Annotated in this window: 51 protein-coding genes (2 of these 51 cut by a window edge); 26 read left to right on the plus strand and 25 right to left on the minus strand. The window is 67.9% G+C overall.

Features of this window, described 5'->3' with window-relative positions:
* From glgB to glgX, 4 genes are all read right to left on the minus strand, one after another.
* A protein-coding gene (gene glgB, locus ACZK39_RS04140; RefSeq protein ID WP_182799862.1) for a 1,4-alpha-glucan branching protein GlgB crosses the window boundary here: on the minus strand, positions 1 to 1,545 show its 5' portion. The gene continues 351 nt to the left of window position 1, outside the view; 1,545 of the gene's 1,896 nt are visible here — the first part of the coding sequence; the start codon lies at positions 1,543 to 1,545; the stop codon falls past the left edge of the window.
* Positions 1,546 to 1,649: 104 nt separating this feature from the next.
* Positions 1,650 to 2,801 carry a phosphotransferase gene (locus ACZK39_RS04145; protein ID WP_463612592.1) on the minus strand — a complete coding sequence of 384 codons (1,152 nt, stop codon included), beginning with the start codon at positions 2,799 to 2,801 and terminating at the stop codon, positions 1,650 to 1,652.
* Positions 2,798 to 4,783 carry an alpha-1,4-glucan--maltose-1-phosphate maltosyltransferase gene (locus ACZK39_RS04150; protein ID WP_463612704.1) on the minus strand — a complete coding sequence of 662 codons (1,986 nt, stop codon included), beginning with the start codon at positions 4,781 to 4,783 and terminating at the stop codon, positions 2,798 to 2,800. The genes ACZK39_RS04145 and ACZK39_RS04150 overlap by 4 nt, the downstream gene beginning before the upstream one ends.
* A 61-nt stretch (positions 4,784 to 4,844) precedes the next feature.
* Entirely contained in the window at positions 4,845 to 6,995 is a 2,151-nt protein-coding gene (gene glgX / locus ACZK39_RS04155; RefSeq protein ID WP_463612593.1) for a glycogen debranching protein GlgX, read from the minus strand.
* Between the two features lie 153 nt (positions 6,996 to 7,148).
* On the opposite strand from glgX, the gene ACZK39_RS04160 reads away from it, so the two are divergent.
* The 5 genes from ACZK39_RS04160 (at position 7,149) to ACZK39_RS04180 (ending at position 12,291) form a co-directional block, all read left to right on the plus strand.
* Positions 7,149 to 8,306 carry a cysteine desulfurase family protein gene (locus ACZK39_RS04160; protein WP_463612594.1) on the plus strand — a complete coding sequence of 386 codons (1,158 nt, stop codon included), beginning with the start codon at positions 7,149 to 7,151 and terminating at the stop codon, positions 8,304 to 8,306.
* Positions 8,307 to 8,828: 522 nt separating this feature from the next.
* Entirely contained in the window at positions 8,829 to 9,026 is a 198-nt protein-coding gene (locus tag ACZK39_RS04165) for a Flp family type IVb pilin (protein ID WP_463612595.1), read from the plus strand.
* Positions 9,027 to 9,066: 40 nt separating this feature from the next.
* A complete protein-coding gene (locus tag ACZK39_RS04170) occupies positions 9,067 to 9,570 on the plus strand; it encodes an NUDIX domain-containing protein (protein WP_463612596.1) in 504 nt (167 codons plus the stop codon).
* Between the two features lie 20 nt (positions 9,571 to 9,590).
* A complete protein-coding gene (locus ACZK39_RS04175; protein ID WP_463612597.1) occupies positions 9,591 to 11,810 on the plus strand; it encodes a fused MFS/spermidine synthase in 2,220 nt (739 codons plus the stop codon).
* 133 nt (positions 11,811 to 11,943) lie between these two features.
* A complete protein-coding gene (locus tag ACZK39_RS04180) occupies positions 11,944 to 12,291 on the plus strand; it encodes a hypothetical protein (protein ID WP_463612705.1) in 348 nt (115 codons plus the stop codon).
* A gap of 128 nt (positions 12,292 to 12,419) precedes the next feature.
* Here ACZK39_RS04180 and ACZK39_RS04185 read toward each other — a convergent pair whose 3' ends face one another.
* Complete coding sequence (locus ACZK39_RS04185) at positions 12,420 to 13,076, minus strand: methyltransferase family protein (RefSeq protein WP_463612598.1); 657 nt, start codon at positions 13,074 to 13,076, stop codon at positions 12,420 to 12,422.
* Positions 13,077 to 13,241: 165 nt separating this feature from the next.
* Between ACZK39_RS04185 and mnmA the strand changes: the two genes are divergently transcribed.
* Genes mnmA through ACZK39_RS04200 form a run of 3 tightly spaced genes read left to right on the plus strand, consistent with a single transcriptional unit; the run spans position 13,242 to position 15,497 of the window.
* Positions 13,242 to 14,315, plus strand: a complete 1,074-nt coding sequence (gene mnmA, locus ACZK39_RS04190) for a tRNA 2-thiouridine(34) synthase MnmA (RefSeq protein WP_463612599.1) — start codon at positions 13,242 to 13,244, stop codon at positions 14,313 to 14,315.
* The gene (locus ACZK39_RS04195) at positions 14,315 to 15,265 is read left to right on the plus strand and encodes a uroporphyrinogen decarboxylase/cobalamine-independent methonine synthase family protein (RefSeq protein ID WP_463612600.1); all 951 of its coding nucleotides are present in this window, start codon (positions 14,315 to 14,317) and stop codon (positions 15,263 to 15,265) included. The genes mnmA and ACZK39_RS04195 overlap by 1 nt, the downstream gene beginning before the upstream one ends.
* Before the next feature lie 28 nt (positions 15,266 to 15,293).
* Complete coding sequence (locus ACZK39_RS04200) at positions 15,294 to 15,497, plus strand: hypothetical protein (protein WP_463612601.1); 204 nt, start codon at positions 15,294 to 15,296, stop codon at positions 15,495 to 15,497.
* A gap of 87 nt (positions 15,498 to 15,584) precedes the next feature.
* Here the strand turns inward: ACZK39_RS04200 and ACZK39_RS04205 are convergent, their stop codons facing one another.
* Both ACZK39_RS04205 and ACZK39_RS04210 read right to left on the minus strand, forming a co-directional pair.
* A complete protein-coding gene (locus ACZK39_RS04205) occupies positions 15,585 to 17,096 on the minus strand; it encodes an MptA/MptB family glycosyltransferase (protein WP_527252179.1) in 1,512 nt (503 codons plus the stop codon).
* Entirely contained in the window at positions 17,068 to 18,192 is a 1,125-nt protein-coding gene (locus ACZK39_RS04210) for a glycosyltransferase (RefSeq protein ID WP_463612603.1), read from the minus strand. Before ACZK39_RS04210 ends, ACZK39_RS04205 begins: the two co-directional genes overlap by 29 nt.
* Positions 18,193 to 18,254: 62 nt before the next feature.
* On the opposite strand from ACZK39_RS04210, the gene ACZK39_RS04215 reads away from it, so the two are divergent.
* From ACZK39_RS04215 to ACZK39_RS04225, 3 genes are all read left to right on the plus strand, one after another.
* Positions 18,255 to 19,121, plus strand: coding sequence for a class I SAM-dependent methyltransferase (locus tag ACZK39_RS04215; RefSeq protein WP_463612604.1), 867 nt, complete (start codon positions 18,255 to 18,257; stop codon positions 19,119 to 19,121).
* A gap of 64 nt (positions 19,122 to 19,185) precedes the next feature.
* Positions 19,186 to 20,316: a dTDP-4-amino-4,6-dideoxygalactose transaminase gene (rffA, locus tag ACZK39_RS04220; RefSeq protein ID WP_463612605.1), complete on the plus strand. Its 1,131-nt coding sequence runs from the start codon at positions 19,186 to 19,188 to the stop codon at positions 20,314 to 20,316.
* Positions 20,317 to 20,342: 26 nt separating this feature from the next.
* Positions 20,343 to 21,146, plus strand: a complete 804-nt coding sequence (locus tag ACZK39_RS04225; protein WP_463612606.1) for a GNAT family N-acetyltransferase — start codon at positions 20,343 to 20,345, stop codon at positions 21,144 to 21,146.
* 10 nt (positions 21,147 to 21,156) lie between these two features.
* On the opposite strand, the gene ACZK39_RS04230 is transcribed toward ACZK39_RS04225, so the two are convergent.
* The 10 genes from ACZK39_RS04230 to ACZK39_RS04275 form a co-directional block, all read right to left on the minus strand.
* Positions 21,157 to 22,605, minus strand: coding sequence for a hypothetical protein (locus ACZK39_RS04230; RefSeq protein WP_463612607.1), 1,449 nt, complete (start codon positions 22,603 to 22,605; stop codon positions 21,157 to 21,159).
* Positions 22,606 to 22,615: 10 nt separating this feature from the next.
* Positions 22,616 to 23,230: a prepilin peptidase gene (locus ACZK39_RS04235; protein ID WP_463612608.1), complete on the minus strand. Its 615-nt coding sequence runs from the start codon at positions 23,228 to 23,230 to the stop codon at positions 22,616 to 22,618.
* A gap of 49 nt (positions 23,231 to 23,279) precedes the next feature.
* Positions 23,280 to 24,164, minus strand: coding sequence for a type II secretion system F family protein (locus ACZK39_RS04240; RefSeq protein WP_463612609.1), 885 nt, complete (start codon positions 24,162 to 24,164; stop codon positions 23,280 to 23,282).
* Between the two features lie 8 nt (positions 24,165 to 24,172).
* Positions 24,173 to 24,958, minus strand: coding sequence for a type II secretion system F family protein (locus ACZK39_RS04245; RefSeq protein ID WP_463612610.1), 786 nt, complete (start codon positions 24,956 to 24,958; stop codon positions 24,173 to 24,175).
* 152 nt (positions 24,959 to 25,110) lie between these two features.
* Positions 25,111 to 26,424, minus strand: coding sequence for a TadA family conjugal transfer-associated ATPase (locus ACZK39_RS04250; protein WP_463612611.1), 1,314 nt, complete (start codon positions 26,422 to 26,424; stop codon positions 25,111 to 25,113).
* A 208-nt stretch (positions 26,425 to 26,632) separates the two neighbouring features.
* Entirely contained in the window at positions 26,633 to 27,814 is a 1,182-nt protein-coding gene (locus tag ACZK39_RS04255) for a CpaE/TadZ family protein (RefSeq protein WP_463612612.1), read from the minus strand.
* Positions 27,811 to 28,509 (minus strand): Flp pilus assembly protein CpaB, encoded by a 699-nt coding sequence (locus tag ACZK39_RS04260; protein WP_463612613.1) that lies wholly within the window; start codon positions 28,507 to 28,509, stop codon positions 27,811 to 27,813. Before ACZK39_RS04260 ends, ACZK39_RS04255 begins: the two co-directional genes overlap by 4 nt.
* A 28-nt stretch (positions 28,510 to 28,537) precedes the next feature.
* Complete coding sequence (locus ACZK39_RS04265; protein WP_463612614.1) at positions 28,538 to 29,545, minus strand: pilus assembly protein TadG-related protein; 1,008 nt, start codon at positions 29,543 to 29,545, stop codon at positions 28,538 to 28,540.
* On the minus strand, positions 29,533 to 29,916 hold the full coding sequence (locus tag ACZK39_RS04270; RefSeq protein WP_463612615.1) for a TadE/TadG family type IV pilus assembly protein: 384 nt from the start codon (positions 29,914 to 29,916) through the stop codon (positions 29,533 to 29,535). The genes ACZK39_RS04265 and ACZK39_RS04270 overlap by 13 nt, the downstream gene beginning before the upstream one ends.
* 65 nt (positions 29,917 to 29,981) lie before the next feature.
* Complete coding sequence (locus ACZK39_RS04275) at positions 29,982 to 30,182, minus strand: Flp family type IVb pilin (RefSeq protein WP_463612616.1); 201 nt, start codon at positions 30,180 to 30,182, stop codon at positions 29,982 to 29,984.
* A gap of 208 nt (positions 30,183 to 30,390) precedes the next feature.
* On the opposite strand from ACZK39_RS04275, the gene ACZK39_RS04280 reads away from it, so the two are divergent.
* From ACZK39_RS04280 to ACZK39_RS04300, 5 genes are all read left to right on the plus strand, one after another.
* On the plus strand, positions 30,391 to 31,875 hold the full coding sequence (locus ACZK39_RS04280; RefSeq protein WP_463612617.1) for a vWA domain-containing protein: 1,485 nt from the start codon (positions 30,391 to 30,393) through the stop codon (positions 31,873 to 31,875).
* 412 nt (positions 31,876 to 32,287) lie between these two features.
* Entirely contained in the window at positions 32,288 to 32,581 is a 294-nt protein-coding gene (gatC, locus tag ACZK39_RS04285) for an Asp-tRNA(Asn)/Glu-tRNA(Gln) amidotransferase subunit GatC (protein ID WP_182799872.1), read from the plus strand.
* A 2-nt stretch (positions 32,582 to 32,583) separates the two neighbouring features.
* Positions 32,584 to 34,092 carry an Asp-tRNA(Asn)/Glu-tRNA(Gln) amidotransferase subunit GatA gene (gene gatA, locus ACZK39_RS04290; RefSeq protein WP_463612618.1) on the plus strand — a complete coding sequence of 503 codons (1,509 nt, stop codon included), beginning with the start codon at positions 32,584 to 32,586 and terminating at the stop codon, positions 34,090 to 34,092.
* Positions 34,089 to 35,579: an Asp-tRNA(Asn)/Glu-tRNA(Gln) amidotransferase subunit GatB gene (gene gatB / locus ACZK39_RS04295; RefSeq protein ID WP_463612619.1), complete on the plus strand. Its 1,491-nt coding sequence runs from the start codon at positions 34,089 to 34,091 to the stop codon at positions 35,577 to 35,579. Before gatA ends, gatB begins: the two co-directional genes overlap by 4 nt.
* Positions 35,580 to 35,588: 9 nt before the next feature.
* Positions 35,589 to 35,882, plus strand: coding sequence for an antibiotic biosynthesis monooxygenase (locus ACZK39_RS04300; RefSeq protein ID WP_463612620.1), 294 nt, complete (start codon positions 35,589 to 35,591; stop codon positions 35,880 to 35,882).
* A 158-nt stretch (positions 35,883 to 36,040) separates the two neighbouring features.
* Here ACZK39_RS04300 and ACZK39_RS04305 read toward each other — a convergent pair whose 3' ends face one another.
* The 8 genes from ACZK39_RS04305 to ACZK39_RS04340 all read right to left on the minus strand — a co-directional run bounded on the left by ACZK39_RS04305 (position 36,041) and on the right by ACZK39_RS04340 (position 46,902).
* The gene (locus tag ACZK39_RS04305) at positions 36,041 to 37,633 is read right to left on the minus strand and encodes a peptidoglycan-binding protein (protein ID WP_463612621.1); all 1,593 of its coding nucleotides are present in this window, start codon (positions 37,631 to 37,633) and stop codon (positions 36,041 to 36,043) included.
* Between the two features lie 28 nt (positions 37,634 to 37,661).
* A complete protein-coding gene (locus ACZK39_RS04310; RefSeq protein ID WP_463612622.1) occupies positions 37,662 to 40,214 on the minus strand; it encodes a hypothetical protein in 2,553 nt (850 codons plus the stop codon).
* 9 nt (positions 40,215 to 40,223) lie between these two features.
* Positions 40,224 to 42,443 carry a hypothetical protein gene (locus tag ACZK39_RS04315; RefSeq protein WP_463612623.1) on the minus strand — a complete coding sequence of 740 codons (2,220 nt, stop codon included), beginning with the start codon at positions 42,441 to 42,443 and terminating at the stop codon, positions 40,224 to 40,226.
* Positions 42,444 to 42,523: 80 nt separating this feature from the next.
* On the minus strand, positions 42,524 to 44,944 hold the full coding sequence (locus ACZK39_RS04320; RefSeq protein ID WP_463612624.1) for a CHAT domain-containing protein: 2,421 nt from the start codon (positions 44,942 to 44,944) through the stop codon (positions 42,524 to 42,526).
* Complete coding sequence (locus ACZK39_RS04325; protein WP_182799880.1) at positions 44,945 to 45,421, minus strand: carboxypeptidase regulatory-like domain-containing protein; 477 nt, start codon at positions 45,419 to 45,421, stop codon at positions 44,945 to 44,947. It abuts the gene before it with no gap.
* On the minus strand, positions 45,418 to 45,981 hold the full coding sequence (locus ACZK39_RS04330) for an RNA polymerase sigma factor (protein ID WP_463612625.1): 564 nt from the start codon (positions 45,979 to 45,981) through the stop codon (positions 45,418 to 45,420). The genes ACZK39_RS04325 and ACZK39_RS04330 overlap by 4 nt, the downstream gene beginning before the upstream one ends.
* The gene (locus ACZK39_RS04335) at positions 45,978 to 46,181 is read right to left on the minus strand and encodes a hypothetical protein (RefSeq protein ID WP_463612626.1); all 204 of its coding nucleotides are present in this window, start codon (positions 46,179 to 46,181) and stop codon (positions 45,978 to 45,980) included. Before ACZK39_RS04335 ends, ACZK39_RS04330 begins: the two co-directional genes overlap by 4 nt.
* Positions 46,182 to 46,293: 112 nt before the next feature.
* Positions 46,294 to 46,902: a TIGR03085 family metal-binding protein gene (locus ACZK39_RS04340; RefSeq protein ID WP_182782653.1), complete on the minus strand. Its 609-nt coding sequence runs from the start codon at positions 46,900 to 46,902 to the stop codon at positions 46,294 to 46,296.
* Between the two features lie 32 nt (positions 46,903 to 46,934).
* Between ACZK39_RS04340 and hisI the strand changes: the two genes are divergently transcribed.
* From hisI to gltB, 10 genes are all read left to right on the plus strand, one after another.
* Positions 46,935 to 47,261, plus strand: coding sequence for a phosphoribosyl-AMP cyclohydrolase (gene hisI / locus ACZK39_RS04345; protein WP_255422194.1), 327 nt, complete (start codon positions 46,935 to 46,937; stop codon positions 47,259 to 47,261).
* Positions 47,261 to 48,748 carry an anthranilate synthase component I gene (locus ACZK39_RS04350; protein ID WP_463612627.1) on the plus strand — a complete coding sequence of 496 codons (1,488 nt, stop codon included), beginning with the start codon at positions 47,261 to 47,263 and terminating at the stop codon, positions 48,746 to 48,748. Before hisI ends, ACZK39_RS04350 begins: the two co-directional genes overlap by 1 nt.
* A complete protein-coding gene (locus tag ACZK39_RS04355; protein ID WP_459054478.1) occupies positions 48,745 to 49,152 on the plus strand; it encodes a hypothetical protein in 408 nt (135 codons plus the stop codon). Before ACZK39_RS04350 ends, ACZK39_RS04355 begins: the two co-directional genes overlap by 4 nt.
* A gap of 38 nt (positions 49,153 to 49,190) precedes the next feature.
* A complete protein-coding gene (locus ACZK39_RS04360; protein WP_182782657.1) occupies positions 49,191 to 49,397 on the plus strand; it encodes an HGxxPAAW family protein in 207 nt (68 codons plus the stop codon).
* Positions 49,394 to 50,188 carry an indole-3-glycerol phosphate synthase TrpC gene (gene trpC, locus ACZK39_RS04365; RefSeq protein WP_463612628.1) on the plus strand — a complete coding sequence of 265 codons (795 nt, stop codon included), beginning with the start codon at positions 49,394 to 49,396 and terminating at the stop codon, positions 50,186 to 50,188. The genes ACZK39_RS04360 and trpC overlap by 4 nt, the downstream gene beginning before the upstream one ends.
* Positions 50,185 to 51,420: a tryptophan synthase subunit beta gene (trpB, locus tag ACZK39_RS04370; RefSeq protein ID WP_182782659.1), complete on the plus strand. Its 1,236-nt coding sequence runs from the start codon at positions 50,185 to 50,187 to the stop codon at positions 51,418 to 51,420. The genes trpC and trpB overlap by 4 nt, the downstream gene beginning before the upstream one ends.
* On the plus strand, positions 51,417 to 52,265 hold the full coding sequence (gene trpA / locus ACZK39_RS04375) for a tryptophan synthase subunit alpha (protein WP_182782660.1): 849 nt from the start codon (positions 51,417 to 51,419) through the stop codon (positions 52,263 to 52,265). The genes trpB and trpA overlap by 4 nt, the downstream gene beginning before the upstream one ends.
* Positions 52,262 to 52,882 carry an SCO family protein gene (locus ACZK39_RS04380; RefSeq protein WP_182782661.1) on the plus strand — a complete coding sequence of 207 codons (621 nt, stop codon included), beginning with the start codon at positions 52,262 to 52,264 and terminating at the stop codon, positions 52,880 to 52,882. The genes trpA and ACZK39_RS04380 overlap by 4 nt, the downstream gene beginning before the upstream one ends.
* Positions 52,883 to 52,929: 47 nt before the next feature.
* The gene (locus ACZK39_RS04385) at positions 52,930 to 54,114 is read left to right on the plus strand and encodes an alpha-amylase family protein (RefSeq protein ID WP_463612629.1); all 1,185 of its coding nucleotides are present in this window, start codon (positions 52,930 to 52,932) and stop codon (positions 54,112 to 54,114) included.
* A 139-nt stretch (positions 54,115 to 54,253) separates the two neighbouring features.
* Positions 54,254 to 57,671, plus strand: the 5' portion of a protein-coding gene (gene gltB, locus ACZK39_RS04390; RefSeq protein ID WP_463612630.1) for a glutamate synthase large subunit. The gene runs 1,112 nt beyond the window's last position; only the first 3,418 of its 4,530 coding nucleotides appear in the window; its start codon is at positions 54,254 to 54,256; its stop codon lies beyond the right edge, outside the window.

Below are 57,671 nucleotides of genomic sequence, written 5' to 3' on the forward strand. Positions count from 1 at the left end.
GTTCGACTTGTAGATGTGGTTGAGGTCCCGGAAGAGACGCTGCAGGCCGCCGTGGCCCCACAGCTCGCTGACCCACCATTCGAGGGAGACGGACTCGCTGAACTCGGGCCGCTGTCCGAACTCGCAGCCCATGAAGATCAGCTGCTTGCCGGGGAAGCTCCACATGAAGGAGTAGTAGGCGCGCAGGGTGGCGAACTTGCGCCAGTCGTCCTGCGGGACCTTGTTGATCATGGATCCCTTGCCGTGGACCACCTCGTCGTGGCTGATCGGCAGCACGAAGTTCTCCGAGTAGGCGTAGACCATGGCGAAGGTGAGCAGGTTGTGCTCGTACTGGCGGTAGACCGGGTCCAGCTGCAGGTAGCGCAGCGTGTCGTTCATCCAGCCCATGTTCCACTTGAAGCCGAAGCCGAGGCCGCCCTCGTGGACGGGCTTGGTGACGCCGGCGAAGCTGGTGGACTCCTCCGCGATCATCAGCACGCCGGGCTCGCGCTCGTAGAGGTGACGGTTGCAGTAGCGCAGGAAGTCGATGGCCTCGAGGTTTTCGCGGCCGCCGAACTGGTTGGGCACCCATTCGCCCTCTTCGCGGGAGTAGTCCAGGTAGAGCATGGAGGCGACGGCGTCCACCCGCAGGCCGTCGATGTGGAACTCCTGGATCCAGTACAGCGCGTTGGAGATGAGGAAGCTCTTCACCTCGTTGCGGCCGTAGTTGAAGATGTAGGTGCCCCAGTCCTGGTGCTCACCCTGGCGCGGGTCCGCGTGCTCGTACAGGGCGGTGCCGTCGAAGCGGCCGAGCGCCCAGTCGTCCTTGGGGAAGTGGCCGGGCACCCAGTCCATGATCACGCCGATGCCGGCCTGGTGGAGCCTGTCCACGAGGTAGCGGAGGTCGTCCGGCTTGCCGAAGCGCGACGTGGGGGAGAAGTAGCCGGAGACCTGGTAGCCCCAGCTGGGCTCGAACGGGTGCTCGGACAGCGGCATGAACTCGACGTGGGTGTAGCCCTGCCACTTGACGTAGCTGACGAGCTCCTCGGCCAGATCGAGGTAGCTCTTGCCCTTGCGCCAGCCGCCGAGGTGCACCTCGTAGACGCTCATCGGCTCGGCGTGGGCCTGGGAGGCGCGTCGCTTGGCGATCCACTCGTCGTCGTCCCACACGTACTTCGACTCGTAGACGATGGACGCGTTGGCCGGCGCCTGCTCGCTGAACTTGGCCATCGGATCGACTTTCTCGATCCAGCGGCCGTCCTGGGTCTCGATGCGGAACTTGTATAGGGTGCCCTCGTCGAGGCCCTCGATGAACGCGCCCCAGACGCCGGAGCCGGGGATCAGCTCCATCGCGTCACCGGTCCACCAGTTGAAGTCCCCGATGATGGAGACGGACTTGGCGTTGGGGGCCCACAGGGCGAAGCGCACCCCGGTGACGGTGCCCCTCTCGTCGTCCTCGACTGTGACCACCTCGCTGCCGAGGCGCTTCCACAGCTCGGTGTCTCCACCACCATGGAACCCTTCGAAGTCCCAACCGGTAAGTCCACCGAAGCGGTCGTGCGCCATTTTCTTGACTCCTTCGAAGCGATGTCGTTTGCGCGCCAATCTAGCGTGCCGAGCGTCGCCGCGGGCGGACTGAGGCCGCACCGCGGGGGTTCCGCGGGTGCGGGTTATGGGATCGTTATCAACGATTCGAGGTGCTGGAGGGGGACCTGCAGCAGGTGCGGGCGGAACCGGGCCTCGTAGACGGCCTCGTATCCTGCCTTGTCCGTCTCGTAGGCGGCCAGCACCGGGTCCCCGGCGTCCGCGTCGATGCCGTAGCCGCGCAGGAATGCGGATCGGCACTCGGCCAGCCATCCGGCGGAGGCGCCGCCGGCGGCGCGGGCGTAAGCGAACGAGCGCAGCATCCCGGCCACGTCACGCAGCGGCGAATCGGGGAGCCGGCGCTCCTCCATGGACTTGAGGGGTTCGCCCTCGAAGTCCACGTAGCGCCACCGGCCCTCGCTGAGCAGCACCTGGCCCAGGTGGCAGTCCCCGTGCACGCGCTGCGCGGGCAGGCGGGCGTGGTCGATGGCGGCGAAGACCGCCTCCGCGGCGTCCGCGTAGGGCGCCACCGCATCCACCTCGGCGACCACCGCGGCGAAGCGACGGCGGCAGTCAGCGGCCAGGGCTGCGCCGTCGACGGTGGCCGTGGCCAGCCGTTCGGCGAGGACCCTGTGCACCGTGGCCAGCGCCTCGCCCAGGGCATGGGAGTGCTCGGCGAAGCTGCGGCCCTCGGTGGCGTACTCGCAGGCCAGGACGTAGCCGTCGGTGGGCTCCGGCAAGGACTCGAGGAAGACCGCCAGGTCTGTGCCGTCCCAGGTCCACGCCCCGTACAGCTCCGCCACCACGCCGGTGCCGGCCAGCGCGGCGTGGAGCTCGACGTCCACCGAGCGCCCGGGCTCCACGCGCCGGAACACCTTCACCAGCAGCTCGTCGCCGAAGAAGACCGAGGTGTTGGACTGTTCGCCGGCGTAGCGACGGGCAGGCAGCCCGGGCGCCACCGCCCGGTACCGCTCGAAGCCGGGGGCCTCGTCGTGGAGGGCGCGCAGCAGGACGCCGCCCTCGTCGCAGGCGTCGGTGGGCTCACCGTCGCGGTAGAGCAGCGGGACGTGGAAGCGCTCCTGGTGGCCGTCGTCGAACTCGACGACGAGCAGCGCGGGACGCAGCGCGGGCCCGGCCCACGGGCCGAGCTCGACGCCGACCGGGCGACCGCTGCGCCCTGAGAACCAGCGCGAGCTGAGCGCCAGGTCCCAGAGCTGCTGCTGCAACTCCGTGCTCACTCAGCCACCACGTGGAAGATGTGCGCCGGCTTCCCCGGCCACAGCTGCACCCAGGACCGCTCACCCCAGACGTACTCCTCGCCGGTGAGCTCGTCGACCACCCGCACGCTGCCCTGCCCGTGGACGCCGAGCGCGCCGAAGTCCAGCATGATGTCCGAGGACACCGTGTTGTCCGGGTCCAGCGAGCACACCACCAGCACCGTGTCCGTGCCGTCGTTCTTGGAGAAGACGATCACCGAATCGTGGGGCGCGTGGTGGAAGTGGATGTCGCGCAGCTGCTGGAGGGCGGGGTGCGTGTCGCGGATCTGGTTGAGCTTGCCGAGCAGCAGGTTGAGGTTGGGCTGGGCGTTGAAGTCACGCGGGCGGTACTCGAACTTCTCCGAGTTGAGGTATTCCTCCTTGCCCGGGGCCAGCGCCTCATGTTCGAAGAGCTCGAAGCCGGAGTAGACGCCCCACGTGGGCGACATCGTCGCGGCGAGGATGGCGCGGATGGAGAACGCCGCGTGATTGCCCGACTGCAGGAAGAACGGGTTGATGTCCGGGGTGTTGACGAAGAAGTTGGGCCGGTAGTAGGACGCCATCTCCTGGGACAGTTCGGTCAGGTACTCGGTGAGCTCCCACTTGAGGTTGCGCCACGTGAAGTAGGTGTAGCTCTGCTGGAAGCCCACCTTCCCGAGCGCCGCCATCATCTGCGGGCGGGTGAACGCCTCGGCGAGGAAGATGACCTCCGGGTTGGTCTCATGGATGCGCTCCATCAGCCAGTCCCAGAACTCCACAGGCTTGGTGTGCGGGTTGTCGACGCGGAAGATGGAGACCCCGTGGTCGATCCAGAACCGCACGATACGCAGCACCTCGTAGTAGATGCCCACGGGGTCGTTGTCGAAGTTGATGGGATAGATGTCCTGGTACTTCTTCGGCGGGTTCTCCGCGTAGGCGATGGTGCCGTCGAGGCGGGTGCTGAACCACTCCGGGTGCTCCACCACCCAAGGGTGGTCCGGGGAGGCCTGCAGTGCCAGGTCGAGGGCGATCTCCAGGCCCAGCGAGCGGGCCTTGGACACGAAGGCGTCGAAGTCGTCGAAGTCGCCCAGGTCCGGGTGGATCGCGTCGTGGCCGCCGTCGGGGGAGCCGATGGCCCACGGCGAGCCGGGATCCTCCGGGCCGGGGTTCAGCGTGTTGTTCCTGCCCTTGCGGAACGCGGTGCCGATGGGGTGGATGGGCGGCAGGTAGACCACGTTGAAGCCCATCGCGGCGGCGGCCTCGAGGCGCTCGTGCGAGGAGTTGAACGTGCCGGAGTGCCAGTGGCCGTCGTCGTCCTGCCAGGCGCCCTGCGAGCGGGGGAAGAACTCGTACCACGACGAGTACAGGGCCCGGCGGCGTTCCACGCGGATGGGGAACTCGGCGGTGGGCGAGACGAGCTCGCGGGGGCCGAAGCGGGCCATCGCCCGGGTGATGGGGGCGGAGGTGATGAGCTCCAGCATCTCCTCGACGTCGGTCTCCGGGTTGACTGTCTCCGCGGCGGCGCGGAGCAGGTTGGCGGCCCCGGGGACGCGCATCGAATCGGCCTGCTGCGCGGAGCGGGTGAGGAGGTCCCGGCCCTCCAGGCACACCAGCTCCACGTCCATGGACACCGGCAGCTTCGCCTCGGCGTGGTGGCGCCAGGTGCCCCACGGGTCGCTCCAGCCCTCGATGCGGTAGGTCCAGTCGCCCTCGGCGGCCATCCGGACGTACGCCTGCCAGATGTCGAGGCCCTTGGGCTCGACCTGCTTCATGTCGATGCGGCGCTGGGTGCCGCCCGGAGAGGTCAGGATCACCGACGCGTTGACCGAGTCGTGACCCTCCCGGAACACGTTGGCCTGAATCAGCAGCCGCTCATGGACGACTGACTTGACGGGGTAGACCCCGCCCTCGATCACGGGGGAAGCGCCGGTGACCGGGATGCGGCCGAGGCCGCCGTCGGTCCGGACGATGCGCTTGAGGGACATGGTTGGGTAATCCGCACTCACGCCCGTCAGCCTAGCTGGCGGGGCGCCCTGCATGCACCGTTCAGGAGAGCAGATCCAGCGACGACGGCTCGGCCTCCGCCTGCAATGCGAGCAGCTCGCGGGTGCTGGTGGGCACCTGGACCCGCATCAGCACCACGGACCGGGCCGGCATTGTCATCTCGGCCAGGGCCGGCAGGACGCCTCCGGGCAGCTCGTAGGACTCGGCACTGTGCCACACGATCTCGTAGCCGTAGCCCCACGGAAGGGTGGGCAGCGTCAGCGGCACCGGGGCAGCGCCCGAGTTGAACCAGGTGAGGAACGCCTCGCGCTCGTCCGAGACGTACATGCCGAGCAGGCGGCGGCCGCCGTCGTGCCAGGCGTCGTGGCTCATCTCGCCGAACTCGCCGTCCATCCAGGTGAGGTCCACGCGCTGCAGGTTCTCGCTGTGCTCGGTGATGATCTCGGTGTGGTACGCGAAATCCACCGGGCGGAGCACCGGGTGGCTCTGACGGAGCTTGATCAGGGCGGCGATGCGGCTCTGTACCTCGAGCCACTCGAACGGGATGTCCCAGCTGACCCACGAGAGGGGGGAGTCCTGGCAGTAGGCGTTGTTGTTGCCCTTCTGGGTGCGGCCGAACTCGTCGCCCGCGGTGAGCATGGGCGTGCCGGCGGCCAGCAGCTGGGTGGCCATCAGGTTCAGCACCTGGCGACGGCGCAGGGCGTTGATCTCCGGGTCCTCGGTCTCGCCCTCCCAGCCGTGGTTCCAGGAGCGGTTGTTGTCCGAGCCGTCGCGGTTGGCCTCGCCGTTGTCCAGGTTGTGCTTGACGTCGTAGCTCACCAGGTCCCGGAGGGTGAAACCGTCGTGGGCGGTGATGAAGTTGATGCTCGACTGCGGCGCGCGGCCCGGTTGATCGAAGATGTCCGGGGAGCCGGCCAGGCGCGTGGCGAGTTCCTGGACGCCGTGCACGGCGCCGCGCCAGTAGTCGCGGATGTGATCCCGGAAGCGGTCGTTCCACTCGTACCAGCCGGGGCCCCAGGCGCCCACCTGGTAGCCGTACGGGCCGATGTCCCACGGCTCGGCGATCATCTTGATGCCCTCGAACGCGGGATCGGACTCCACCAGCCGCTTGAACGCGTGGTTGTGGTCCACGTGGTGCTGCTCGTCGCGGATCAGGGTGGTGGCCAGATCGAAGCGGAACCCGTCCACGCCCATCTCGGTGACCCAGTAGCGCATCGAGTCCAGCACCAGCTGCAGCACCATGGGGTGCGAGGTGTTGACCGAGTTGCCGCAGCCCGTGACGTCGTAGTCGTCCCGGCGGTCGTTGGTGAGTCGGTAGTAGGCGTCGTGGTCCAGGCCGCGCATGGACAGCGTGGGCCCCTCGTGGCCGCCCTCGCCGGTGTGGTTGTAGACCACGTCGAGGATCACCTCGATGCCGGCCTCGTGCAGCGCGCTGACCATCTGCTTGAAGTCGGCCACCTGGTTTCCGACGGTGCCGCGGGTGGCGTAGTAGGCGTGCGGGGCGAAGAAACCGAGCGAGTTGTAGCCCCAGTAGTTGCGCAGCCCCTTGGTGGCCACGAACGGCTCCGAGACGAAGTGATGCACGGGCAGCAGCTGGATGGCGGTGATGCCCAGGCCGGTCAGGTACTCGAGGACCGACGGGTCCGCCAGCGCCAGATATGAGCCGCGGAGGTGCTCGGGGACCTGCGGGTGCAGCTTGGTGAAGCCGCGCAGGTGCGCCTCGTAGAGGATGGTCTCCGACATGGGCCGTCGGCGCTCGATGGGCTTCGGCGGGGGCGTGTCCGCCACCACCACGCTCAGCGGCACCGCCCCGAAGGAGTCCCGGGTGGAGATGCTGAAGGGGCTGCCGGGGATGTGGTCCAGGATGGGGCCGCGGAAGTCCACCCCGCCGCTGATGGCGCGGGCGTAGGGATCCAGCAGGAGCCGCGCGGGGTTGAATCGGCTGCCCGACGACGGGTCCCACGGCCCGTGCACGCGGAAGCCGTAGTGCTGTTCGGCGTCAACGCCGGGCACCTCGACGGTCCAGATGCCCTCATCGTCGCGGGTCATCTCGATGTTGTGCTGCTGGTTGAGAGGATCGATGAGCGCCAGCTCGACCCCGGTGGCACGCGGCGCCCACAGGCCGAAGCGCACGCCATGGGCGGTGATGCGGGCGCCGAGGGCGCTCGTATCAGGCGGGGTGAGGGATGTCATCGGTGGCTTCCTGGAATCGATTTTTTCGACGGCGCCCCATTGTGCCACTTTCTGGCACAAACTCCACTTCGCTGGGGGGTTTGCCGTCGTGGCGGCCTGGCTAGCATGGACGGCGGGAGTCGCGTGTGCGGGGCCCGACAACGAGGGGGAGCCGTGGAGTCCGTCTATCTCGACCATGCCGCCACGTCCCCGCTGCGCCCTGAGGCTTTGGAGGCGTTCGTCGCCGCGTCGGGGCTGGTGGGGAATGCCTCGTCGTTGCACCGGCCGGGGCAGCGCGCCCGGCGCCGGTTGGAGGAGGCGCGGGAGGAGTTGGCGGCTGCGGTGGGCGCGCACCCGACGGAGGTTGTGTTCACGTCAGGGGGATCTGAGGCGGACACGATCGCGGTGCTGGGGGGTTGGGAGGCGGGACGGTCGCGGGGTCGGGGGCGGTGTCTGGTGTCGGCTGTTGAGCATCCGGCGGTGCTCGGGGCGGTGTCGCGGGGGGCCGAGGTGGTGCCGGTTGGTGCTGATGGTGTTTTGTCGCTGGAGGCTGCTGCCGGGTTGATGGATCAGTCCGTGGCCGTGGTGTCGGTGATGTGGGTGAACAACGAGACGGGGGTTGTGCAGCCCGTTTCCGAGGTGGGGGAGTTGGCCGCGGCGGTGGGGGCGTGGATGCACACGGATGCGGTGCAGGCGTTGGGGCATCTGCCGGTGGACTTCGGTGCCAGTGGCTTGGATCTGATGAGCGTGTCGGCGCACAAGATCGGGGGGCCGGTGGGGATCGGCGCGCTGTTGGCCCGGCGGGGGGTGGTGCCCTCCGCCGTCGGGCTGGGCGGTGGGCAGGAGCGCGAGGTGCGGTCCGGGACCCAGCCCGTGGCGTTGGCGGCGGCGTTCGCGCGGGCGGCGAGTGTCGCGGTGGGGGAGTTGGAGGCTGAAGTGTCGCGGGTTTCGGCGTTGCGGGATCGAGTGGCGGAGGTGTGCGTGGCTGCGGGCGGCCGGTTGAACAGCTGGCCTCGGCCGGCGGGTACGGGCGTGCCGAGTGAACCCCTGCCGGAGGGCGCGCCGCACATCGTCAACGTGACCTTCGACGGGGTGCGCGCAGACGATCTGCTGTTCCTGCTGGACCAGCGGGGGATCGCGGCGTCGGTGGGGAGCGCGTGCCGGGCGGGGGTGCATCAGCCCAGCGAGGTGCTCCTGGCGATGGGGAGGACGTCCGACGAGGCGACGCAGTCGTTGAGGTTCTCGCTGGGCTGGACCACGACGTCGTCCGACATCTCGCGGCTGGTGGAGGTCCTCCCGGAGGCCTTGAGCGTCGCCCGCTCCGCCTTCTGACCCCCTAGTTCGCTCCCTGAGGAGGCCGGCGTCGCGGAGCGACCGTCGGCTGTCCCCACCGCTCCCTGAGGAGGCCGGCGTCGCGAAGCGACCGTCGGCTGTCTCGAAGGGTCGTGACGCAACCCGTCCGCTGACCCGCCCCAGCGGTGGGTGCCGGCAGCCGTGAGCCGAGCCACGGGCGGCCGCGGACAAGGGTCTCCCCATGTGCAACGACTGGGCTGTGGTCAAGTGGTGAGGCCGCCCGTGCCTCGTCTACCGCCTCCCCGCACTTGATCGCCCGTGGCGTTCCCAATCCGGGCGTGTGCCGTCAGGGCTGCCCGGCTCAGGTCTGCTCAGGCGGGAGGCCAGCTGGGTGATCCTCGGGTTGGGCATCCCGACGCCGTACCACCCTGACGACCCACACCCTCGCGGTCAGCCCGCGTTCTTCGAGGTCTGGCTCAGCGTCAATGACACACCTCCAGAGAATCCCTTCTCTCACGGCTAGACTCCCGTTCACGAGTGGTCTTGATGGGGGAGCTTGGTGTGATCGACGCAGAGACTGGCGCTTCCGAGCCCATGGAAGTAGTCCCGGTTCGGATGTCATCCGAGCGCGGCGCGACCGCAGTGGAGTACGCGATCATGGCTAGCCTCATCGCAGCAGTGATTGTCACGGCGGTGACCGTCTTGGGGACCCAGGTGAATGCGCTCTTTCAGTCCCTCATCACGGAGATGGGCTGGTAGTAGTCCGAAGCGGGAGCCCTCGCTCCGGCGGAATGGCACTGTGGGCTACCGACTCCAGGTCTACGCTCCCGGCATGGAACAAGCAGACTCACGGATCCGCAACCTCGCCGTCGGTCTGCCCGTCCGCGATGGTCACGTTCTCGTGCAGGAGTTCGGTGGGGCCGACGGCGAGCCTCCCTTTGTGCGTGCGATCGGTGGGGGAATCGAGTTCGGTGAACGCGCCGTCGAGGCCTTGAGGCGCGAGTTTCTGGAAGAGCTTGGTGTTGCGGTGACGGCAGCGGACTTGCTGGCCGTCACCGAGAACATCTTCACGTTCCTTGGCCGAGCTGGCCATGAGATCGTGCACATCTTCGCTGTGGAGTGCGCCGACCTGGAGGCCTGGCCGCTCGACGCGAGATTCAAAGTGATGGATGACGAGAGCGTCGTCGCGTGGCACCGACTAGAAGCCCTCGGCAGCGAAGGCCTCGCGTTCTACCCCGACGGTGCTTTGGACGCAGCCCTGTCACTCATTGATGGACCTACAACTGGGGACGGTCGGCGATGACGGCGGATGCTTCGGCGGTAGTGAGCCCTGACACCGAAGCCGTCGGCTCCGCGAGCAGCGGCTCCTGGTGGGTCACAGCACTCTTTGCCGCCACCTCATTCGTGGGGGCCTCACTCCTCTTCGTCGTGCAGCCGATGGTCGCACGCCTGGTGCTGCCCCAGTTCGGTGGTTCGGCCACGGTGTGGAGTACCAGCAGCCTCTTCTTCCAGGTGGTGCTGCTGATCGGCTACATCTACGCGCACACCAGCACACAGAAGCTCGGTCCCCGAATGCAGCCAGTTCTGCACGTGGGGCTCCTCCTCTTGCCACTCATGGTCCTTCCCCTGGCCTTGGCCGGCGGCGGACCGCCCGCTGACGCGTCCCCCATCCTGCGGCTGCTCTGGATCCTGGCGCTCACGATCGGGCTGCCGTTTGCGGTGGTGTCGACGACTGGCCCTCTTCTGCAACGTTGGTACTCCTGGACGGTCGGGCACCGGTCAGAGGATCCGTACTTTCTCTTCGCCACGAGCAACCTGGGCAGTTTTGTGGGGCTGCTGGCCTACCCCTTCGTCGTTGAGCCGTTGTTGACGCTCGATCAGCAGCGACTGGGGTGGTCACTCGGGTACGGGTTCTTCATGGTGCTGATGATTGGCTGCGGGGCGGTTGCACTGCTGAACAGGTCGCCTTATCTGTTGATCCGCGCTCAGAAGGACCCTGCCATCGCATCCGCTCGCGCGCGTATCCCCACCCGGCAGGTACTCATCTGGCTCGCTTTAGCCTTCATCCCCTCCAGTCTGATGTTGGGCGTGACGGCGCACATCTCCACTGATGTCGCGGCCGTTCCCCTGCTGTGGGTGGTGCCCCTGGCCATTTACCTCGCGACGTTCGTCGCAGCCTTCGCCAGGTCCTCGAGGCACGTCAGCCCCCGATGGCAGGTGGCTTCGGCATCGGCGGCCGTGGTGGCCCTCCTGGCGTGGTTCCCCTCGGGTGGGCTGCCGATATGGCTCCTGATCGTGGTGAACCTGTTGGTTCTTGCCATTGCTTCTTTCACCGCCCACGCGATGCTGGCGTCGTGGCGCCCGCCAACAGCTCACCTCACGTTCTACTACATCGTTGTGGCTGTTGGTGGGGCGCTGGGTGGGCTGCTGAACGGCGTGGTGGCGCCGCTGTTGTTCAACGCTGTGTGGGAGTACCCGCTCATTCTGGTGGGCACCATTGCCCTGGCATTTCCAGCGACTAGACCATCGGTGGGCGTCCTCAGCCGCCGGTACCACCCCGCCTTCGTCCACTTTCTCGAATTCGGGGTCACCCTTGCGATTCTTCTGGTCCTCACCGTCGCCGGAGCCAGTGCCATTGGATGGCAGCCGTGGCTGGTGACAGTCGTACCCCTGGGATGGATCGCCGCCGGTGTTTTGTTCAGCCGGCGACCGCTGGCGACGGCGGCGGCCGCCCTCGTCTTCGTGCTCATCCCGTCACTAGTCGGTGGTGAGATGTTGGTCCGCGACCGCTCCTTCTACGGGGCATACACAGTCCGGGAGCGGGACGGGTGGCGCCTCTTCTCGCATGGGACAACGCTGCACGGTCAGCAGGCCTTGGATGAGCGCCGGGCGGAGCCGTCGACGTACTACGCGCGCAGCGGACCGGTAGGGGACGCCTACTCGGTGTTGGAGGGCGCCTCGGACATCGCTGCCGTGGGGCTGGGTGTCGGAACGCTCGCGTCCTACGGGGAGCCGGATCAGCATCTCACCTTCTTCGAGATCGACCCCGACGTGATTGAGGTGGCGTCGAACCCCGACCTCTTCACCTTCCTCTCCGAGAGCGATGCGGCCGTCGACTTCGTCGTTGGCGATGGTCGACTGAGGATCGAGGAGCAACCCGACGCCTCCTACGACATGGTGATTCTGGACGCTTTCACCTCTGACGCCATTCCCGTGCACCTGCTGACGCAGGATGCCTTCGAGTCCTACGGCAGGGTCCTGAAGGAGGACGGACTCCTGTTGGTTCACGTGAGCAGTCGAGTCTTCGACCTTGAGCCGGTGGTCGCGGCTGGTGCAGACAAGCTGGGGTGGGGGGCGGTGATAGGGCGCGGCGAAAATGACGTAGCGACTGGCGCGACACGCAGCGAGTGGATCGCTGTCACAACGGATGAATCGAAGCTCAACCGACTTTTGGCCGACGACAAGTGGCACGCGCTCGACTCTCGACGAGTGGCCTGGACGGACAACTTCTCCTCGATCGTGACCGTCTTGCGGCGCCGCTGACTCGTGTCCCGAACAGCGACCCAGGCCGAGAGTCAATACGGGGGCGCGTGACGGACTGTGCAGGTCTGACATGCGGATCGGTACAGTTGAGCACTGCTGAGCAGAGGAGCGGCACGTGCGGGTGGTGGTGGCTATGTCGGGCGGCGTTGACTCCGCCGTCGCTGCAGCGCGCCTGGTGGCCGAGGGTCACGAGGTCACTGGCGTGTACCCGGCTCTCTCCAGGAACCGCCTCCTATCGCTCCGGGGCACGTGCAGCTGTCGCTCGAGGACTCGCACGATGCGCGCAGCGTCGCGGACAAGCTGGGCATCCCCTCTACGTGTGGGACTTTCGCCGAGTAGGTTCCACGTGGCTGTGGTGGAGGACGCCGTGGTGGCCGAGTATCGAGCCGGCCGCACCCAAGCCCTGCCTGCGCTGCAACGAGAAGTTCAAGTTCGCGGCGGTGCTGGACCGCGGCGTTGCACTTGGCTTTCGACGCCGTAGCCACGAGCCACTACGCGGACCTGCGCCGCCACCACGGCTCTTTCCAGGGCATCAGGTCGGCGATGCCCGCCTGCTGATTCCACAGCCTCATTTGTCGCCGCACGGTCCGTCCCACGGATGAGGTGCGGTCAGAAGAGCCCTGGCACAAACCTCTTTGTGTCTTTCATGTACGCCGCGTACTCAGGTATGTGCGCCGCGAGCAATCGTTCCTCCTGGACAGCCCGGTATGCCTGCAAAGCGGCAGCCAGGACCAGGATCGCCCATTTCTCCCAGGACGGCGTCAGCCAGACCGCGCCGCCGAGCGATGCGATCTCGCCGACGTAAAGGGGGTGACGAATGAACCGGTACGGTCCGGTGCGGACCAGCGCCCTGACTTGGGGCTCCACACCGAAGCTCCGCCGGAGTACGGCGAGCGAGTAGATCGAGAAAAATAGCCCGACTGATTGAAGAGAAACTGCGGCCGCCGATTGCCCGACGCTCACAGGATCACCCCCGATGAAAGCCAGGAGGAACGGCGCGAAGGTTCCGGCGTAAGCAGCAACACGTGGCAAGATCCGTTCGCTTTTTGCCTTGGCATCGCTACGGATGAGAAGCAGCAGGAGAGCCATGACGTAGAAGGCCAACAGCATCACGCGGTGAGAGACCCCGAGCAACTCAATCAGCCCGCCTGAGGAGAAGTCGGTGCCAGCGAACAATGAGATTGCGGACGCCAGGAACAGCAGGAAGAAGACCGGGACCATGAAGACCCGTTCCCAATCAACCTTGAGGAGCGTCGATTCGCTCACAGCTAGAACTCCCTTCGCTGGTGTGCTCACTGGGAGTGGACGGAGTCAGCTGCCGCAGCCTAGCTGAAGTTCCGGGGGGGCGATCGAATGAGGCTCAACTATCGGACGAAAGGGTGTTCACGGGCAGATCGGTAGAGTGGAGCCTGCGAAGCAGAGGAGCACAAAGTGCGGGTGTTGGTGGCCATGTCGGGCGGGGTGGACTCCGCCGTCGCTGCCGCGCGCCTGGTCGCCGAGGGTCACGACGTCACCGGCGTGCACCTCGCCCTGTCCAACAACCCCGCGTCCTACCGATCAGGCGCGCGGGGGTGCTGTTCGCTGGAGGACTCCCACGACGCGCGCCGCGTGGCAGACAAGCTGGATATCCCCTTCTACGTGTGGGACTTCGCCGAGGAGTTCCACGAGGCCGTGGTGGAGGACTTCGTCGCCGAGTATCGAGCCGGCCGCACGCCCAACCCCTGCCTGCGCTGCAACGAGAAGATCAAGTTCGCGGCCGTGCTGGACCGCGGCATCGCACTTGGCTTTGACGCCGTCGCCACGGGCCACTACGCGGACCTGCGCCGTCACGACGACGGGTCCGTCTCGCTTCACCGCGCGGCCGACGCTGCGAAGGATCAGTCCTACGTGCTCGGCATGCTTACTCAGGACCAGCTCCTGCGCTGCACATTCCCGCTCAACGACGTGGAGAAGCCGGTTGTGCGTGCCGAGGCGCAGGCGCTCGGGCTGGGTGTGGCGAAGAAGCCGGACAGCCACGACATCTGCTTCATCGCCGACGGCGACACCCAGGGATTCCTCGGCCGATACCTCAACGACGCTCCTGGCCCCATCGTCGATGCCGACGGCGCAGTGCTGGGGGAGCATCGCGGCACGCACCGCTACACCGTGGGCCAGCGCAAGGGCCTGGACCTGAGGGTGCCCGCACCGACGGGGGAGCCGCGGTATGTGCTGCGAATCGAGCCGGTAGGCAACACCGTCGTGGTGGGATCGCGGGAGGACCTTGCCGTCACCCGGTTGACGGCAATCCGGCCCTCGTGGACCGCGGAGGCCGCCGACGGTCCCTGGCGAGGGCAGGCGCAGTACAGGGCGCACGGGGTGCCGCAGGACGCGACCATTGAAGCCAGCGACGGCGGGTTGTCGGTCCTGTTGGATGAGCCTGGGCATGGGGTGGCGCCGGGGCAGACCGTCGTGGTCTACGACGGTGACCGCGTAGTGGGCAGCGCTGTGATCGCTGAGGCGCGCTGATGCTGATCACCGCTGCGGGCTCGCTGCCGGGTACGGACTTCAGGGGGGCTTTGGCCGCCATGGCCGAGACCCTGCCCGAGGTCATGCCGCTGCCGGAACTGCCGGAGCGGGGTGTGGGGTCGGACATGATTGGTCGCGCGCTGGGGCTCATCTCGGGGCTTGGCTTCGACGTGCAGCCGGCCGGCTGGCGTCTCTCGCCGCACTCGGGGGCTGAACACCGGAGGGCTCGCGCTCAGTGGCGCCAGGACCTTGACGACGCTGAGGAGCTTCTCCAAGGCTTCAATGGCGTGCTCAAGGTGGCCGTGGCCGGCCCGTGGACGCTGGCGTCCTCCGTCGAGCGGCCCATGGGCGACCGTCTCCTGGCCGATCACGGAGCCCGGCGTGAATTGGCGCAGGCGTTGGTTGAGGCTGTGTCCGGGTTGAGGGCCGAAGTGTCCCGGCGGGTGCCGGGTGCGACGCTGTGGCTGCAGGTGGACGAGCCGTCGATGATTGCCGTGGCCGAGGGGCGCGTGCCGACAGCGAGCGGGTTCTCGCGGCATCGTCGGGTGGACATGCCCGGCCTGGTGGAGGCGTTGCGGCCGCTGGCCGAAGCTGCCTGGCTGCACTGCTGTGCTCCTGGGCGGTGGCTGGAGGTGTCGCGGCGGGCCGGGTTTGCCGGGGCATCGGTGGAGGCTGCGCTGGTAGATCTCGACGAGTTGGCCCAGTGGCGGCATGAGCGTCGCGGGCTGATCCTCGGTGTGGTCGACACCGCGCGTGGACCACAGAGCACGGACGAGCTGGTGCGGGCTGCGCTCACGGTGTTGCGCGCCATCCAGGTGGATTCCCTCGATGGGCTGCTTCTCGGCACAGCGTGCGGAATGTCGGGGTGGCGCCGCGACGACGTGGTCCCGCAGCTGGAATCGCTGCGGAGGGCTGCTGGCCTCGTGGAGGAGTCGCAGTCGAGGGGGTGACAGCACGCGGCTCGCCTAAGCTGGGAGCGTGCGAATCTTCTCCAACCTGAACCTCAGCGGCGACGGCCCCGTGCGGACGCAGGTGGGGCGCGGTCCCTGGGGGCCGCCGGGGGTGCCTAGCACCCGGTGGAAGAAGATCCAGCGCATCCTGATCCCGTTCGTGGTGGTGGCGATCGGCGTGGGGCTGTTCTTCCTCGGGCGGATGTTCTACCTGATTCTAACGGGTTTCTGATCTGCCCCCACCGTGACGAGCAGGACGCCCTGGTAGTCGAACGGAATCCTCGCTCGTACATCGACAAGGCGAGCGGTGGGTTGGCTGCTACTCGATATCGACAAGCCTTCCCCATCCCAGAAGAGGATGGTCGTGTCCGAAGGTGCGATGGGTGAGCCAAAGCAAGATCCCCGCAGTGATTCCCATCAACCACACTGCCCACACCCCTGTGAACATAAAGACCGACGCCAATGCGACCCCTGCTACGCCCCACACCAACAACCTCACCACCTGCTCTGACAACGTCGTGACGCTCAGAAGAACGAGTCCCAGGACCAGATACCAGGGATGCAACGCCTGACCCCAGCTGACGGCCAGCAGTGAGCCCCATGCAGCGATCTGCATTGGCTGGGCGGTCCTGCGAAGCAGCAGCCAAACCAGGCACGCTGCCACCGCGGCCATGACGGTGTAGAGGGCAAGCTGGTAAACCCATGGTGAGTTGGCGCCGATCAGGCTGAGCAGCGTATTTGCACCGTGGCCAACTAGAAGTGCCGGGGATAGTGAGATCAGCTCAGGTACCGGGGATGCCTGAGCGTCTGACAAGAAGCGGGTCCAACCGAAACCTAGGCCGGTCCCCACTGAAAGGACCACAAACGTCGCGAACGCAACGGCTGCCGCGATCCCACTGCGCCAACTGAGGAGCCAGATCCGGTGCCATCCGGCGCTGGCCCTCAGTTGAGGAAGGATCGGCAGTCCTGCCACTGCCACGACAGCCAACGCCGCATAGGGCTTCACGCTGATCGCGAACCCGATCAGCATGGGCGCGAGGATGAGACTCGTAGACGGATGCGTGACACTCCGACTCGCCATCCACAGTGCCAGCACCACGATTCCTACGGCCAGGCCGTCAATGTGGGCGCCGCCAATGATGTGCATGATGAGCACCGGGTTGAGGATTCCGAACCATTCGGCCCATGTGCGCGAGACCCCCATAAAGTCGCACAGGAACGGAAGGAAGGTGACTGTCAGAGCGACTCCGAGGAGGGCGACCACTCGCTGGCCGACCATCCCCCAGTAGGGATGCAAGCCCCCGATCTCGACCCCAAGCCAACCGGCCAGCTGGGACAGAGGTGGGTAGCCGACGTAGTCACCTCCAACATAGAGGGGATCCACTGAGCCAACGTATGGGCCGCCCATGCTGCCGATTCCGGCCCGGCTAGTGTCGCCACCAGAGTGCAGGATCCAGCCCACATCGGCGTAGGCGAAGGGATCTGCGGTAAGCAGAGGCGGCGCGATGAGAAGCGGCAGTGACCAGAGAATGAGTACAGCTACAGCTGGCGGGCTGACCCTGTCATGCTGTGGCCGAAGCATCCACCACGCAGTGGTGAGCGTCATCGCGCCAAGCGCTAGTGCCAAGAAGGTGCCTCGAGGCGGGAGAAGGGCTCCAATCGCTCGGATGGGATCCCAGGGCCATCCTACGGAACTGTGTGAGAAGAGGTTGCCACTCGCTCCGAGGCTCAAGAGCGCAGTACCCGCAAGCCCGACAACTACGGGGAGCGAGATCGGGACCAGTGCCCTGACGTTCACCGCATCACTCCGGTCTTCCAGCGTCGTGGACATTATCGGGCCGTGCAGACTCGGCGGCGTACGCGACCTGGATTGCAGCGGCAACCTCGCCTGGGCGAGCTGTGTCGCTCACCCTCGGGAGGACAGTGCCGGGAAGGCCAGCCAGTGGCCCGTCGGCGCCACTGTCGACGCGCACCAGGAATGTGGGTCGCTGCATCGACCTGAAGTGGAGCCGGCCGACGTACTCCCCGAGCACGCCGACCGACAACATGATCGAACCGCTGAGTAGAGCGAGCAGCGACGCCAACGTCGTGAAACCAGGAACAGTGGTACGTCCGGCCCAGTACAGGAACAGAATGGAGATCAACACCCCAAAGGCGCCGATGGAGACAATCAGGCCCAGCCAGGTCACCAGCCTCAGTGGCAGGGTTCCGTAGCCGGTGACCATATTGAGTGTGTGGCGTAGGAGTTTTGAGAGGGTGTAACCAGACTTACCCTGCGAGCGTTCATCCATGGCCACCGCCACGCGTTCAACGCTCCGGGTGGTCCATGACAGGACGACGTCAAGCGACACGTACTGATCCGCGACGTGGGCAAAACCATCGCGAAGTTCAGTGCGGAAGGCACGGAATGCACTGACGTCTCGGCCGCTGGGCACACCCGAGAGCGCTAGACCTGTCTTGATCGTGCGCGACGCAAGGCTGCGGACGAGGCCATGCTCTTCAACGTCGGAGACCCCGTACACAAGGTCTATCATCGGGTTGTTGAGCGGCTCCAGAATTCTGGGCAGTTCTTCTGGACGGTGCTGCAAGTCATCGTCCAACGTCACGGTGACCTCATAGCGTGCCCGTCCAATGCCCGCGAGGAGCGCATTGTGCTGGCCGTAGTTGCGCCTTAGTAGCACCGCTCGAAGTTGGTCAGGATGGGCAACTGCGAGGTTGTGGGCGACTGTGTACGTGTCGTCGGGCGATCCATCGACCACCATGATGACCTCGAAGTCGGTCGCAACGCTGGGGAGGACCCGGAGCAGGCGTCCTACCAGGGCGGGGAGGGAGTCGCGGGAGCGGTAACAGGGTATGACGACAGAAACTCGCACGTACGCATTATCCTCACAGTCGTCGAGATTGCTGCCATCGGACTGCTGCGCCACGGCGAAGGGTTCTGTCCAGGACACGCGGATCTGGCGCGTCCGGCACAGGTAGGGTCGACGGCATGGCCGATGTCGATTTAGCCGAGCTCCGCGAGTTGGGATGGGTGCATCCTGCCCCGGCAAGCGATGGGGTGTATTACTTCGCCGAGGCGGGACGGGATCGGATCTCATATCCCGAGGAGGCCTTGGACTCGTTTGCGGTGGGCGGCGGCTCTGGTTTCTGGTTCGAGCATCGGGCGCAGGCGATCTCACGCGCGGTGAAGGAACACTCGGTCCGTTCGGTCTGGGAGGTCGGAGCCGGGACCGGCGCGGTCGGGCGCCACCTTAATTCGCTCCTCGGTGGTCGATACGTCGCCGTCGAGCCACTGGGCAAGGGAGCTAAGGCGTGCGCCGCTCAGGGACTCACAACCCTCTGCGGTACCTTTCAGGATCTGCGCGTACCTGATGGTTCCCTAGAGTGCATCGGCGCTTTCGATGTGCTGGAGCACTTGGACAATCCTCATGACCTGCTTCAGGAAGCTCGGCGGGCGCTCCGAAGGGGAGGGCTCTTCGTGGTATCCGTCCCAGCGTTCCAGTGGCTGTGGGGGAACGAGGACGTCGTCGCCGGGCATGTCCAGCGCTACACCAGGCAAGGTCTGCGGGAGCTGTTCCTCACTGCTGGTTTTGACCCGATCAGTACCGAGTACCTCTTTGCCACTCTAGTCCCCGTCGCCGCGATCACCAGGGCGGTCCCTTACCGACTAGGACTTCGACCATCATCGGAGCAGACGCTCGGGCGTCTGGAATCACAGCTGCAGGTCCATCCTGTGTTGGACCGGCTGGCTGCCCTGACGCTGCGAATGGAATCGCAAACGTCACGGCGCATCCCGCTGCCCTTCGGCCTGAGCGTAGTGGGGGTTTTTAGAGCTTCACCTCCGGGAGGGCGCTGACCTCCCGGCGCGGGCAGTCTCAAACTTGTGCTGCGCGTGGAATGATTGCGCGGTGGATCAAGTCATGTTCTCCAAGCCCCGTGCCGCCGGAATGGAGGAGCACAACCTGCGGGAGGTGCTCAAGTCCAACGTCTGGCATGGTGACGGACCATTCACGCAGAAGGCCACAGCGTGGCTGACACGTCGCACAGGTGCGGCCGGTTCCCTCCTCACCACATCATGCACGCATGCGCTTGAAATGGCCGCGATCCTCCTAAGGCTGGGGCCCCGAGACGAGGTGATCTGTCCCTCCTTCACCTTTCCGTCCACTGCGGCAGCGGTTGCCATCCGAGGCGCCACGCCTGTGTTTGTTGACGTTCAGCCGGACACGATGAATATAGATCCTCATTGCATAGAGGCTGCAATCACCTCATCCACGAGGGCCATTTTCGTCGTCCACTATGGCGGAGTCGCTGTCGACTTGGACGCCGTTCTGGAGTTGGCCCGTCTGCATGGTCTAGCCGTGGTGGAGGACAACGCCCACTCGTTGGGCGCCTACTTCCGCGGGAGGCACCTAGGTACGTTCGGCATCCTCGCTGCACACAGCTGGCACGACACGAAGAACGTCACCAGTGGTGAAGGGGGAGCGCTCCTCATCAACGATCTATCCTTACTGGCGAAGGCCGAGATCGTCCGCGAAAAGGGTACAAACCGGGCGGCGTTCTACCGCGGTGAAGTCGACAAGTATACCTGGGTGGGCCAGGGGTCTTCCTATCTCCCATCAGAGCTACTCGCAGCGGTACTCATGGCCCAGTTTGAGGGATTTGAGGAGATTCAGGTTCTGCGCCACCGCGTGTGGAACGCCTACGCCCATGAGTTATCCGCCTGGGCGGCTTTGAACGGCGTGCGGTTGATGCAGATTCCTCCAGATCGTGAGCACCCTGCCCATCTTTTCTACGTAATCATGGCGTCTCATCAGGACCAAGTTGGTCTCATCAGCCATCTTCGGGACCGCAATGTGGTGGCGGCGTTCCACTACCTACCACTGGACTCATCACCCGCCGGCTCCACGCTCGGCCGCACGCCAAGTCCCTGCACGGTGACGGCTGAGCAGTCAGCTCGCCTCGTTCGGCTGCCCCTTCATCCAGGATTGACACACTCTGATCTTCTCCGAGTCATCGAGGGCGTCGCCAGCTACCGGAGCGTCACGCAATGAGTTGGGCGGACTTGCAGGGCACTGGGATGTCAGCCTTCCACAGCCCCACGGACTCCGAGCGATTCGGGATCTCAATCGGGAGGGTCATCGTCGGGTACGAGAGTGCCGGATCATCCGGACAAGCTGAAGACTTGACGAAGCTGCTTAGCGAACGAAGCGAAGACCTTCTGATAGTTCGCTGGCCGGCCCGACTCGCGCATTTGGGATCAGCGGCTCACGGGTCTGGGCGATGGCTCCTTGCCGCTGACACGCTCTGCTACTGGGAAGTGGCGTGCGAGATACTCGGCGCACAACCGTTGAGCCACGAACCGGGCCTCACAGTTGTACGCCCACACGAGGCCGACGAGGCCAGCGCGAGAGCCGTCGAACGGGTCACAGAAAGCGCGTTCAGTGGCTACGGAAACCACTACACGGCGAACCGTCTACTGGATCCAGATTCTGCCCGCGAAGGCTACCGCGATTGGGCGCTTCGAACTCTATGGGATAATCCAAGGGGAATCGTCCTGCTCTCGCATGGGTCCGACCACGTAGGAATGGCCACGACGGCTGTCTCTCCGAACGGCAAGGATCTTGAGGTCCTCCTCGCTGGAATGACCGGTGCTGCGCAAGGGCGAGGCTGGTACCGTCACCTCCTCCGAGGTGTGGCTGAGATCGCCCACGAGAGTGCCGTCGACCGGATCATCATTTCTACTCAGGCTCACAACGTCCGCGCGCAACGGGCGTGGTGCGCGGCCGGATTCCGGCCTTTTGCCGCCGTGAGTACGATGCACGCTATGGTCGCGTCCCTGAAGGCAGAATCGACCGGCTCGCGCTACTTGTCAAACCGTTGATTGCTGTGGTTCATGCCGGAGCGAGTAGGACATACCCGGCATCCTGACCGACAGGCACCCAGCCAAGCTGATCCTCTAGGCCGCCGCGCAGAGGACTGTCTGCGGCGAGGATCGCCATATCCACTTCCCACTCGTCGATCGTTCCCTGCCAACCGGGGACCATTGCCTGTGTGTTGATGTAGGTTTCGAGATGGGATGGTTCGTACGCTTCGGTTAAACCGTCGACTACAGGCACAACTTGTCGGTGTTCCCATAGCAGCCAGCCACCGAGTGCATAGTCGTTGAAGATCACCGTTCCCTTGGGGAGAGCCCGGAGGTCGGAGTCGAGACCTGCTGGCACGTCCCCTGGCTCCGCCGCAACGCGGGGCAATGCGAGCGCGAGTGCGAGGAGACACAACGCGGATGCGCCCACAATGGCGAGACGCTCGCGACTGTCGGGATGAGACCTCGAGTGATGGGGTAGCCACGACTGCACCGTCTGAGCGAGCAGTGGCGCAATCAGAATGGCCCCCAATGTGACTGTCCGCGCACTGAGGACTGTCCACCCAACTGCCATCGCGATGAGCGCCACCTGCAGCCACTCGACCTTGGGCTGACGGAGTCTGGCGACCACGACCACCCCGATCAACGCAAGCGTTGTCGCGGGGAGGGGGTCGGTGAACGACGGTGGAGCCCACTCGACGATGTACTGGCTGATGCCCCGCACCGCGAAGGGTGCAGTGAGTAGCATAGGCCCAGTCGGAGTGAGGGCCGCGGCCACGGCGCTGACGACCGGAACTGCAAGAAGTCTGAAGCGATCCCGGCCTTCAACCCGACCATCGAAAATCAGACTTGCCGCGATGACGGCTCCGGTGACAGGGCCTACAAACCACATGCCGTGAGAACAGGCCCAGACCCAAGTCACTGGGATGAGCCACCAGCGAGGCTTGAGATCTGTAGCTGTGCTGTGCCAGGCCCACAGTGTGAGGATCAGAAATAGGTACGTGAGCATGTGGGGGCGTGGCGACAGGCTGCCGCTGGCTCCGAGGAAAGCGATCGACACCGCGAAGGCAGAAGAGAGTTCGCCAGCCTCCCGGCGGCAGAGAAAATAGAGCCCAATGACGAAGGTCAGCACGGTCAGCCCGAAGAGCAAGGCCACCCCGGGCAACCCGAAGAACTCGTGTGCCTGAGCCGCGACCACTTCGGTGAGCCACTGCGTAGGCACCCAATCCGCTGTTGCGTACGGCGTGAGCTGACCGGGATTCCGCAGCGAGCGTGGCCCCAGAAAGTCCTCGCCGAGGCGAAGGTGCCACCATACATCGGGGTCCTTCAGGGGTTGAAGCACTCGGTTGGTGGCCGCAGCAAGGAGTAGGGCCAGACCGCCGATGGGCAACCATCTTGGTAGGCCAGACCCAGACGCCGAGCGACCAGGTCCACCGGCGTCGTCCACCATGTCGTGCGTCATGACGTCGTATTCCATTCTCTCAGCTTCACCAACCGATGAGTTGTACCGCGGCTGGCGCACCCAGAACCCCAAGAATCATGAACGGCCCAAAGGCGATGTCGTTGTCTCGACCGATTCGCCTCGTGACCAACAGAACGATGCTGACCACGGCCATGCTGATGAAAGCCACCGCGATACCCGTCATGGCAAACTCTAGGCCCAGCCACCCTAGCGCTGCGCCGGTGGTCAGACCCAATTTGACGTCTCCCAGGCCGAACCCGTCGGGATTGGCATAGGCCACCATGAAAAGGATCGTCGCCGTCATGACAGCCGAGACCGCCGGCGGCCAGAGGCGTTGCCAGCCGAGTTGCTGCGCCGCTGGTAGGAGGAGGACGAAGAAAAGGGGGACTGGTGCGGTCGTCACGAGGTCGGGGAGTCTGTGTTCGGCGAGATCCACCGCAATCCCGGCGCCGAATGACACGGCTAGGATCAAGTATGCGGGGAGCACCGTCGTCTCAACTGTCACGATTGCCCAAACGCCGACCCCTCCGGCAGTTACCATCGCTACCCACCATAGTGCGGAATTGGCCAGATGACGTGCCAACAGGAGGGCTGCAACGGCCGCCGCAGTGACGGCCAAGAGGTCCAGACCCGTCGTCATCAGGTTCCACCTTCAGCGTCGCGGATAGATTGACGTGGTCCGTCGGAGCCTATCCCATGATTGGGAACAGCGTCTCCATCACCGAGATGACTGCGGGACCAAGAATAACGATGAAGACGACTGGCAGAATACAGAGGATAAGTGGGAAGACCACCTTGACCGGAATCTCCATGGCCTTGCGTTCGGCGCGCTGACGGCGCGCGAGCCGCATCTCGTCCGCCTGCGAGTTCAAGACGTCGGCCAAGGGAATTCCGTATGACTCCGCCTGGATGACAGTGCGCACAAATCGCCGCAGCGGAACCGAACCGGTGCGCTGTGCAAGGTCCTCGTAGGCGTTGCGGCGACTCTGGCCAACCTGAATATCCTGCATGGTGCGGATCAGTTCCTGCGCCAACACCCCCCTGCCGTTGCGCGCCACCCGCAGCATGGCGGCGTCGAAGCCCAGGCCCGCCTGAACGGCGATGCTCATCTGATCCAGCGTGTCGGCCAACTCAAGGTCGATCTGTTCCCGACGCTTCTGGTAGGCGTTGAGGAGCAGCGTATCGGGCAAGAAGAACACCCCGATTGTGAGTGCGACGCCCAGGAGCAAGAGGAGGATAGAGCGCCCATTCGTCCAAAGCAGAAACATAAGCACGCCGGTGAGGATCGCCCCTAGAACCTTGATGGACAGCAACTGGTCCACCGTCCAGCCACCGGGAAAGCCGGCTCTCGCAAGAGCCCGCTCCAATCGCCCGCGGCGCTCAGGTGAATCGATGAACTGCGCGACCCGGAAGTTGCCCTGTTGACGACGAGACGTCGTAGGGGTGGGCTGTGAGCCACGCTGAAGGTTAGCCACCGCACGAGCACGCACAGGGTCGGGGCCCGCGGCCACCATCCAGATGAGTGAGCCAAGACCGATGGCCAGCGCAGCAACAGCGACCAGTAGCGACGTCATGGGGATGCCTAGAACTTGATCTGGACGGTCTTGTGCAGCCAGTAGCTGCCGACCGACAAGAGCAGCACCGCCACGGCGAGCATGAGCCAGCCGACCGGATGCGTGAACAACTTGTTGAGGTACCCAGGGTTCACAAAGAGCAGCAGCGCGATGATGACGAACGGAAGCGCCACGAGAACGATGGCGGACAATCGCCCCTCGGCGCTCAGCGAGGCGACCTGGCGCCTTAACTGGGCACGCTCGCGAATGGTGTGGGCGACCCCATCCAAGACATCGGCCAGATTCCCGCCCACCTCGCGGTTGATCGCCACGGCCTGCGCAATCCAGGAGAAGTCCTCACTCTTCATCCGGGATGCCGTGTTCTCCATGGCGTCCCACAGTGGACGCCCGACCCGCAACTCGTTCGTGATGCGGGTGAACTCCTCCGCAGTGGGTGAGCCGGCCTCGCGCCCCACCGTGGCCATTGCCTGGGTGAACGAGTATCCAGACCTGAGGCTCCCGCCCAACATCTGAGCAGTCTCGTCCAGCTGAAGGGCAAAGGCAGAGCGGCGTCGTTCGGCCTTCATGTAGACGACGGCTGCAACGGTGACAGGAATGAGAACTGTTAGCAGCAGGGCCAGCGCGACACGACCGAGGACAATGCCCACAGCGGCCGCGGCGATGACCGCGCAAACGACCAACACCACCAGCTGCCCGGCCGGCATCCTGATACCGGCCACATCGAGACGCTCGCTCAGGGTGAGGCCTCGGCGTCCCAGGAGTCGATCTGCCCCCCGGGTTGCGGCGGCTGCCATCCCGGCAAGAGGAGTGGGCCGCTCGGTCGTTCCAGGGCGTCGACGATGAAGAGGCACGGCCCGTGCGTTGGGCCGTAAAAGCAACCACATAGCGATGGAGAATGCGGTGCCCGCCAACAGGGCCGCGACGGCTAGAAGGGAGGGAGACTGCATCATCGGATCCGAAGGTCTGTACCGAACACGCGCGGTGAAAGCATGATGCCGAGATCGGCAAACCGATCCGTGAACTGTGGCCGCACTCCCGTGGGCACAATGTGGCCGAGGAATCGCCCGTCCCTGTCGACGCCGGCGGAGTAGTCGAATAGGAAGGCGTCCTGCATGGTAACCGTCTGACCCTCCATGCCGTGCACTTCCGTGAGGGCAACGATTCGCCTAGTGCCATCGCGAAGACGGCCCAGCTGCACGATGAGATCGATCGAACTCGCAACCTGCTCGCGGATGGCCCGGAGCGGCAACTCCATTCCCGCCATGAGCACGAGCGTCTCGAGCCGGGCGAGGGCATCGCGAGGTGAGTTCGCGTGAATGGTGGACAGCGACCCGTCATGGCCCGTGTTCATTGCCTGCAACATGTCCAAGGCTTCGGCTCCGCGCACCTCGCCGACGATGATCCTGTCCGGCCGCATGCGAAGCGCGTTGCGAACCAGGTCCCGGATGCTCACCTCGCCTTTGCCCTCGATATTGGGAGGGCGGGACTCAAGACGAACCACATGTTCCTGTTGGAGTTGAAGCTCCACCGCATCCTCGATTGAGATGATGCGTTCTCCCTGGGGAATGAATGATGATATGACGTTGAGCAGTGTCGTCTTGCCGGTGCCTGTGCCGCCGGAGATAAGGATATTGAGACGTGCCTTGACGCACGCTGCGAGAAGTTCGGCGATCTCGGGCGACATCGTGTCGAGCCGAATGAGATCCGGAATGGTGAGTGCATCGTGGCTGAACTTGCGAATTGTCAGCGTCGATCCGCTGAAGGCCAGCGGCGGAATGATGGCGTTGACGCGGGAACCGTCTTCCAGTCGCGCGTCTACGAGTGGCGAGGACTCATCGATGCGCCGGCCCATCCGCCCCACGATGCGGTCGATAATCTGGCGAAGGTGCGCCTCGTCGCGGAAGGTGGCATCAGAGCGGTACAGCCGTCCTCCATGCTCCACATAGATATTGTGGGGACCGTTCACCATGACTTCGGTGACCGATGGATCAGCGAGCAGGCCTTGGATTGGACCGAGACCCAAAACATCGGACTGGACCTCCTCGACGAATCGCCGTCTCTCGGCACCGGTCATGGCCAGACTCTGACCCTCGATGACTGCGCCGAGTTCCTGCTGCACTAGTTGCTGCAGTTGCTCATCCGTGAGCGATGAATCAGAGAGACGCGTGCCAAGTCGCTCGTACAGTGTTGCGGTGGTCTTCTCCTTGAGCGCCCGCATTGCATCCTGCGCGGGCACACCGGTCGACGAACGTCCTGCCATCGAGAGGGAGGTGTTGGGAGGTTGATCCCTTGACGCTCGCGCGGCCAGCGACATCCCGTTGGGTTGGGGAGCCCCTTGGAGGTTGGCGAGCGAAGGTGGCGATGCCGGCGAGTCTGGAAGATCGTCTGAGCCCGATTTCAAGAGCGATCCGACAGCATCAGGTGGTTCCGGGGCCAAAGGCACTTCGCCTCTGGCCGCCCGGAGCCGATCAGCGAGGCCCATTATCTGTCCCCTTGGCGCGTGCGCCGAACAGTCGGCCCTTCGGCTTCTCATGAGGGCGACGGGCGATCGTGTCGACAAGCGTCGCAAGGTGCCTGCTGATGGGATCCTTGCCTCGGCTCTGCAGGAGTGGGATGCCCTGGTTGACCGAAATGGGAACAACCTTCGATGTCGGCAGGGCGACATCGACCTTGGCGTTGATAGTGGCCTCCACGTCCGACACGCTGATGCCCCGGGAGTTGTCGGCGAAGTTGAGTACAACATGGCGAGACTCCAATAATAGCGCCAGTTGACTCAGAGTCTCGATCTCCTTGCGCAGGCCCCTGACCCCTGGCACGTCAAGGCCCGTGACTAAGACAAGCTCGCCAGTCTGATCGAGGGCCGCAAGCGTGTGCTCCGAGAGACCGGGGGAGGTATCCACCACGACGAAAGCGAAGGACTGGGCGAGGGTGCGCAGCAGCGCCGACACGTCATCTACGGTGACCGCGTCCGCCGCGGCAGGCGAGTCAGACCCTGGCACGACCCACAAGCCGCTTTCGTGCCTCGTCAGGTAGGTCTTTAGCGCCAAGGCGTCGCCGCTGACCGCCGACTTGACGGTGTCTGGCAGGGTGTAAACCGGAGTGAGATTCAAGGCGCTCGCCACGTCGCCGAAGTGGAGGTCCAGATCTACGAGGACCACAGCTTCCGGCGTGATCTGGGCCAGACCAACGGCGATGTTGGTGGCGACTGTGGTCTTGCCCACTCCGCCCTTTGGTGACGCCACGGTGACTACTCGGCCACGTTTGATCGGCTGTGCGTTCCCCGCGATGGGGGCCTGGCGATGCCGGGCAATCGCTTCGCGCAGCTCTTCGCTGCCCGCGTCGGGGGAGATCATGTCCTTGGCTCCCGAACGCATGGCGGGGAGCGCCAGTGCCACCGGATCGGCGGTGACAAGAACAACCGACAGACCGAATCGGTCCTTTGCCCACTCCGCGACAGCCAATGCACCCTGGGGATCGTTGTCGGCCTCCAGAAGGACGAGTTCGGGGGGCGGCGTCGCGCTCATGGCCCGGGCCAGCGCGTCCGGATCCCGGAGTTCACCTCCCGTGAGCGCCACCAGCTGTCCGCCGGTAGCTATGGTCACCTGATCGACCAGGCGGGCGTTGCGCGCCACCACAAGCACGGCGCTCATGAGGCCACGTTCTCGGCCGTGACCTGCTTGGTGCCCTCCACCAGAGATGTCTCGCGCTCAAGTGTCAGCCACATGGACGCGTGCTCCGCGACCCAGACGATGCGCTCAGCATCCACAGCTGTCACAGCAAAAGTCACGAACTGCGATCCGGCAGGCGGAGCGTTCTCGCCGGCCGCTTCATCCGGCTGGGTTGCCTGGATTCGCGACACGAGCACGCGGTGCAGGATCGTCTCTGTGGTGGCTCCCTCGCCCTGTGACATCACGATGCCCACAGTGTTCCCAGCCTCGAGCCGCCCCCCGATGACGCGGTCTGGGGGGAGGACCACCGTCAACTGAACAAACTCCTGCGGAATCTCGATCTGGTCATCCGTGAGGTCCTCCACCGCGACGAAACGAGCCGTCAATAATTGCTCGCCCGGGTAGAGCGTTGTCGAGGCGACGAGGTCAGCGATTGGCGTCAGATCGTCGAGTGCCCCGGGAGCTACCGATGTGGCTGGAAGTTCTCGCAGCTCAATATTGGTGCCCAGGGTCACAGGAGTGCCGACAGGAATCTCCTGTGTGACGACGAACACGTCAGTCGGTTCAAGTCGGGCCATGGCTCGCTCGTCGGCATTCTGGACGTAGACGGCGACCAGCGCGATGCCGATCAGGGTGAGCAGGCTGGCAACGATCGCGGCGATGACTCGTCGTGTCATGGAGTTGTCTCGGCATCCTTCTAGGCAGTTACTGTGTGAGCTTTACGGCGGTGGATCCGGGAACGGACACGTCACCCATATCGACGTCGCCGACCGCCACCCGCGTTCCGAGGCGACCCGCGATGAACTTGCCGTCGGGGGACGAACTACTTGCGGTGCACTTGTCATCAGGCACATAGAACCAACCCTGGCCCTTATTAAGACAGTAGGTCTCGACGGTGAAATGCACGTAAGCCACGATTGTGAAGACCCCACCCGCCCCGGTTCCCGCGGCGTTGGAGTAGAGGGGGATGAGTACGGTCCGGTTTTCAAGGTCAGAGAGCAAAGCCTTGCAGGCTGCACTGGATCCGGCCACCGGACCCGCGCCTCCCGGATCGCTGGGCGCCCCAATGTCCAGGCCAGTGTCCACCAGACACTTCTCAGTATCGCTAACGGTCAGCCAACCAAACCCCCCCGGAATGATGTGAGGGCCCGAAGTGGCGTCCGAGCAGGGGACCACGACGTCTTTCCCGGCCGGGTCCTTCTTCTTGATCTCGAAGCGCACCGAGTCTGGCGAGTCGATCAGCTTCACCGCGCAGTCCGATATCGTCAACGGCAAGACACGTCCCCCGGTGATGTCCCCGTACGTGGCGGTGGCGCACGCACTCACATCAGTAGCGTCCTGACCTAGGACGGGAGCGAACCAATGGTCGCGGCGGGTCGCGACGGTGACTGACACCGACTGGGCCAAAGGTGTGCCGAGACAGGTGAGGTCGTGTACGACTTGGATACCATCCGCGCCAAGCTTGATGTTCGCGTCCCGCTTGTTGCCCTCGGCGTAAGTCCGTGCCTCGCCCGGCTCATCTGCCTCGCAGGCGCCGTTGGCGCAGCTTTGAGCCAATGCGAGCGCAGCGGCATCCGCGCCGTTCTGCACTTCCTTCCTGTCCATCCAAAGGGCGCCGACGTCGACAGCAATGGCCGTGAAGCCGACCAAAGAAACCATCAGAACAGCCACAAGCGCCGCGACAGCGCCGCGCTCACTTCTTATCCTCCGCATCGCATTTCCCCCACTCCGTTGGCTGTGAAAGTCGGATTGATGAAAGTGAAGAAGCCGGTTAGCGACGTATACTTGTACTCGACCGTTACAGTTGCACGACTCCCTATGGGACACGCATCAGGGACATCCACGAGCGTCGCGGTCCTACCTGTCGTGTCTTTGAAGGTGCTTGTTGCAGCAGCGACGGCCTGGGACTTGATCTGAGAGATGGCCATGTCTCGCGCTCCCTCGCGCGCTGCTCCAGCGGCCGATGCGTTTAGGAACATCAGAAAGCCAAACTCGACCATTCCCATCAGCAGAATCAGCAGCACCGGCACAACCAACGCGAACTCCACCGCTGCGGCGCCGTGATTGTCCCGGTGTACCACCACTGCCCCCTCGACAAGTCGCGAATAGCGTCGGGGAGGCGGGCGACTGCCAGCCTCCCCGAGCGAGATCAGGGGTTGACCTTGACTGCGATGTCGCTGAACAAGGTGCTGAGGTTCTTGCCGAGCAGAGTCACGGCCGCGATGATGACGACCGCGATGAGCGCGACCATGATGCCGTACTCGACGGCCGTGGCGCCCTTGGTCTTGTCGGCGAAACGACGACCGACGACGTGGAGGAGGGCGGTGAGGTGGGCGTACAGTGCAACCATGACGGTTGCCCCCTTTCGTGGTGAAGGCCAGGGGAGAAGTCCCCAAAGGGGTACAAGTCACTGCGTCCCCCGTGGGCTAAAGTTAGGGCCCGGTTGGCCGTTCGTCAACTTCAATATCGCGCGCGTAGCGTGCCGTGGACAGGCGTTCAAGTTCGGGGGAGATGTGCAGAGAGCCAGGGTTCTGGTCGCGGTCCTTGTCGGACTACTATTGGCTGTAGTAGGAGGGGTTCCGGCGGCGGCCGAAGAAAATCTTGACGCCATCGCCGCGACACTCGGCATCGAGGACCAGGCCACCGACTACATCCTCATCGTCGACACCTCGCTCTCCATGCAGGAGGAGGGCCGCTGGGGGCGCGCCCGAGACGCCCTCTCCGGCCTCGCGGATTCACTCACGCCGGATGACCACGTCACCCTCATCACATTCGACGACGGCGCCGAGACGGTCTTCGAGGGCGACGCGCCAAGTACCAACACCCTCCTGGGCGCACTGCCCGACGAACCCACCGGTGACCAGACCGACATCGGCGCCGCCATCAACGAGGGCGTCGACGCGCTCAACCGCGACGGCGCCTCCGATGTGGCCGCCTTCGTGCTCCTCACGGACGGCGAACTGGACGCGGCAGACGACTCAGACTTCGTCACCACCGACGCCCCGGCCTGGGGAGACCTCCGCACCCGCGCCGGCGAGGCCACCGCGGAACGCCAGGTGGGCGCCTTCGCGCTGTCGCTCGGCCCAGAGTCCGACGCTGGCCTCCTCACCCAGGTGTTCCCTAACGCCCAGGTGGCTACCCCGGATGACATCGTCGGCTTCCTCTCCGGCCTCACCGACGAGATCACCCGCTTCCGCGTTGGCGAGATCCTGGCGCCCGAGCTTGAGCAGCCGGTCACCGTGACGCTGAGCGAGCCCACCGTCGACGGCGCCACCGCGACACTCACCGCCACCTGGACCTCCACCACCACCAACCTCCCCACCAGCGTGGCCGCCGTCCAACTGTCGCCGGCCATTGAGGGAGCCGCCGTCGGCATGGACCCCGCGACACTCGACCTGACGCCTGGTCAGGAGCAGACCAGCACCATCACGTTGGCTCTGCCACCGGGCACGGACGCCGCCGTCGCTCTCACCGCGACAGTCACGTCCCCATGGCAGGCGCAACTCGCGCCGCTCGGGCTGGCGCAGGAACTCACAGCCACGTCGGCCCCCGTCCAGCTGACCATCGCCGACGCGCCCGTCGTGTCGCCGTCGGCTGAGGCGTCAGTCGCACCGGATGCCAACGGCGCAGAGGAGCCCAGCCCTCTTGCCGCACTGCACTCCTGGGCAATCCCTGCCGCGATAGCGGCCCTCGCTTCGGTCGTCATCCTCGCGCTCGTCGTCGCCGCCATCCGCAAGCGCATGCCGCAACTCGACGGCTCGCTGGCCCTCATCACCCCCGAGGGTGAGGTTGTCGATGAGTTCCTCGTCACCGGCCCCTCCTCCAGCACCCAGCGCGGCGGGCTCACTGTCAAAGCCAAGCCCGGCAAGGACACCTCCATCCGGATTAAGGGTCGCCAGGGCAAGGAGACCTTCACCGCGACTCTCGCAGACGGCGAACAGCTCAAGCTCCCAGACGGCACCACCCTGCGCTACACCACGGAGCGCTCGCGGATGCTGGAGATGATCAACTCCACCGGGCCCGAGGTGCCGCCACGAGGCTGATGGGCCGTGTCCGAGTCCCTGCATAGGGTCCAGGGGGTTTCGACGCAGCTGCGGGCGCTTCGCGCCGCGGCTGGCTCAACCAACGGTGGGAGCGGCTCAACCGGCGGGGAGGGGCTCGAACCCCCGTGGACGGGCCGTGTCTGAGTCCCTGCACAGGCCGCGGGTCGGTTTCGACGCGGGCTGCGCCGCTTCGCGGCTTGGGCCGGCTCAACCAGCGTCGGTGGGAGGCGGTTCGACCAGCGGCGGGAGGCGGTTCAGCTTGCGGGGGAAGCGGGCCAACCGGCGGGGAAAGTGCGTGAACAGCGGTGGAAGGCGGCCCAGCCAGCGAAGAAGGCGCCGAGCACCCGCACCCGCTGGGTCCTAAGATGGGGAGAGCCGCCGCCGCGGCACCCCGTCGACCTGAAGGAGCACCGTGGGTATCACCGCCGACGACGTGGCCCGGCTGGGCGCGCTGGCCCGCATCCAGCTCACCCCCCAGGAGTGCCAGGACCTGGCGCCCGAGCTCAACGTCATCCTCGAGTCCGTCCGCAGCGTCTCCGAGGTCGCCGGCCCGGACGTGCCCATGGCCACCCACGCCATGCCGCTCACCAACGTGTTCCGCGACGACGTGACCACCCCGTCGCTCACCCAGCAGCAGGCGCTCTCCGGCGCCCCCGACAGCGAGGACGGCCGCTTCCGCGTCCCGCAGATCCTAGGGGAGGAGTGAGCATGAACCCGATCCTCATCAAGCCCGCCCACGAGCTCGCCGCGCTCCTTACCGACGGCGCCCTCACCTCCGAGGACCTCACCCGGGCCTGCCTCGAGCGCATCGAGGAGCTCAACGACACCCTCAACGTCTTCCTCTCGATCGACGTCGAGAATGCGCTGAACCAGGCCCGCGCCATCGACGCCCGCCGCGCCGCCGGCGAAGAGCTGGGCCCCCTCGCCGGGATCCCGATCGGCGTCAAGGACAACTTCTGCACCACCGACCACCCCACCACCTGCGGCTCCCACATGCTGGAAGGCTGGGTCCCGCCCTACGACGCCACCGTCGTCACGCGCCTCCGCGAGGCCGGTCTGGTCATCGTCGGCAAGACCAACATGGACGAGTTCGCCATGGGATCGTCGACGGAGACCTCCTACTTCGGCCCCACCCGCAACCCGTGGGACACCGAGCGCATCCCAGGCGGCTCCGGCGGCGGCTCGGCCGCGGCCGTGGCGTCGTTCATGGTGCCGCTCGCGGTGGGCTCGGACACCGGCGGCTCCATCCGCCAACCTGGCTCCGTCACCGGCACCGTCGGCGTGAAGCCCACCTACGGGGGAGTGTCGCGGTATGGCCTGGTGGCGATGGCCTCCAGCCTGGACCAGCCCGGCCCCTGCGCCCGCACCGCCCTCGACGCAGCCATGCTGCAGCAGGTCATCGGCGGCTACGACCCGCACGATTCGGCCTCCATCAACCAGCCCGTGGGCGACCTCGCCGGCGCCGCCGTCGCCCCTGACCTCACCGGCGTCCGCGTCGGCGTGGTCAAGGAGCTCGGAGGCGAGGGCTATGAGCAGGGCGTCCTTGACCGGTTCGCCGAGGCCGTGGACCTCCTGCGCGAGGCCGGCGCCGAGGTGGTGGAGGTGTCCTGCCCGGCGTTCAGCTACGCGCTGCCGGCCTACTACCTCATCCAGCCCGCCGAGCTCTCCAGCAACCTGGCCCGTTTCGACGGCATGCGCTACGGCCTGCGCGTCGGCGACGACGGCACCCGCGGCGCCGAGGAGGTCATGAACATCTCCCGCGACGCCGGCTTCGGCAAGGAGGCCAAGCGCCGCATCATCATCGGCACCTACGCCCTCTCGGCCGGCTACTACGACGCCTACTACGGCTCCGCGCAGCGCGTCCGCACCCTCATCCAACAGGACTTCGACAAGGCCTTCGAGGCCTGCGACGTCCTCGTCTCGCCCACGACGCCCACCGTCGCGTTCAAGATCGGCGAGCGCATGGCGGACCCGATGAGCATGTACATGGCGGACCTGTGCACCATCCCGTCGAACATGGCCGGCAACGCGTCCGCCTCGTTCCCGATCGGGCTCAGCGACGACGGGCTCCCGGTGGGCCTGCAGGTGATGGCCCCGCCCATGGAGGATCCCAGGCTGTACCGGGTGGGCGGCGTCGTCGAACGGGCACTCGAGGCCCACTGGGGCGCGCCCCTGCTCAGCAGAATGTCCGACGGCGAGAAGGCGGTGTCCGCATGAGCGAGACGGTGGACTACGACGACCTCCTCACCCGCTATGAGCCCGTCCTCGGGCTCGAGGTGCACGTGGAGCTCAACACCAACTCCAAGATGTTCTGCGGCTGCACCGTCACCTTCGGCGGCGAGCCCAACACGCAGGTATGCCCGGTGTGCCTCGGCCTGCCCGGCTCCCTGCCTGTGATCAACGGCAAGGCGGTGGAATCGGCCATCCGGATCGGGCTCGCGCTCAACTGCGAGATCGCCCAATGGTGCCGGATGGCCCGGAAGAACTACTTCTACCCCGACATGACCAAGAACTTCCAGACCTCCCAGTACGACGAGCCCATCGCGTTCGACGGCTACGTGGACCTGGAGCTGGACGGCAAGACCTACCGGGTTGAGATCGAGCGCGCGCACATGGAGGAGGACGCCGGCAAGGCCCTCCACATGGGCGGCGCCACCGGCCGCATCCACGGCGCCAGCCACTCGCTGATCGACTACAACCGCGCCGGCGTGCCGCTGATCGAGATCGTCACCCGGCCCGTCCGCGGGGCGGGGGAGAAGGCGCCGGAGGTGGCGAAGGCCTACGTGGCCCACCTGCGCGAGCTGCTGCGCTCCCTGGGCGTCTCCGACGTCCGGATGGAGCAGGGGTCCCTGCGCTGCGACGCCAACATCTCGCTCATGCCCATCGGCTCCGAGGTGCTCGGCACCCGCACCGAGACGAAGAACGTCAACTCGCTGCGCTCCGTCGAGCGGGCCATCCGCTACGAGATGACGCGCCAGGCAGCCATCCTCGACGGCGGGGGTCGCGTGAAGCAGGAGACCCGCCACTTCCACGAGGCCACCGGTACCACGTCGCCAGGGCGCTCGAAGGAGGAGGCGGAGGACTACCGCTACTTCGCCGAGCCGGACTTGATGCCCATCGCCCCCTCCCGCGAGTGGGTGGAGGAGCTTCGCGCCACGCTGCCCGAGCCGCCCGCCGAGCACCGGGCGCGCCTGCAGGAGCAGTGGGGGTTCAGCGACGTCGACTTCGGCAACATCGAGGCCGCCGGTGCCCTCGCCCTCGTGGAGGCGACGGTGGAGGCGGGCGCCTCCCCGGGCGCGGCCAGGAAGTGGTGGGTCACCGAGCTCGCGCGTCGGGCCAACGAGGCCGGCGTCGAGCTCGAGGAGCTGGCCATCACGCCCGCCCAGGTGGCGGCCGTGCAGGGGCTGGTGGACGAGGGCAAGGTCAACGACAAGCTGGCCCGCCAGGTGATCGAGGGCGTGCTCGCCGGCGAGGGCGAACCCGCCGAGGTCGTCGCGGCCCGCGGGCTCGCGGTGGTCTCCGACGAGGGCGCCCTGAGCGTCGCCGTCGACGAGGTGATCGCGGCGAACCCGGATGTCGCGGCGAAGATCCGCGACGGGAAGGTCCAAGCCGCGGGTGCGCTCATCGGCCAGGTGATGAAGGCGATGCGCGGCCAGGCTGACGCCGGGATGGTCCGCGAGCTGATTCTGTCGAAGCTGTCCTGAGGAGGGGCGATGTACCTGTTTCATGCTTACGTGACTGTCGCGGCGGGGTCGGAGGACGAGTTCGCCGAGGCGTGCCTCGTCAACAGCAGCGCGTCCCTGCAGGAGCCGGGTTGCCTGCGCTTCGACGTGCTCCAGCAGGCCGACGAACCCACCCGCTTCGTGCTGGTGGAGGCGTATGAGTCCGAGGATGATCTGGCCGCCCACAAGACGACCGACCACTACAAGGCGTGGGCCGAGGTGGCCAACCGGGTGCAGGTCGAGCCGAGGTCGAAGACGGTGTACGTCCCGCTGATCACCGGCTGACGTTACCGGCCCCTGAGGAGGTCGACGTCGCGGAGCGACCGTCGGCCGTCTCGAAGGGTTGTGACGCAACCTCGGAGCGAGACTGCCTGTCAGGTCACGATTCGACCCTTCGAGACGCCCACGCGCCTTCGGCGGTGGGGATCCTCAGGGATCGAAGATCAGCCCAGGGCGGCCCACGTCTGCGGGCCCACGACACCGTCGGCTGACAGCCCGTTGCTGCGCTGGAAGCTCCGCACCTGGGACTCGGTGCCCGGGCCGAACTGGCCGTCCGCGGTGAGCCAATAGCCGTGGTCGGACAGCCGCTGCTGCAGGTACTTCACGTGCTCGCCCGTCGAACCGCGGCGGAGCGTCGGACGGGTCTGGGTCTGAGTACCGCCGCCCTGGTTGCCAGAGCCGCCCGACGGGTCGCCCCAGCCTCCACCGCCGCTGCTGCCTCCGCCCTGGTTCCCCGAGTTGCCGCCACCGCTGCCTCCGCCCTGGCTGCCGGAGCCACCGGACGGATCGCCCCACCCACCGTTCCAGCCACCCGAGTTGCCACTGCCCGAGTTGCCACTGCCGCCTCCGGAGTTGCCGCCACTGGGCTCCTCCCAACCGCCCGAGCCGCCTGAGCCGCCGCCCGAGCCGCCCTCAAGGGCCGCCCACGTGGCCGGGCCGACCACCCCGTCGACCGTCAAGCCGTGCGAGCTCTGGAAGCCGCGCACCGCATTGGCCGTGGCCGGGCCGAACTGGCCGTCCACGCTCAGCCAGGCGCCGCCGTCGACCAGCTTCTGCTGCAGATAGCGCACGTCCTCCCCGCTGTCGCCCTGGCGCAGCGTCCGCCGCGACGTCCCGGGCTGCGGCGTGGGCTCGCCCCAACCGCCCGGATCCACCGGCTCCGAGGCCGCGGGGGCCGTGAGGGTGAACGGCCGCTGCGCCTGGAACGCCGCCGACACCGTGCCCACGGTGTAGAAGTTGGGCGTCTGATCCATCGGCATCCTGCGCACGATCGCCGAGTGGAACGAGCGGTAGTCGCCCGAGAACGACGCATTTGCCCACACCCGCAGCAGCGTCTCTGTGAACAGTCCGTTGACGTCCCCGTCGCTGGACAGCTGGTTGTCCTGGCAGCCGGAGATGAGGATCAGCTCCGCCGCGATGTCCGTGCTCCGCGTGCTCCCCGCGACAGTCTTGGCGACGGCGTACAGCTCCCGGCGGCGTACCGAGTCGGCCGCCGCGACACTCGGCGCCATCATGCGCGGCTGCAGCTTCGGCACGTGCACATCCGTGGGCCAGTACTCCTCGCCCAGCGGGTTGCGCAGCAGCGCTTCGCGGGTGGCGATGGCCAGGATGCTGCGCGCCACGGTGCCCGAGTGGCAGGAGTCGGACAGCACCACGATCCTCACCCCGGAGCGGAACTGAGACCACTTGAGGTACAGCTCGTCGTCGAGGACCTGCCTGTCGTACAGGCACCAGGTTTCGTCGAGCCCGTCGTCCTCGTCGCCGGTGTTGTCGCGGATCTGGCCGCCGTGGCCCGAGAAGCTGACGAAGGCGATGTCCCCGTCGACGGCGGTGTTGGCCAAGCTGTCCAGGGCGCTGAGCAGCGCTGTGGAGGTGGCCTGCGCGTCGAGCAGTTTCCGGGTGCGGAACCCCTCCCCGGAGGCAAGGGCCTCCATGTCGTTGGCGTCGTTGACGCACCCCGCGAGCACGGTGGGCGCCGGGATGTAGCTGGAGGTGTCTACCACGTTGAGTCCGACGTGGAGCGAGTAACCGGTCATGGAAGTGTCCTTTCGGATGGTGCGTGGTTCACTGCGGAACGGGGGTGGAGAGGGGGATGAGCACGCCACGGGTGCGCACCGGCCAGTCGACAGGCGGCGCCGCGGTGCGGGTGCCGTCGGTGCCCACCGCGGTGACGGTGAACGTCACGGCGGGATCGGTGGCGTAGGTGGTCAGCGGGAGGACGAACTGACGCTCTGCCTGGCGCTGGGTGTGGGTGAGGGTCACCGGGTCCGTGGCGGCGCCCAGCAACGTGGCCGCCACCTCCAACCCCGCGACACCCGTCAGGTCCCCGGTGGCCACGAACGTGACGCCCAGGTGGAGATCCTCGATGTAGCTGCGGGTCTCGTCGAGGCTCTCGGTGCCGGGCTCGACGGTGTGGTCCAGCGCAAGCAGACCCGCCGTCCCCGGCGGCAGGGGCACTGTGGCCTGCTGCCCGGCGGTGAGGAGCAGCGACGGCGTGGCCACGACGGCGCCGTCGGCCACCACCCGGTTGACCGCCACGCGCCGGTCCAGCCGGTTGGTCAGCCGCACCTCGTCCCCCGTCCGCTCGGCGGTGACCGGGCCCCCGGCCGGTCCGACGACGCGGCTCAGGTCCAGCCGCAGGGTGCTCACCGCGCTGTCGCCGCCGGGAATGGCGTAGCGGGCGGAGCCCACGAGCCCGCCGCGCTGCAGCAGGGTCCTCAGCGTGAGCAGGCCGGGAATGTCGGTGGTCAGCATGAAGGTGAAGCCGGTGTCGATGGGTACGCAGTCCGCGCGGTCCGAGCCCGGCACCGCCCAGCTCACCTCGGGTGCCACCCCCGCCTGCCAGGGGCCGACGAGCTCGACCGGTCGGCCGAGGCGCTGGCGGAGCTCACCGGCGAGGAGAGCGAAGTCCGCCGCGTCCGGCTCGGGCTCCAGCGCTGCCGCCAGCACGCAGCGGATGTTGGCCGGGTTCTCCACGTCGATGGTGGAGGTGAGCAGCAGCGTGGGCTCATAGGCCCGGTCAGGGTCCTCGGCCGGGTAGCGGCCCACGGCGTAGTTCTCGGGGATGACCAGGAACCTGCCCGGCTGGGTCAACGAACGGAAGACCCTGATACCGGCGACCGTGACGGGTTCCGGCTGCCACGGCCGGTACTGCGTCTCGCCCAGGCGGAGAGCGGGCCGGCAGCCGACGGCCTCCCATCCGTCGCCGGCGCGCTGCCGGTACAGCTGCGGGTGGTCGGCGCACGGCAGAAGGGCGGGGAGCCTGGTGGTGGCGGTGGCGCTCACCTTCACGTGCCTGACTACGCCCAGCTGTGCCAGGTCGAACTTCTCGAGGGCGATCGCCGGCGTCAGGCGGATCTCCGCCTTGGCCATGGCAAGCAGCTGCGTGGCCGCGATCGGGCGGGTGGCGTCGTCGCGGCGCCGCAGCGCCATCAGCTTCGGCGCGGTGAGACGGTCGACGGTGAGCCTCGACGGCGTCCGCTCCGCCCGCCAGCCGCTGTGCGCCAGGCCCACCTCGACGACGGCGGGCTCCGCCTGGAACCCCGGCGTCGACAGCGCACCGTAGGCGAGGCGGGCCCAGTTGTTCTGCAGCACGAAGGTGGCGGTGATTCTCGAGCCGACCTCGCCGAGCACCCCGCTCACCACCGCCGAGTTCGCGGTGACCAGCTCGGTGCGGGCGGCGCCGTCGTCGTCCCGGAAGGGCAGGTGCAGCCCCACCTGCGGCACACACGGCACAGGCTTCAGCGGGGGCCTTCCCGCGCTCTCCCAGGGTGCGAGTGTCGCGGCGGAGGGGCGGGCCAGCAGGGTCACCACCACGGTGGCCTCCAGCGCGGGGGAGCCGTCGGCCTGATGCCCGACCTGCGCCAGATCGAACCGGAAGGGAGAAGAGTCCGGGTCCTGTCCCGGGGCGGGGACGTCGAGCACGATCTCGGGCAGGTACCAGCGGTCCTCACCCCGCCGGTCCGCCAACAACGGCCTGCCGTCCAGCACCGGCCCGGTCTCCTGGGGCGCCAGGGGCGTGGACAACACCAGATTCTCGGCCAGGAGCGGCCGGATCACGGCGGGTTGCGGGCGGATGACCTGCATCAGGGGGACCGCCTCGTTCCGGCGCATCATCAGCAGCTCACGGCCGGGGCCTCTGGTCCTGGTGCTGCGTGCGGGAAAGACGTCCCCCACGACGCCGCCCTCGGCGGTGACCAGGTGCACGACCTGCTCGGGGGCGGCCCCGAGCAGGGGAACGATGAGGTCGGCCACCGGCCGCCGCCACTGCCCGGACATGCCGTCGGTGCGCCGGGCCCGGATCACCAGGTCCGGGCCCCCGCCGCCGCCTGCCAGCGCCGCGAGGAGCCCGCGGGCATCGTCGCCGGCGAAGGTGGCGGCCAGCGCCGCCGCCCCGAACGGACCCCGCGACTCGGTGCGCACCGGCTCGGCCACCTGCAGGGTGAACTCCACCCAGGCGAGGTCATCCAGCGTGCAGCGGAGGTCCAGGGCAAGCGTCGCCGTCATGACCAGGCCCGCTATGGGCTCGTGGGGCGCCGGCCTCCGGCTGAGGAGGAACGTGACCGAGCACGCCGGCGCGCCGGAGGGGTCGCGCCGGATCTCGGCGATGCTGGCCATGGCCAGACCTCACAACGGGTAGGACAGGAACGAGGTGGGCGTGCCTCCGGCCGACCGCCTCACCGGCTCGGCCTCCGTCTCGTGGGCCTCCGGGGAGTAGCCCTCCGCGGCGTACTCCTCGGCGTCGTACCCGACGGCGGTGGTAGCTGCGGCAGCAACCACCTCGCGGGTCGAGGGGGCGGCGAGCTCGCGCAGGCGGCGGACCCGGTCGTCGGACAGGGAGCGCGTCACCACGCCGTCGGCGTCCGGCGCCGGCACCTCGACGATCAGCGGGCCGTTGCCGTTGGCCGTGACCCATGGGCCCGTCCACGTCTGCCCCTTGCGGAACAGGGTGCCCTTGACGGTGGCCGTGACCTGGTAGCGGTAGTAGGGCAGCAGCTGCGGGTCGCCGGAGAAGATCGTCCAGCTGCGGTCTTCGTCGACGTCCTCGAAGCCCCACCGGAAGCGCACGGGCGCCAGCCCGATCGGCTTGTAGTCCGCATCGGTGGCCTCCAGCACCACCTCGACGGTCTGCGAGCGGTCCTCCAGCATCACGCCCAGGCCGATGGGGCCCACCGCCACCCGGCCTGCGTTGTCGGCGCGGACCTCGAGCGTGGTGTCGTTGAGCAGGGTCCCGTTGGGCTCCGGGTCCAGGTCGATCACGTTGCGCTCGATCTGCACCCGGTGGAACGGGTCCAGTGCCTCGCTGGGCGGCTCGGCCAGGTGGACCTTGCGCTTGACGTAGGTGAGGTCCGGCGTCCAGCCCGAGGGCGGGTTGTTGACGTCGCCTGCCACCTTCTTGGCGGTCTGGAACTTCCAGGTGGGGTCGTTGCCGTCCGCGCCGGAGAAGCTGTGTCCCTGCCAGTTGAGCTCGCCGCCGGTGTTGGGATAGCCGATCTGCACCGACATGAACTGCACCGTCTTGTCCTCCCAGCTCGCCACGGGGCGGACCACGCGCGCCAGCCGCTGCGGCCAGTCGTCCAGGTAGACGGTGAGGAAGTACTTGCGCTCGGCCTCGGGATCTCCCTTGATCTCGTCGCCCATGCCTGCCAGCGAGCTGGAGATCGTGTGGTCCTGCAGATAGGCGAACTGCCTGGTCTCCTCGTAGTGGAGGTCCAGGTGGCTCTCGTCGCGGCGGTACTTCAGCGACAGCCCAACCCCCCACGGCGACCAGAACGAGCCGCCTGAGGACGCCTGCGCGGCGTCAACCTTGGGCTGCGGCTGCTCGAAGATGGTCTTCTGCGCCATCTCCATGAACTTGTTGAACACCAGATCCGAGCGCTCGTCCATCTTCCGCGCGATCTCGTCGGCGCCCGGCAGCGTCGTGTCCACCTTCACGTCGACCTTGATGGCCCCGGACTTGCGCATGTTGTTGAACTCGGCCTGCGCGTCCACCTTGGCCCACAGATAGCGACCCGACGCCGCGGCCGAGAAGTGCGTGAACACCGAGTCCCAGTTGCCGTCGATCTTGATGGTGCACACCGGAGACCAGACCTTCAGCTTGTAGTTCTGGATCACGATCAGCGGGCTGGCCGTGCCGTGGAACGCCGCCCACGCGATGTTGGCCGGGTAGACCCCCAGCAGGCCCGAGAAGGCGTGCGTGCCGGTGGGGTCGATGGAGCCGCTGCCCTGGCCCTGCATCATGCAGTACCACGGGTCCAGGTTGTTGTCCCTGGCCGGGGTGGCGCCGGGCTCCGGGTCCCGGGTCAGCGCCCGGTTGCCGGGCATGCCGACGGTGCGGAACCCCCGGGTGCGGCCGCCGCGGGTGGGCTGGTCCGCCGTCGGGAACCCGGTGGGGGTGGGCGACATGTTGGACACCGACGTGATGGTCTGCGCGATCACCGCGGGCCGGAACATCGGAGGCTTGCGGGCGTTCTTGATGCCCCAGAACGCGTCAGTGCTGGTGCTCATCTTGGCCGTGATGTCGGCCTCGGCCTGCCGTCTGGTCTGCTCGGGGAGCGCGCCCGTCACCGAGAACGTCATGATGCCGCCGGCCACGTCCCCGCCGCCGCCGATCACGCCCTCGCCGCCGGTGCCGGAGAAGCGCACCAGGTTGAACAGGTAGTCGCCCTTGTCCGGGCCGTCCTTGCGGGCCATCCGGATCCGGTTGGGCACGTAGTAGAAGACCGGGGCCTCGCCCTGGGCGATCAGCTCGTGGTTGTTGACGTCGGGCAGGTAGAGCACGTCGTACCCGTCCTTGGTGATGGGTTGGGTGCCGCCGGCGTAGGTGGGACCCATTGCCTGGACCATGGTTGCGCCTTCCTCGTCGAGTCTCCGATGCGCACTGCACCGTCACAGACACAGGAGCCCGCGGGCGGCCCGGTGATACGTCAGACGGTGGCGCGCCACGGAGCGCCGAAGCACACGAAGGCGCCCGCGCTCGCGTCGCCGACGGTGGCGCGGGCCAGCGCGGTGGCGGCGTCTACGCCGCCACAGAGCTCGGCGTGGTAGGCGGCCATCACGGCGGCGGCCAGCTGGTCGCCGATCGGCGCGACGGGGGCCACCACGCAGGAGGCTCCGGCCGACAGCAGTGTCGCGGTGAGACCCAGCGGCTGATCGCCGGGCCGATGGGTGGCGCGCCCCACCTCGCAGGCGGACAGCACCACATGGCTGGCCCGCACCTCCAGCCCCTCCAGCTCGTGCGCGAACACAGGACCACCGGCCAGCAGGAGGCTGGAGAACTGAGGGTTGTCGCCGCGATGCTCGCCGTGCGCGGCCACGTGGACCAGGTCGTCGCCCGCCAGCGCGTCGCTGAGGTTGGTCGTCTGCACCAACGGCCAGCACCCCGCGACGGACTGCCGCTCCTCCGCCGCGAACGGCAGTCCGGGGCCGGTCAGCACGCTGACCCGCGGCCGGTGCACCACCCGGCCCGAGCTCGCCCAACTCGACGCGGTGGGTGCCACCGTGACGGCGCGGCCGCGCAACTGGGGCAGGGCCAGCCACGGCACCCCTGACAGGACGCGGGTGGGCACCACCACGAGCTGCCCGGGCAGGCCAGCCAGCGGCGCCGCCACCAGGTCCCCCAGCGCGGCCAGGCGCGCCGCCAGCGACGCCGCGACAGCCCCGGCCAGCGGGTGCGCCGGATGCATGTTCGCGCGCGCCGTGAGGTCCGCCCTGGCGGCCTCCACCAACTCGGCTGCCAGCTCGGCCGACCCGAGGCTGATGGTGCGATCCGGGCCGTCGCCCAGCACGACGGCCCTCAGCTCGTCGCCCCAGCGGAGCGTCACCACGAGGCTGCATCCCTGCTCCTCGGCGGCGCTGCGCAGCGTGGCCGCACGGAGAACGACGACGGTGGGGGGCGGTTTCGTCACGGCCCCCCAGGTGAGCGCCCGGAGCTCCCGCTCGGCCCCGACGACGGCGCGCGCGGCCTCCTCTGCGTCGGCTGCCCCGGGGTCGAACGCGGCGCGAAGGCGGCGCAGCTCGGAGGCGGCCTCCTGCACCCGCTGGTCCGGTCCCGCCCTCAGCCGCGGCGTGGGCCGGGAGGCGGCCCGCCACCGCTCCGCCGCCTCCACCACGGCCGACGGGCCCCGCGAGTCGGCGAGCTCCAGGTCCAGAGCCGCCGCAGCCTCGCCGTGCAGGGCGGTCGCGGTGCGCAGGTCCAGGCTGGCCAGGCCCAGCTGGGCGTGCACCAGGGTGGCGTTGGCCCGCCTCAACACCCGCCGTGCCTCCTCGTCGTCCCCCCGCCGGGAGGCGGCGGTGGCCAGCGCCACCAATCCGGCCAGCCGCAGCGAGACCACCGGCGAGCGCGACAGCCACACGACGTCCGGGATCAGGTCCGCGACCTCTGCCGGCCGCCCGGAGGCAGCGCGCAGCCCGGCCGCCGCGGCCTGGGCCGCCACGAACCGGTCGCCGTCGGCGCTCGCCGCCTCCCACAGCGCCCGGGCCGCGGACAGGCGCGGCCGCGACATCAGCTGGCACAGCACGGCCCGACGGTGCCAGCCCGGCTCGCCCCGCCGTCGGAACACCTGGGCCGCGGCGCGGCTGCGGGTCAGCGCCTCGTCCGAGCGGCCGAGCAGGAGGGCGCACCTGGCCAGATCAAGGTCCACCTCGGATGCCTGCTGCGCCCCGGGCTGGCCGGCGCGTGCCAGGAGCAGGAGGTCGTAGGCCTCGGACACCAGGCCCGCCTCCATCAGGGCTCGTGCGCGGTCCTGTCGGGCGACGGAGCGGTCCAGGATGACGCTCAGGGCGTCCGCGTCGTGCATGTGGCGAAGCGCGGCGGGGAGATCCCCGCGCAGAAAACGGATCCAGCCCAGGTTGTGCCGGGCCATGAACGACACCGGCGCCACGCCCAGCTCGTCGGCCAGCGCCGCCGCTGACGTCAGGTCGGCGGCGGCCTCCTCGAAGCGCAGCAGCTCGGAGGCGATGGTGCCGCGGTTGAGCAGCAGCCGCATCCGGTCCGGCGGCGGGAGGAAGTCCTCGTCCAGGCCGGCCAGCGTGCGCCAGGCCGCCGGCCGGTCCCCGGCGCGGGCCAGGAGGGTCCCTGCCTGGACGTCCGCGGCGCAGGCGATCTGGGGGAGTCCCTGGGCGAGGGCTTCGGCGGCCGCGGTGCGCAGCTCCTCCAACGCCGGCGAGGTGCCCCGCTCCTCGAAAGTGACCCAGGCGGACGAGATCCGGATCCGGAGCGCCAACTCGACGTTCGAGGCATCGCAGGCGGCCGCAGCCCGCGCCAGCAGCGCAGCCCCCTCTGCCGTGCGATGCTCTGCAAGCGTCGCACGGGCCGAGTCGTAGAGCTGCTGCGCGGACCGGGTCACCTACACCTCGATGGTGGGCGTGATGACGGGCCGCTGGTCGGGGCGGCCGGGGCGGATGAGGAAGCGCAGCTGGCCGTGCGGCACCAGCGGCCACGTGAGCCGTCCCGTGGCGTCCGAGACCTGCAGGTCTATCGTGTCGGCAGTCCTGGCCTCTACGCCCACTCCGCCGCCGGTGACCCAGCCGTCCACCCGGACCCCGCCGTCGGTCTCGCTGAGGACCACCATCAGGCTCAGGCTGGAGGCGGTGAACGTGAGCGTGTCCGTCACCGCGGGGTCAAGCCCCCTGGCGCCCGCCCGCTCCTGCTGGCTCAGGGAGGCGAGCTCGGCGTCCATCAGCTCCAGCGACACCGCGAACGAGACCCGTTCCGCCAGGCCAACCGGCGGCGGATCGAACCGGGCCTGGGCGGCGGCGACGGCGGCGAGCAGGTCATCGTCGCCGGCGTCGAGCGGCCGGAGGGCGTCGTCGTGAGGGGTCATGCAGGGCTCCAGGCGGGATCGGAGGCCAGCGAGCGGCGCAGCGTGGCCAGGCATCGCCCCCGGGTGGGGCCGATGGAGCCGACAGGCATGCCGAGCGCGGCGGAAATGGTGGCGTAGTCGGGTCTGGTGGAGTAGGCGATGACGCGCAGCAGGGCCTGGCAGCGCGGGCTCAGCGCGTGGATGTGGGTCCACAGCCGCCGGTTGAGGTCCTCGGACTCGGCGATGACCTCGGGCGTGGGTTCGGGGGCGACGGTGGACTCGGGCAGCTCAACCTCCGGCGGTACGCGGGCCAGGCGCCACGCCTCCCTGCGGGTGGTGGTGAGCAGCCACGCGAACACCGCCTGCGGCTCGGCGATCGATCCGGCGCTGCGCACCAGCGCCAGCCAGGAGGACTGGACCACGTCCTCTGCCTGGGAGTGGCTGAGCCCTGACGAGCGCGCCACAGCCCACAGCGGTGGGGTGAGCAGCTCCACCAGGTCCGCGAGGCGCGAGGAGTCGCCCTCGTGGTAGCCGCGGAAGGCCTCGGCAGCCCGGCTGGACAGCGACTCCGCCGAGGTCATGGCGCCCGACCGGCCGAAGGGGCCATCGTCACCATCACCCGAGGGGCCCCCGTCCGCGCCGAGCCGTGGAACGGCATCGGCACGTAGTAGGGCATCGGGACGTAGTAGGGCAGCGGCACGTAGTACGGCTGGGGCGCGTAGGACGCGCGCTGGCGGGGGGATGGTGGGGCGTCGAGGATGCAGGGCTGTGACGGTGACACTGGTACTCCTCCGGGGACGGTTGAAACGGACGTCACCGGACAAGAGCCGACGGCCGCCCTCCTGATACCTCAGTGTCTCCGCTGAAGGCCCACAGTGGAAGGACCGGCTTCCTCAGAGGCCGGAGAGCGCCTCCCGCCAGGCCTCCAGCGCGGCGGGTTCGCCGCCGACAGTGACGTCCGCCTCACGCCCGCTGAGCAGCAGAACCAGCTCCGACGGCAGCCCGGAGACATGGATCGGGCGATTACCCGTGCCCATGGCGATTTGTTGCGCGGTGTCGGTCCGGGTGAGAAGAACGCGCCCCCGGTAGCCCGCCTGCGCCTTGTGGGCCAGCATCCGCGCCACCGGCCACAGCTCCTGCTGCTCCGCCGGGGTGAGCACCTGCGAGCCGCCGTTGGCGCGCAGCACGTCCTCGTGGTGGATGAACAGCTCGGAGGTGTTGACGAGCTTGTCGATCGGCCGCATGAACCAGGCCGGCTGTTCCAGTGCATCCAGCAGGGCCGGATAGCCGAGGCTGTGCAGCGATTCCCGCTGGATGCGTTCGGTCAGCGGCGCGAAGCGCGGAATGCCGATGCCCGGCAGTGCGGCCGGCCGGTGTTCACGGACGTAGAGGTGGGCGGCGAGGTCCTGCGTCTGCCAGCCGCCGCACTTGGTTGGGGCGAACGGGCCGAGGCCGCGGAGGAGGGAGACGAGGGCGGAGCGCTGCCGCTGGGCGAAGGTCATGGTCCTAGCTTAGGGAGGGCACAATGTGCTGCATGACAGGCACCATCGTGTACAACCAGGACGGACTGATCCCCGCCGTCGCCCAGGACGCCGACACCGGCGAGGTCCTCATGCTGGCCTGGATGAACGAGGAGTCGCTGCGCCTCACGCTGGCCACGGGCCGCGCCACGTACTGGTCCCGCTCGCGGCAGGAACTGTGGGAGAAGGGCCTCACCTCAGGGCACACCCAGCAGGTGGTGTCCGTCGCGCTGGACTGCGACGGCGACGCACTCCTGCTGCGCGTCCACCAGAGTGGCGCCGCCTGTCACACCGGCAACCGGACCTGCTTCTTCACCCCCCTGACAGCGGAGGACCTGTGATGCGGATCGCGCCCACCATCTCGGAGTTCACCAGGCTCGCCGAGGACCGGCGGGTGATCAGCGTCTACGCCAAGCTCCTGGCCGACGACCTGACCCCCGTGGCCGTCTACCAGGCGCTGTGCGGGGCGCGCGAGGGCACCTTCCTGTTCGAGTCCGCGGAGGCCGGCGTCTGGTCGCGCTACTCGTTCGTCGGTGTCAGGACGGCCGCCACCCTCACCGAGCTGGACGGCAAGGCGCACTGGGTGGGGCACCCGCTGGCCGGCATCGGCGACGGCGACCCCCTGACCGCGCTGCGCACCACCCTGCAGCAGCTGGCCACCCCCGTCGTCGAGGGGCTGCCCCCGTTTCACGCCGGCATGGTTGGCTACCTCGGCTACGACGTGGTGCGCCGGCTGGAGCGCTTGCCCGACACCACCGTCGACGACCTCGAGCTGCCCGAGCTGGTGATGATGCTCACCAGCGAGCTGGCGGTGTTCGACCACCACCGCGGGGAGCTGTGGCTGATCGCCAACGCCATCAACTTCGACGGCACCGACGAAGGGGTGGAGCGGGCCTACTACGGGGCCGTGGCGGCGGTGGAGGCCATGGCCGAAGCGGTGCGCGCGCCCCGCCCGTCGTTCGCGGCGCAGGAGGGGGAGCCGGCCAAGCTGGCGATCACGCGCCAGCGCACCTCCGAGGAGTACATGGCCATGGTGGAGGAGGCCAAGGAGGAGATCCGCGCCGGCGAGGCGTTCCAGATCGTGGTGTCCCAGCGCTTCGACATCCCCATCACCGCCGACGCGTTGGAGGTCTACCGGGCGCTGCGGCTCACCAATCCCAGCCCCTACCTCTACCTGCTGCGCCTGCCCGGCTTCGACGTCGTGGGCTCCAGCCCCGAGGCGCTGGTCACCGTGCAGGACTCCGTGGTCACCACCCGTCCCATCGCCGGCTCCAGGCCGCGCGGCGCCACCCCGGAGGAGGATCGCAGGCTGGGCGAGGAGCTCCTCGCGGACCCCAAGGAGAGGGCCGAGCACCTCATGCTGGTGGACCTGGGCCGCAACGACCTCGGCCGCATCTGCAAGCCCGGCAGCGTCACCGTGCACGAGTTCATGAACATCCATCGCTACAGCCACATCATGCATCTGGAGGCCGCGGTCTCCGGGCGCCTGGCCTACGGGCGCAGCGCCCTCGACGCCGTCCTGGCCTGCTTCCCCGCCGGCACCCTGTCCGGGGCGCCGAAGGTGCGCGCCATGGAGATCATCGACAGGCTGGAGGTGTCGCGGCGGGGGCTCTACGGCGGCGTGGTTGGCTACTTCGACTTCGCCGGCAACTCGGACGTGGCCATCGCCATCCGCACCGCCGTGCTGTCCGACGGCGTGGCCCACGTGCAGGCGGGGGCGGGCATCGTCGCCGATTCGGTCCCGGAGACCGAGGACGCCGAGTGCCGTCACAAGGCGCAGGCCGTCATCACGGCGCTCGCGCGGGCAGAGGCGATGGGCACGGCGTGACCGGACGGTGGGCCGTCACGCTGCTGGCGCTGGCCGGCGCGCTGACCGCGGGGTTCTCGGCGCAGGCCGCTGGCAGCGGGGTTGCCTCCCTCGGATGGGCGCTGGCGGCGGGCCTCGGACTCTCGCTGATGCTGCGCGGGCTCCAGCTGCGGTTCCTGGGCGTGGCCCTCACCGCCCTGGCGGTCGCGGCCGCCGGGTGGGCGGGTCAGGCCGGGCAATGGGTGTCGCTGGCCGGATTCGCGGCCTCCGCCATCGCCCTGCTCGGCATGGTGTGGTGGGGGCCGGGCTGGGTGACCCGCCGCCGCGCGGACGGCGCGCACCCCGTCGACCTGTGGGCCGCGATGGATTCCGGGGCCGATCCCACCGACGAGCAGGACGTGCACCGCGCTGGGGACGCACGGTAGTCTCGGCGCATACCTGAAGCGACGAAAGGCTCACGGCAATGGCGCGCACTCCGCAGTACTACCACCACGGCAAGAGCCCCATGGCCTGGGCCGCCTCGGGCATCGCCGCCCTCGGCTTCATCATCGCGGCCGCGGGATCCCTCATGGGCCCGCATTGGGCGCTCGTGATCACGGGCGGGGTCATCGTGGCCATCGCCGCCGTGCTCGCCCTGGTCATGAAGGCCATGGGCTACGGGCAGCCGTGACCGTCCTGGACGACATCATCGCCGGAGTCCGGCTAGACCTCGAGCGGCGCAGGGCGCGAACCCCCCTGGCTGACGTGATGCGCGCGGCCGAGCAGGCCGCGCCCGCTCTGGACCCCATGCCCCGGTTCCGTGCGCCCGGGATGGCCGTGATCGCTGAGGTCAAGCGAAAGTCTCCGTCGAAGGGTGACCTCGCGGATATCGCGGACCCGGCAGCGCTGGCCGCCTCGTACGAGGCGGGCGGCGCCGCGGCCATCTCGGTGCTCACCGAGCAGCGGCGGTTCGGCGGCAGCCTGGCAGACCTCGAGGCGGTCCGAGCCGCCGTCGGCATCCCCGTGCTCCGCAAGGACTTCATGGTGGAGGAGTACCAGTTCCACGAGGCCCGCGCCCACGGGGCGGACCTGGTGCTGCTGATCGTCGCGGCGCTCACCGACGACGAACTGGCGAGATTCGGCGCCCTCACCCACGAGCTCGGCATGACGGCGCTCGTCGAGACCCACACCGTCGACGAGGTGGACAGGGCGCTTGCGCTCGGCTTCCAGCTGATCGGCGTCAACAACCGCAACCTCAAGACCCTGGAGGTGGACCTGTCCACCTTCGGCGCGCTGGCGGAGCGGATCGGCGGCACGGCTGTCAGGGTCGCGGAATCCGGCATCCTCACCACCGACGACGTGGCCGCCGTCGCGGCGGCCGGCGCAGACGTGATCCTCGTGGGGGAGGCGCTCGTCAAGCACGGCGACCCCTCCCGGGCCATCGCGGACTTCAGGTCCGCAGCAGAAAGGCAGGACGCATGAGCGTGCCAGATGACAGGGGCCACTTCGGACGCTTCGGCGGCCGATTCGTGCCCGAGGCGCTGCAGGCGGCGCTGACCGAGCTCACCGTCGCGTTCGACGCGGCGCAGGCGGATCCCGCCTACCACGCCGAACTCGCCCGCCTCCAGCGCGACTACTCGGGGCGCCCCACCCCCATCTCGGAGGCGGAGAACTTCTCCAAGCTGTGCGGCAACGCCCGCATCCTGCTCAAGCGCGAGGACCTCAACCACACCGGCGCGCACAAGATCAACAACGTGCTCGGTCAGGCGCTGCTCACCAAGCGGATGGGCAAGACCCGCGTGATCGCCGAGACCGGCGCCGGCCAGCACGGCGTGGCCACCGCCACCGCGGCCGCGCTGCTGGGGCTGGAGTGTCGCGTCTACATGGGCGAGGTGGACACCAAGCGCCAGGCCCTCAACGTGGCGCGCATGCAGCTGCTCGGCGCCGAGGTGTACGCCGTGGCGTCAGGCTCGCGGACGCTGAAGGACGCCATGAACGAGGCGATGCGGGACTGGGTCACCACCGTCGAGTCCACGCACTACCTGATCGGCACCGTCGGCGGACCGCACCCGTTCCCGTACATGGTGCGCGAGCTGCAGCGGATCATCTCCACCGAGGCGCGCCAGCAGATGTTGGACGACCACGGCGCCCTGCCCGACTATGTCGCGGCGTGTGTGGGCGGGGGCTCCAACGCCATCGGCATGTTCTTCGACTTCATCCCCGACGAGAGCGTCAAGCTCTACGGCTTCGAGGCCGAGGGGGAGGGGATCGCGACGGGCAGGCACGCGGCCACCATCGTCGCGGGCACCCCGGGCGTGCTGCACGGCGCCCGCACCTACGTCCTGCAGGACGAGGACGGGCAGACCATCGAGTCGCACTCCATCTCCGCCGGGCTGGACTACCCAGGAGTCGGGCCGGAGCACGCCTGGCTGGCCGACACCGGGCGCGCGGTCTACGAGGGCATCACCGACGACGAGGCCATGGACGCCTTCCGGCTGCTGAGCCGCACCGAGGGCATCATCCCGGCCATCGAGTCCGCCCACGCCCTGGCGGGAGCCCGACGGCTGGGTCTGAGGATCGCGGAGGAGGACCCGTCGGCCCGCCCCACCATCCTGGTGAACCTGTCGGGTCGCGGGGACAAGGACGTGGCCACAGCGTTCGAGTACTTCGGGTTGTCGGGCCAGCCGGACCAGACCGTCGGGGGCATGGAATGAGCCAGTTCACCGACGCTGACCGGCTCGGGATCTCCGGCCAGGTCGTCGCCCGCGCACTCGACGCGGGACGCCCGGCGCTGGTGGGGTACCTGCCGGTGGGGTACCCGAGTGTCGCGGATTCGATCACCGCGGTGAAGGCCATCACCGAGGGCGTCGAGGGTCGCGGGGTGGACATCGTCGAGATCGGCATGCCCTACTCAGACCCGCTGATGGACGGTCTGGTCATCCAGCACGCCACCGCCAAGGCCCGCGCCAGGGGCGTGCGCACCCGCGACGCGTTCCTCGCCGTCGAAGCCGTGGCGCAGACCACCGCCACGCCCATGGTGATGACGTACTGGAACCTCATCGAGGCCTACGGCCCTGACGCGTTCGCCCGCGACCTCGCCGCCGCCGGCGGGGCAGGTGTGATCACCCCGGACCTGCCGCCGGACGACTGCCCGGAATGGCATGAGGCCACGGACAACTACGGCCTGGACCGGGTGTTCCTGATCGCGCCGTCGTCGACGGAGGAGCGGATCGCGCTCACCATGGCGTCGTGTCGCGGCTGGGTCTACGCCTCCAGCGTGATGGGCGTCACCGGCACCCGCACCGCCACCTCGGACGCGGCCCCCATCATCACGGCCCGGGCCCGGGCCGTGGACCAGGGGCTCCCCATCGGCATCGGCCTGGGCGTCTCGAACGGCGACCAGGCTGCCGAGGTGGGCCGCTACGCGGACCTGGTCATCGTGGGATCGGCCCTCCTCAAGTGCCTGGACTCCGACGGGCTGGACCTGCAGACAGACCTCGGCCGCCTCCGCAGGCTCGCAGACGAGCTCGCCGGTGGCGTCGAGAGGGCCCGCCGGTGATCTCTCGGCGCGGACTCCTCTGCGTCGGCGCGGTGGGGCTCCTGGCCGGCTGCACCCCCGACGAGGGGCCCGTGGCCAGCGTCAACATGGGCCAGAGTGAGTGGCACGGAACCATGCTGGCCGACGGCGGCAACCCGCTTCCTGACGTGACGCTGACCGACCAGTTCGGGCAGCCTTACAACCTGGCCACGGGGCCCACCACCAGCGCGGTGGCGCTGTTCTTCGGCTACACCAACTGCCCCGACGTGTGCCCGGGGATCATGGCGGACATGGCCACCGCCAAGCGTCGCCTCCCCGAGGACCTCATCGACGACATCACCCTCATCGTGGTCACCACGGACCCCGCCCGCGACACCCCCGAGGTGCTCCGGGAGTACCTGGCGCGCGTGGATGACTCGTTCGTGGGCCTCAGCGGCCCGCTGGAGGACATCATGCCCGCCGCGATGAGCCTCGGCATCGACATCGCCGAGGGCAAGCAGCTGCCCTCCGGCGGCTACGAGGTGGACCACGGCACCTACGTGCTGGGCTTCGGCGAGGACCGCCTGATGCGAGTGGTGTGGAACGGGCTGTCGGCCGGCGAGATGAAGGACGACTTCGAGCGCCTGATCGCCGCCTGACGGGCGCCGGGAGTAGCCTGGGGCAGAGCCGACGAGGAGGACCCCGCATGGGCCTGATGGAGCACGCGATCTGGTGGCAGGTCTATCCCCTGGGAGCGACGGGGGCGCCGATCCGAAACGAGCATGGCGATCCCGCGCACCGGCTGACCCGTCTGGAGGGATGGCTGGACTACCTCGTCGAGCTCGGCTGCAACGGGCTCCTGCTCGGTCCAGTGTTCGCGTCGGTCTCCCACGGTTACGACACGCTGGACCACTTCCGCATCGATTCCCGGCTGGGCGACGACGCGGACTTCGACCGCTTGATCGCCGGAACCCGCGCCCGCGGGATCAACGTCATGCTCGACGGGGTGTTCAACCATGTTGCCCGTGAACACCCGCTGGTGGCCGAGTGCCCGGACCTGATCCGTCAGGAGAACGGCCACCCCAAGGGCTGGGAGGGGCACGACTCCCTCGTGGAGCTCAATCACGACAATCCGGCGGTCCTGGACCTGGTCGCCGACGCCATGCTCCACTGGCTCCGGCGCGGCATCGCCGGATGGCGCCTGGACGTGGCCTACGCCGTCCCCACCCGATTCTGGCGCGATGTCGCCGAGCGCGTCCGGGCCGAGTTCCCTGACGCCGTCCTCCTCGGCGAGGTCATCCACGGCGACTACTCCGCCTTCGTCCGCGAATCGACGCTGGACTCGCTCACCCAGTACGAGCTGTGGAAGGCGATCTGGAGCTCGCTCAAGGACGAGAACCTCTGGGAGCTGGCTCACGCGTTTGAGCGTCACGCCGCGTTCTGCGCCGAGTTCCTGCCCCAGATCTTCGTCGGCAACCACGACGTCACCCGCATCGCCACCACCGTGGGCGCCCAACGGGCCGGCCTCGCGGCGACCATCCTGATGACGCTGCCCGGCATGCCCAGCGTCTACTACGGCGACGAGCAGGGATTCACCGGCACGAAGACCGAGGCCTGGCACGGCGACGACGAGGTCCGCCCGCCACTGCCCGCCACGCCCGACGAGCTGTCCGCGCTGGGTGAGCCCCTCCACCGCCGCTATCAGGCCGCGATCGCGTTCCGCCGTCGTCACCCCTGGCTGGCCACGGCCTCACTGGAGGTTCTCCACCGAAGCAACACCGAGCTGGTCTACCGCTGCTCCTCCGCCGAGGGCGCGGCCGAGTTCCGCGTGGACCTCGGGGCGGGGATCGTCGCCGTCCGCTCAGGCGGCGACTCGCTCATTCTGGACTGATGTTTCGGCCAGGTAACAATTGCCTTACGCTCTGCCACCGGGCATGGATTCAGTTGCTCGGCGCAGGCCGCCCGCATACTGTTTCCTCGCTGTGGCCCGGCCGCGGCATGTCCTGAATGACTTCGAGGAGGACCAGTAGATGGCTCAGAGCGTGTTCCCGCACCGCGAAAAGGTGGGTCTCTACGACCCGTCCTACGAGCACGACGCCTGCGGTGTCGCCTTCGTGGCCCAACTCGACGGCGTGCCCCGGCACCGGATCGTGGCCCAGGGACTCGAGGCTTTGCGCAATCTGGACCACCGCGGCGCCACCGGCGCCGACGAGGCAGCCGGTGACGGCGCCGGCATCCTGATCCAGGTCCCGGACCGGTTCCTGCGTGCCGTGGCGGGGGTCCACCTGCCGGAGGCCGGCGAGTACGCCGTCGGCCTGGCCTTCCTGCCCACCGACGACGCGCGACGCGCCGAGGTCAAGATCGCCGTCGAGGCGATCGCCGGGGAGCTGGAGCTCGACGTGCTCGTCTGGCGTGAGGTGCCCGTGGAGACCTCGACGCTCTCGCCCATCTCGATCGGCGCCATGCCGCGCTTCGAGCACCTGATCGTCGCCGGCCGCGAGGGGCAGACGGGGATCGACCTGGACCGGGTGGCCTACGTCCTTCGCCGCCGCGCCCAGCACGAGACAGGCCTCTACTTCGCCTCGCTGTCGGCGCGGACACTGGTTTACAAGGGCATGCTCACCACCGCGCAGCTGGAGGAGGTGTTCCCGGAGCTTCACGACGAGCGGATCGAGTCAGCGCTGGCTCTGGTCCACTCCCGGTTCTCCACCAACACGTTCCCGGCCTGGGAGCTGGCGCACCCCTACCGCATGATCGCCCACAACGGCGAGATCAACACCGTGCGCGGCAACCGCAACTGGATGCGTGCCCGGGAGGCGCTGCTCACGTCGGACAAGTTCCCCGGCACCCTGGAGAAGCTGTTCCCCATCTGCACCCCCGACGGCTCGGACTCGGCCTCCTTCGACGAGGTGCTCGAGCTGCTGCACCTCGGCGGGCGCTCCCTGCCGCACGCCGTCCTCATGATGATCCCCGAGGCGTGGGAGGGCCATGCCGAGATGGACCCGCAGCGCCGCGCCTTCTACGAGTACCACTCGATGATCATGGAGCCCTGGGACGGGCCCGCCTGCATGACGTTCACCGACGGCACCATCATCGGTGGCTGCCTGGACCGCAACGGCCTGCGCCCGGGACGCTTCTGGGAGACCGCCGACGGACTCGTGGTGTTCGCCTCGGAAGCCGGCGTGCTGCCCATCGAGGCCGGAGACGTGGTCCGCAAGGGGCGCCTCCAGCCGGGCCGCATGCTCCTGGTGGACCTGGAGAAGCATTCCATCCTCTCCGACGACGAGGTGAAGGGTTCGCTCGCAGCTGAGCACCCCTACGAGAAGTGGGTGGCGGAGAACAAGATCGAGCTCGACGCCCTTCCGGGCCGTGCCCACATCGTGCACTCCCACGCCTCCGTGATCCGCCGCCAGCAGGTGTTCGGATACACCGAAGAGGAACTCCGCCTCATCATCGCCCCCATGGCCAACACCGGCACCGAGCCGATCGGCTCCATGGGCACGGACTCGCCGATCGCGGTGCTGAGCAGCCGGCCGCGACTGATCTTCGACTACTTCAAGCAGCTGTTCGCGCAGGTGACCAACCCGCCGCTGGACGCGATCCGCGAGGAGCTCGTCACCTCGCTGACCACCAAGATCGGACCCGAGCGCAACCTGCTGGAGCCCACCCCGGAGGCGGCCCGGCAGCTCACCATGAACCGGCCGGTCCTGGATTCCGAGCAGCTCGCCAAGATCGTGCGCCTCAACAAGGACGGCGAACTGCCCGGGTACGGCACCCACGTGGTGCACGGCCTGTACAAGGTGGCCGGCGGCGGCAGGGCGCTGGAGAAGAAGATCGAGGAGATCTGCCACGAGGTGTCCGCGGCCATCCGCGGCGGAGCCCGCGCGATCGTCCTGTCGGACCGGCACGCCACCGCCCAGCTGGCGCCCATCCCGTCGCTGCTGCTCACCGCGGCCGTGCACCATCACCTGGTGCGGGAGAAGACCCGCACCCAGGTGGGCCTCGTGGTGGAGGCCGGCGACGTGCGCGAGGTTCACCACATGGCGCTCCTGATCGGCTTCGGAGCCGCCGCCATCAACCCGTACCTGGTGTTCGAGTCCGCGGAGGACCTGGCCCGCCGGGAGATGTACGTCGAGGTGAGCGCCGAGAAGGCCATCGCCAACGTCGCCAAGGCGCTGTCCAAGGGCGTGCTGAAGGTGATGAGCAAGATGGGCGTCTCCACCATCGCCTCGTACACCGGCGCGCAGATCTTCGAGTGCGTCGGCCTCAGCCAGGACGTGGTGGACCGCTATTTCACCGGCACCACGAGCCGGCTCGGAGGCCTCGGCCTGGGCCAGCTGGCAGACGAGATCCAGGCCCGGCACACGACCGCCTACCCCACGGATGGCATCCCGCTCGCGCACCGCAACCTCCTGGTGGGCGGCGAGTACCAGTGGCGCCGCGAGGGTGAGCCGCACCTGTTCGACCCGGAGACGGTCTTCCGCCTCCAGCACGCCACCTCCACCGGCGACTACACGATGTTCCAGCGCTACACCTCGCTGGTCAACGACAACTCCTCGCGGATCATGACGCTGCGCTCTCTGATGGACTTCAAGCCCACAGAGCCGATCAGCATCGACGAGGTGGAGCCCGTCGAGAGCATCGTCAAGCGGTTCTCCACCGGCGCCATGAGCTACGGCTCCATCTCCATGGAGGCCCACCAGACCCTCGCCGTCGCGATGAACCGCATCGGCGGCAAGTCCAATACCGGCGAAGGCGGCGAGGACCCGGAGCGGCTCCACGACCCGGCCCGCCGCTCCGCCATCAAGCAGGTGGCCTCCGGCCGCTTCGGCGTGACCTCGGAGTACCTCACCTACGCCGACGACATCCAGATCAAGATGGCCCAAGGCGCCAAGCCCGGCGAGGGCGGCCAGCTGCCCGGCCCGAAGGTCTACCCGTGGGTGGCCAAGACGCGTCACTCGACGCCCGGCGTGGGCCTCATCTCCCCGCCGCCGCACCACGACATCTACTCCATCGAGGACCTCAAGCAGCTGATCCACGACCTCAAGTGCGCCAACCCCTCGGCGCGGGTGCACGTCAAGCTCGTCTCCGAGATCGGCGTCGGCACGGTCGCGGCGGGCGTCAGCAAGGCCAAGGCGGACGTGGTGCTGATCTCCGGCCACGACGGCGGCACCGGCGCGGCGCCCCTGACCTCGCTCAAGCACGCCGGCGCCCCGTGGGAGCTCGGCCTGGCCGAGACGCAGCAGACGCTGCTGCTCAACGGGCTGCGTGACCGCATCGTCGTCCAGTGCGACGGCCAGCTCAAGACCGGCCGGGACGTGCTCATCGCAGCGCTGCTCGGCGCCGAGGAGTTCGGGTTCGCGACGGCGCCCCTCGTGGTGGCCGGCTGCATCATGATGCGCGTCTGCCACAAAGACACCTGCCCGGTGGGTGTGGCCACGCAGAACC

Source organism: Tessaracoccus luoxuelianae (assembly GCF_055326245.1).

Coding starts and splice junctions, on each gene's coding strand:
- ACZK39_RS04150 (WP_463612704.1), bottom strand. CDS start 4,783: ATGTCCCTCAAGCGCATCGTCCGGACCGACGGCGGCCTCGGCCGCATC.
- glgX (WP_463612593.1), bottom strand. CDS start 6,995: ATGACATCCCTCACCCCGCCTGATACGAGCGCCCTCGGCGCCCGCATC.
- ACZK39_RS04180 (WP_463612705.1), top strand. CDS start 11,944: ATGTCGGGCGGCGTTGACTCCGCCGTCGCTGCAGCGCGCCTGGTGGCC.
- ACZK39_RS04195 (WP_463612600.1), top strand. CDS start 14,315: ATGCTGATCACCGCTGCGGGCTCGCTGCCGGGTACGGACTTCAGGGGG.
- ACZK39_RS04205 (WP_527252179.1), bottom strand. CDS start 17,096: ATGTCCACGACGCTGGAAGACCGGAGTGATGCGGTGAACGTCAGGGCA.
- ACZK39_RS04215 (WP_463612604.1), top strand. CDS start 18,255: ATGGCCGATGTCGATTTAGCCGAGCTCCGCGAGTTGGGATGGGTGCAT.
- rffA (WP_463612605.1), top strand. CDS start 19,186: ATGTTCTCCAAGCCCCGTGCCGCCGGAATGGAGGAGCACAACCTGCGG.
- ACZK39_RS04225 (WP_463612606.1), top strand. CDS start 20,343: ATGTCAGCCTTCCACAGCCCCACGGACTCCGAGCGATTCGGGATCTCA.
- ACZK39_RS04230 (WP_463612607.1), bottom strand. CDS start 22,605: ATGGAATACGACGTCATGACGCACGACATGGTGGACGACGCCGGTGGA.
- ACZK39_RS04235 (WP_463612608.1), bottom strand. CDS start 23,230: ATGACGACGGGTCTGGACCTCTTGGCCGTCACTGCGGCGGCCGTTGCA.
- ACZK39_RS04240 (WP_463612609.1), bottom strand. CDS start 24,164: ATGACGTCGCTACTGGTCGCTGTTGCTGCGCTGGCCATCGGTCTTGGC.
- ACZK39_RS04245 (WP_463612610.1), bottom strand. CDS start 24,958: ATGGCAGCCGCCGCAACCCGGGGGGCAGATCGACTCCTGGGACGCCGA.
- ACZK39_RS04250 (WP_463612611.1), bottom strand. CDS start 26,424: ATGGCAGGACGTTCGTCGACCGGTGTGCCCGCGCAGGATGCAATGCGG.
- ACZK39_RS04255 (WP_463612612.1), bottom strand. CDS start 27,814: ATGAGCGCCGTGCTTGTGGTGGCGCGCAACGCCCGCCTGGTCGATCAG.
- ACZK39_RS04260 (WP_463612613.1), bottom strand. CDS start 28,509: ATGACACGACGAGTCATCGCCGCGATCGTTGCCAGCCTGCTCACCCTG.
- ACZK39_RS04265 (WP_463612614.1), bottom strand. CDS start 29,545: ATGCGGAGGATAAGAAGTGAGCGCGGCGCTGTCGCGGCGCTTGTGGCT.
- ACZK39_RS04275 (WP_463612616.1), bottom strand. CDS start 30,182: ATGGTTGCACTGTACGCCCACCTCACCGCCCTCCTCCACGTCGTCGGT.
- gatA (WP_463612618.1), top strand. CDS start 32,584: ATGAACCCGATCCTCATCAAGCCCGCCCACGAGCTCGCCGCGCTCCTT.
- gatB (WP_463612619.1), top strand. CDS start 34,089: ATGAGCGAGACGGTGGACTACGACGACCTCCTCACCCGCTATGAGCCC.
- ACZK39_RS04300 (WP_463612620.1), top strand. CDS start 35,589: ATGTACCTGTTTCATGCTTACGTGACTGTCGCGGCGGGGTCGGAGGAC.
- ACZK39_RS04305 (WP_463612621.1), bottom strand. CDS start 37,633: ATGACCGGTTACTCGCTCCACGTCGGACTCAACGTGGTAGACACCTCC.
- ACZK39_RS04310 (WP_463612622.1), bottom strand. CDS start 40,214: ATGGCCAGCATCGCCGAGATCCGGCGCGACCCCTCCGGCGCGCCGGCG.
- ACZK39_RS04315 (WP_463612623.1), bottom strand. CDS start 42,443: ATGGTCCAGGCAATGGGTCCCACCTACGCCGGCGGCACCCAACCCATC.
- ACZK39_RS04325 (WP_182799880.1), bottom strand. CDS start 45,421: ATGACCCCTCACGACGACGCCCTCCGGCCGCTCGACGCCGGCGACGAT.
- ACZK39_RS04330 (WP_463612625.1), bottom strand. CDS start 45,981: ATGACCTCGGCGGAGTCGCTGTCCAGCCGGGCTGCCGAGGCCTTCCGC.
- ACZK39_RS04340 (WP_182782653.1), bottom strand. CDS start 46,902: ATGACCTTCGCCCAGCGGCAGCGCTCCGCCCTCGTCTCCCTCCTCCGC.
- hisI (WP_255422194.1), top strand. CDS start 46,935: ATGACAGGCACCATCGTGTACAACCAGGACGGACTGATCCCCGCCGTC.
- ACZK39_RS04350 (WP_463612627.1), top strand. CDS start 47,261: ATGCGGATCGCGCCCACCATCTCGGAGTTCACCAGGCTCGCCGAGGAC.
- ACZK39_RS04360 (WP_182782657.1), top strand. CDS start 49,191: ATGGCGCGCACTCCGCAGTACTACCACCACGGCAAGAGCCCCATGGCC.
- trpB (WP_182782659.1), top strand. CDS start 50,185: ATGAGCGTGCCAGATGACAGGGGCCACTTCGGACGCTTCGGCGGCCGA.
- trpA (WP_182782660.1), top strand. CDS start 51,417: ATGAGCCAGTTCACCGACGCTGACCGGCTCGGGATCTCCGGCCAGGTC.
- ACZK39_RS04385 (WP_463612629.1), top strand. CDS start 52,930: ATGGGCCTGATGGAGCACGCGATCTGGTGGCAGGTCTATCCCCTGGGA.